General features: G+C 44.1%; 38 protein-coding genes, 6 tRNA genes, 6 rRNA genes and 1 riboswitch (2 of these 51 only partly in view). Of the genes, 8 read left to right on the top strand and 42 right to left on the bottom strand.

Annotated elements, in window-relative coordinates; all coding sequences use genetic code 11:
- The 18 genes from LDO37_RS02875 to LDO37_RS02790 form a co-directional block, all read right to left on the bottom strand.
- Positions 1-2923: the 5' portion of a DUF6701 domain-containing protein gene (locus LDO37_RS02875; RefSeq protein ID WP_126607992.1), read on the bottom strand. It extends 1517 nt beyond the left edge of the window; only the first 2923 of its 4440 coding nucleotides appear in the window; it begins with the start codon at positions 2921-2923; its stop codon lies off the left edge, out of view.
- A 5-nt stretch (positions 2924-2928) separates the two neighbouring features.
- Positions 2929-3375 (bottom strand): hypothetical protein, encoded by a 447-nt coding sequence (locus tag LDO37_RS02870; RefSeq protein ID WP_101113398.1) that lies wholly within the window; start codon positions 3373-3375, stop codon positions 2929-2931.
- A complete protein-coding gene (locus tag LDO37_RS02865; protein WP_126607993.1) occupies positions 3365-4108 on the bottom strand; it encodes a PulJ/GspJ family protein in 744 nt (247 codons plus the stop codon). Before LDO37_RS02865 ends, LDO37_RS02870 begins: the two co-directional genes overlap by 11 nt.
- On the bottom strand, positions 4108-4674 hold the full coding sequence (locus LDO37_RS02860) for a prepilin-type N-terminal cleavage/methylation domain-containing protein (protein WP_126607994.1): 567 nt from the start codon (positions 4672-4674) through the stop codon (positions 4108-4110). The genes LDO37_RS02865 and LDO37_RS02860 overlap by 1 nt, the downstream gene beginning before the upstream one ends.
- A complete protein-coding gene (locus LDO37_RS02855; RefSeq protein WP_126608008.1) occupies positions 4664-5218 on the bottom strand; it encodes a prepilin-type N-terminal cleavage/methylation domain-containing protein in 555 nt (184 codons plus the stop codon). Before LDO37_RS02855 ends, LDO37_RS02860 begins: the two co-directional genes overlap by 11 nt.
- A 54-nt stretch (positions 5219-5272) precedes the next feature.
- Positions 5273-5728: a type II secretion system protein gene (locus tag LDO37_RS02850; RefSeq protein ID WP_126607995.1), complete on the bottom strand. Its 456-nt coding sequence runs from the start codon at positions 5726-5728 to the stop codon at positions 5273-5275.
- A 46-nt stretch (positions 5729-5774) separates the two neighbouring features.
- A complete protein-coding gene (locus tag LDO37_RS02845) occupies positions 5775-6344 on the bottom strand; it encodes a prepilin-type N-terminal cleavage/methylation domain-containing protein (RefSeq protein ID WP_126608009.1) in 570 nt (189 codons plus the stop codon).
- 88 nt (positions 6345-6432) lie between these two features.
- Positions 6433-6879: a hypothetical protein gene (locus LDO37_RS02840; protein WP_126607996.1), complete on the bottom strand. Its 447-nt coding sequence runs from the start codon at positions 6877-6879 to the stop codon at positions 6433-6435.
- Positions 6880-6893: 14 nt separating this feature from the next.
- Positions 6894-8117: a type II secretion system F family protein gene (locus LDO37_RS02835; protein ID WP_126607997.1), complete on the bottom strand. Its 1224-nt coding sequence runs from the start codon at positions 8115-8117 to the stop codon at positions 6894-6896.
- A gap of 9 nt (positions 8118-8126) precedes the next feature.
- Positions 8127-9854, bottom strand: a complete 1728-nt coding sequence (locus LDO37_RS02830) for a GspE/PulE family protein (protein WP_126607998.1) — start codon at positions 9852-9854, stop codon at positions 8127-8129.
- Positions 9844-11121 carry a tetratricopeptide repeat protein gene (locus LDO37_RS02825; RefSeq protein ID WP_126607999.1) on the bottom strand — a complete coding sequence of 426 codons (1278 nt, stop codon included), beginning with the start codon at positions 11119-11121 and terminating at the stop codon, positions 9844-9846. The genes LDO37_RS02830 and LDO37_RS02825 overlap by 11 nt, the downstream gene beginning before the upstream one ends.
- Complete coding sequence (locus LDO37_RS02820) at positions 11118-11963, bottom strand: ExeA family protein (RefSeq protein ID WP_126608000.1); 846 nt, start codon at positions 11961-11963, stop codon at positions 11118-11120. The genes LDO37_RS02825 and LDO37_RS02820 overlap by 4 nt, the downstream gene beginning before the upstream one ends.
- Positions 11964-11965: 2 nt before the next feature.
- Positions 11966-13615 (bottom strand): pilus (MSHA type) biogenesis protein MshL, encoded by a 1650-nt coding sequence (gene mshL, locus LDO37_RS02815; RefSeq protein WP_126608001.1) that lies wholly within the window; start codon positions 13613-13615, stop codon positions 11966-11968.
- Between the two features lie 15 nt (positions 13616-13630).
- Entirely contained in the window at positions 13631-13960 is a 330-nt protein-coding gene (locus LDO37_RS02810) for an MSHA biogenesis protein MshK (RefSeq protein WP_126608002.1), read from the bottom strand.
- Complete coding sequence (gene pilO / locus LDO37_RS02805) at positions 13953-14597, bottom strand: type 4a pilus biogenesis protein PilO (RefSeq protein ID WP_126608003.1); 645 nt, start codon at positions 14595-14597, stop codon at positions 13953-13955. Before pilO ends, LDO37_RS02810 begins: the two co-directional genes overlap by 8 nt.
- The gene (locus tag LDO37_RS02800) at positions 14597-16027 is read right to left on the bottom strand and encodes an MSHA biogenesis protein MshI (RefSeq protein ID WP_126608004.1); all 1431 of its coding nucleotides are present in this window, start codon (positions 16025-16027) and stop codon (positions 14597-14599) included. Before LDO37_RS02800 ends, pilO begins: the two co-directional genes overlap by 1 nt.
- Before the next feature lie 10 nt (positions 16028-16037).
- Positions 16038-18023 carry an RNase E specificity factor CsrD gene (gene csrD, locus LDO37_RS02795; RefSeq protein WP_126608005.1) on the bottom strand — a complete coding sequence of 662 codons (1986 nt, stop codon included), beginning with the start codon at positions 18021-18023 and terminating at the stop codon, positions 16038-16040.
- A 274-nt stretch (positions 18024-18297) separates the two neighbouring features.
- Positions 18298-18852 carry a single-stranded DNA-binding protein gene (locus tag LDO37_RS02790; protein ID WP_126608006.1) on the bottom strand — a complete coding sequence of 185 codons (555 nt, stop codon included), beginning with the start codon at positions 18850-18852 and terminating at the stop codon, positions 18298-18300.
- A 452-nt stretch (positions 18853-19304) separates the two neighbouring features.
- Between LDO37_RS02790 and LDO37_RS02785 the strand changes: the two genes are divergently transcribed.
- From LDO37_RS02785 to LDO37_RS02770, 4 genes are all read left to right on the top strand, one after another.
- The gene (locus LDO37_RS02785) at positions 19305-19964 is read left to right on the top strand and encodes a LuxR C-terminal-related transcriptional regulator (protein WP_224056043.1); all 660 of its coding nucleotides are present in this window, start codon (positions 19305-19307) and stop codon (positions 19962-19964) included.
- 91 nt (positions 19965-20055) lie between these two features.
- The gene (galU, locus tag LDO37_RS02780; RefSeq protein ID WP_126610325.1) at positions 20056-20925 is read left to right on the top strand and encodes a UTP--glucose-1-phosphate uridylyltransferase GalU; all 870 of its coding nucleotides are present in this window, start codon (positions 20056-20058) and stop codon (positions 20923-20925) included.
- 127 nt (positions 20926-21052) lie between these two features.
- A complete protein-coding gene (gene uvrA / locus LDO37_RS02775; protein ID WP_126610323.1) occupies positions 21053-23875 on the top strand; it encodes an excinuclease ABC subunit UvrA in 2823 nt (940 codons plus the stop codon).
- Positions 23876-23946: 71 nt separating this feature from the next.
- Positions 23947-25734: a PglL family O-oligosaccharyltransferase gene (locus LDO37_RS02770; protein ID WP_126610322.1), complete on the top strand. Its 1788-nt coding sequence runs from the start codon at positions 23947-23949 to the stop codon at positions 25732-25734.
- 35 nt (positions 25735-25769) lie between these two features.
- On the opposite strand, the gene LDO37_RS02765 is transcribed toward LDO37_RS02770, so the two are convergent.
- Entirely contained in the window at positions 25770-26885 is a 1116-nt protein-coding gene (locus LDO37_RS02765) for a pyridoxal-phosphate-dependent aminotransferase family protein (protein WP_126610327.1), read from the bottom strand.
- A 197-nt stretch (positions 26886-27082) separates the two neighbouring features.
- Positions 27083-27256: riboswitch (Lysine riboswitch) on the top strand.
- A 118-nt stretch (positions 27257-27374) separates the two neighbouring features.
- Here LDO37_RS02765 and lysC point away from each other — a divergent pair.
- The gene (lysC, locus tag LDO37_RS02760; protein ID WP_126609065.1) at positions 27375-28745 is read left to right on the top strand and encodes a lysine-sensitive aspartokinase 3; all 1371 of its coding nucleotides are present in this window, start codon (positions 27375-27377) and stop codon (positions 28743-28745) included.
- Positions 28746-28804: 59 nt separating this feature from the next.
- Here the strand turns inward: lysC and metH are convergent, their stop codons facing one another.
- Complete coding sequence (gene metH / locus LDO37_RS02755; protein WP_233448339.1) at positions 28805-32431, bottom strand: methionine synthase; 3627 nt, start codon at positions 32429-32431, stop codon at positions 28805-28807.
- 255 nt (positions 32432-32686) lie between these two features.
- Between metH and LDO37_RS02750 the strand changes: the two genes are divergently transcribed.
- Complete coding sequence (locus tag LDO37_RS02750; protein ID WP_126609063.1) at positions 32687-33955, top strand: cation:proton antiporter; 1269 nt, start codon at positions 32687-32689, stop codon at positions 33953-33955.
- Between the two features lie 42 nt (positions 33956-33997).
- Here the strand turns inward: LDO37_RS02750 and metA are convergent, their stop codons facing one another.
- Entirely contained in the window at positions 33998-34942 is a 945-nt protein-coding gene (gene metA, locus LDO37_RS02745) for a homoserine O-acetyltransferase MetA (RefSeq protein ID WP_101115574.1), read from the bottom strand.
- 499 nt (positions 34943-35441) lie between these two features.
- Here metA and LDO37_RS02740 point away from each other — a divergent pair.
- Positions 35442-36417, top strand: a protein-coding gene (locus tag LDO37_RS02740) for an IS630 family transposase (RefSeq protein WP_399480548.1) whose coding sequence is annotated in 2 segments (ribosomal slippage) — positions 35442-35840 and positions 35842-36417 — 975 coding nt in all. Because the reading frame shifts where the segments join, the coding sequence is not laid out codon by codon here.
- Between the two features lie 118 nt (positions 36418-36535).
- Here the strand turns inward: LDO37_RS02740 and LDO37_RS02735 are convergent.
- The 21 genes from LDO37_RS02735 to LDO37_RS02635 form a co-directional block, all read right to left on the bottom strand.
- Positions 36536-36612 (bottom strand) — tRNA-Asp (locus LDO37_RS02735).
- Positions 36613-36656: 44 nt separating this feature from the next.
- Positions 36657-36772 (bottom strand): 5S ribosomal RNA (gene rrf / locus LDO37_RS02730).
- A 181-nt stretch (positions 36773-36953) separates the two neighbouring features.
- Positions 36954-39836, bottom strand: a 23S ribosomal RNA gene (locus LDO37_RS02725).
- A 312-nt stretch (positions 39837-40148) separates the two neighbouring features.
- Positions 40149-40224: transfer RNA gene (locus LDO37_RS02720), tRNA-Val, on the bottom strand.
- A 39-nt stretch (positions 40225-40263) separates the two neighbouring features.
- A tRNA-Ala gene (locus LDO37_RS02715) sits at positions 40264-40339 on the bottom strand.
- Between the two features lie 9 nt (positions 40340-40348).
- Positions 40349-40424 (bottom strand) — tRNA-Lys (locus tag LDO37_RS02710).
- A 2-nt stretch (positions 40425-40426) separates the two neighbouring features.
- Positions 40427-40502: transfer RNA gene (locus tag LDO37_RS02705), tRNA-Glu, on the bottom strand.
- Positions 40503-40590: 88 nt separating this feature from the next.
- Positions 40591-42125: ribosomal RNA gene (locus LDO37_RS02700) — 16S ribosomal RNA — on the bottom strand.
- 366 nt (positions 42126-42491) lie between these two features.
- A 5S ribosomal RNA gene (gene rrf, locus LDO37_RS02695) occupies positions 42492-42608 on the bottom strand.
- 107 nt (positions 42609-42715) lie between these two features.
- Positions 42716-45601, bottom strand: a 23S ribosomal RNA gene (locus tag LDO37_RS02690).
- A gap of 334 nt (positions 45602-45935) precedes the next feature.
- A tRNA-Glu gene (locus LDO37_RS02685) sits at positions 45936-46011 on the bottom strand.
- Positions 46012-46130: 119 nt separating this feature from the next.
- Positions 46131-47671: ribosomal RNA gene (locus LDO37_RS02680) — 16S ribosomal RNA — on the bottom strand.
- Together the 16S, 23S and 5S rRNA genes with 6 tRNA genes alongside form the textbook arrangement of a ribosomal RNA operon.
- 562 nt (positions 47672-48233) lie before the next feature.
- The gene (locus LDO37_RS02675) at positions 48234-49034 is read right to left on the bottom strand and encodes a helix-turn-helix domain-containing protein (RefSeq protein WP_126609928.1); all 801 of its coding nucleotides are present in this window, start codon (positions 49032-49034) and stop codon (positions 48234-48236) included.
- A gap of 190 nt (positions 49035-49224) precedes the next feature.
- On the bottom strand, positions 49225-50475 hold the full coding sequence (locus LDO37_RS02670) for an HD-GYP domain-containing protein (protein ID WP_126609929.1): 1251 nt from the start codon (positions 50473-50475) through the stop codon (positions 49225-49227).
- A 265-nt stretch (positions 50476-50740) separates the two neighbouring features.
- The gene (locus LDO37_RS02665; RefSeq protein ID WP_126609930.1) at positions 50741-51565 is read right to left on the bottom strand and encodes an HDOD domain-containing protein; all 825 of its coding nucleotides are present in this window, start codon (positions 51563-51565) and stop codon (positions 50741-50743) included.
- A 115-nt stretch (positions 51566-51680) separates the two neighbouring features.
- Positions 51681-52682 (bottom strand): LacI family DNA-binding transcriptional regulator, encoded by a 1002-nt coding sequence (locus LDO37_RS02660; RefSeq protein WP_126609931.1) that lies wholly within the window; start codon positions 52680-52682, stop codon positions 51681-51683.
- A gap of 134 nt (positions 52683-52816) precedes the next feature.
- The gene (gene chbG, locus LDO37_RS02655; protein ID WP_126609932.1) at positions 52817-53557 is read right to left on the bottom strand and encodes a chitin disaccharide deacetylase; all 741 of its coding nucleotides are present in this window, start codon (positions 53555-53557) and stop codon (positions 52817-52819) included.
- A gap of 30 nt (positions 53558-53587) precedes the next feature.
- Positions 53588-54907 (bottom strand): 6-phospho-beta-glucosidase, encoded by a 1320-nt coding sequence (locus tag LDO37_RS02650; RefSeq protein WP_126609933.1) that lies wholly within the window; start codon positions 54905-54907, stop codon positions 53588-53590.
- Positions 54908-54916: 9 nt separating this feature from the next.
- Positions 54917-55228: a PTS lactose/cellobiose transporter subunit IIA gene (locus LDO37_RS02645; protein ID WP_126609934.1), complete on the bottom strand. Its 312-nt coding sequence runs from the start codon at positions 55226-55228 to the stop codon at positions 54917-54919.
- A gap of 57 nt (positions 55229-55285) precedes the next feature.
- Positions 55286-56620 carry a PTS sugar transporter subunit IIC gene (locus LDO37_RS02640; protein ID WP_126609935.1) on the bottom strand — a complete coding sequence of 445 codons (1335 nt, stop codon included), beginning with the start codon at positions 56618-56620 and terminating at the stop codon, positions 55286-55288.
- Positions 56621-56705: 85 nt separating this feature from the next.
- A complete protein-coding gene (locus LDO37_RS02635) occupies positions 56706-57011 on the bottom strand; it encodes a PTS sugar transporter subunit IIB (RefSeq protein WP_126609936.1) in 306 nt (101 codons plus the stop codon).
- Between the two features lie 565 nt (positions 57012-57576).
- Between LDO37_RS02635 and LDO37_RS02630 the strand changes: the two genes are divergently transcribed.
- Positions 57577-57671 carry the 5' portion of a DUF2170 family protein gene (locus LDO37_RS02630; protein ID WP_101111077.1) on the top strand. It continues 304 nt past the right edge of the window, so 95 of the gene's 399 nt are visible here — the first part of the coding sequence; the start codon lies at positions 57577-57579; its stop codon lies beyond the right edge, outside the window.

The raw sequence follows: 57671 nt of genomic DNA, 5'->3' as shown, positions 1-57671 counted from the left end.
GTGATGGTTGCCATTTAGCATCTGCCACATGGAGCTTGAACTGACCAGCTGACGAATAAACACTATTTAAGACTGCAACACCCTTATCAAACTGAATATTGCGTATCGTTTCTCCAGCAAGGGGATCGCTTCCTTTCGGAATGACAGTATTGTGGACAATAAGAGAATTGTTGTTATTGATAAGTGATGGGGCAATCAGCTCATAGGACATGTTCAGCGATTGAGTGCCTGTATAGTCTTCTATCGTTTGACATTGCCTAGGGTTCGCTGCGCTTGATGCGACCGCTGACACTTTAACACTAAAGGGACGACTTGCGACTTGCCCTTTATTGCCGTCGACCCGGTTTTCATCGGTAACTTTAAAACCATACGGAACAAATTGATATGGTCCGGCATCTGCGGACACATTGATATTCTGGAGTAACGTCCCTTGAATATGGACAGGAGATAAAGAGGTACTCGACAATGTTTTCGTCACAATCGCATCTTGCCCTGCTACAAATTCATGACGGAAAGGTGTCGAACAACGAACGGGGTCAGAACCGGAAAGCCAACAAGATTGCCCTGAGGCATTATTAGGAATGTCTACACTAAGTGTGCCCGAATAGTTATTAAGCAGCTGCTTTGTGGCTTTATCCACCAATTTAAACGTTACAGGGATCCCATCACAGGCAAGCCCTGTGGCAGTAGCGGGTGTAATCACTAATTCTGGTTCTGAGAAGCACTGGCTTTCACCCGTGATTTTAGCGCTGTTCGACATGTTCAAATTCAATGCGGTAACAGCACCATAAATGTGAACACTATTGGACAAGTTAACCGTCGCTTCACTGTAAATAAGCCCTTTAAGCTTGTCATTTTTAGTCAAACTAATAACACAGCCACCAGCTGGGCAAGAACCACCACTCTTTTCCGGATTGTACCCCACGATAAATAAGTGATCAGGGTTACCCATATTATTAAATTTGGAGTCGTTAGAAAGTGTCAATTTTTGAACGTGCAGTACCACTTTCCCTTGAATGTTAATTGTTGAACCACTGTTGATATCAAGATTTTCAAAATAGTAATGACCCGACTGAAGAGTCACATTGGAACGCCCGATATTCAGTGTTTTTGAACGCAGTGGCGACAGTGTGACCGTTTCATCCCAAATGTTAGGGATCGATGTTTTGAGCGAAAAATCAGGCAGTTTATCCATAGAAACCTGATAGTTGGCATCATTGGCGCAAGTACCACCATCGCAATTTGACTGGTTGTTAAAACTAGCAGATGAGAAACCGACAGTACGCTGACCATTGATCAATCGAGCATTTAAGATAGAAGCATTGTTGGACATGGAAATTTGACTGTTACGCCCCTCTTTCCACCCTTGGGCAGCAGACGGAAACAGTGTGCAAACATTAAATCTTGGAGTTGGTATATACTGCTGACCAAAAGCAAAATATCCGACCTCTTCCTCAGTATGTGAACGCTTAGATTTTGACCCAGATTCCGAAAGGTCTTCATCAATGACAAAACTCACTTCGTAATCACCATCATCATCGTCGTCATCATCACTGGAATCACCTTCACCGGACAATTTACAACGCCGCAGCCACCCACCATGACTTCCACTTCGTTTTTGTTTATTGGCAATGATACCTGGCTCTGAATTATAGCCATGTTCGAGTTCTTCTAGTTCATTACAGGCATCTTGTATCGGAGTATTCCCACTGTGCTCATTCACCTCGACTTTTCCAAATTCGTAACGGACACCATCGGCTATACCTTTCCCTTCATCACTAATCAGGAAAGCGATTTTCTCTGTATTCGTAACGGGGGTATTTCGATTCACTCGAGTTAGCTCTAAAAACAAGTCGATAGAATCGTTTTTAACGTTTTTGATGCCAGCGGTCATCCATCGGTCGGTCGGAGAGTTGATTTGCGCTAACGCAATAGGTTCATCAAATGTCGTGTTTGAGAAGGCGGAATAACTCACTTTCACTTTATTGGGGGTACTGCTGGTTTGATCACCGCGGTACGCTTGTGTGTAAACATAACCAGCGACTACTTTATGCGCTTTGGTATCGTCGTCATCGTCATCATCGTCGTCACTTCGACTCACAAATGTCGCTGTACCTGGCTCAATCACCATATAGCTTATTGAGTCCATCAGCACTTCATCAATGCCATTATATTCTGCATCAGTGGGGGCGGTATCCTGAATAAAACTGACGGACTGCCTTGTAATCGATGTTACAGATAACGTAGCAGGCTTATCGTTGTCGGCATTACTTGCAGCAACGGTTGGCATCAAAAATACCAATGGCTCCGTTCGATATTGTTTCGTAAATCGAATACTGCAGCCATTTTTACAATTGGCACCTTGTAAACGACCAAATTCATACTGGGCATCATCATAGCCCATTTTCACACGAGGAATTGAAGGGCAATTTCGCCCCTTAGAGATACGGAAGTTATTTGCAGAAAATTGATTTCCCAGTACACGGAGATTCAAAAATGGGTCGCTAGCTGAAACGCCAACAGCCGTTGTCAGGTTAAAGTTCGCCTGCTCTTTTTCTTTAAAACCATCAACAAAGTACTTTACTGTACCCTTGATATTATTTTGATTGTTTTGATCAGGAATAAACTGAACTTTATACTGTCGTACTTGAGGATCGGTAACATGCCGTGATTCATAGACAAATGGACTGTACCGTTGGTATGTATTGTCATCCGTCCAAAATGGATAAAATCGAGAGCCCTCTAAACGCGCTCGATTACTGCCATCTGAGTCCATGTTAAAAACAAAGCAAAACCCATCGTTCGCATTGACACTCGCTCCATTAAGCACTTCTGTCGCTGCTATCGAATGAAGTGGAAATAGGATAAAAAGCAGAAACAAAGACCACTTGGCTTGAACCAAGCGAAAAGCATTCAACATCATGAGGTCTATTCCATGGCTTTAGCCCAAACTTCCTGTTCTCGGCTAACTTCAAAGGTATTGCTTCCGCCACATACCGCAACGGAACTGATTCTATAGAATGTTAAATCACCCGACCCACTTTGTGCGCAAGTGATATTTAACGAAGAACACGGAACGTTAGAGTTTATACGCAACGCCTCTTCAGCTGCATTTGCAGCGGTATTTAAATTTGTGCAACGAGAGGTTAACTGAGGTGTCCCAGCACTTTCATTTAATGGGTACATGTAAGTCAAACCCCACTCGTTACCAGAGTGAGCCAAAAACCACGCTTGCGTGCCAAGCACCTCACGAGTCAGAGTATCTTGGTTTGACCACTCTAAGCGAACTAAAGTTAGCGCAAGCATACCCATCACAACAATAACAAAAATGGCAATAATCAACACGCTGCCTGTCTGGTTCTTTTTATGGGACATTAAGCACCTGCACATCATGATTGTAGTGACTTTGCTCACCATCGCTTTCGAATAGAATATCCATGTGGACTAAGCCACCACGCTGTAGTGACATTCCATCGACAGCGAATGCAGCACTAGTTGCATTTTCGCCTACCTGAACAACGGTTCCAGCATCTCGAGTAATTAAACCCGTTCCAGCATTCACACAGTACTCTACTTGCTCTGACGGTATGTAAATATAGTGTCGGTTGGCAATTGAATTACTCGAAAATGACGCAGAGAGGCTGTAGATTGCACCGCTTAAACTGACCCCAGTTAACAATACTGAAGCAGAAGAAGGATCGACCAAATCCGATATTTGACTTGGATTAATCACCAAACGGGCTCCGGCGCTAATTGCAGCATTCATGTCCGTCTGGGTAAAGCCATCATTGCCCACAATAAATTGCAACGTATCACTGCCACCACTTATCGAATCCATTATCTGGTAAAAGCCAGAATATCGAATGGGATAGAAAGACACGCACGAACCGCCACTTGAAGTCGCCAGACTATTGGGTACGGCATGCCTTATTTCACGAGACATTTTTTCAATCACAAATCGTGCTTGATTGTGCAGAGCCTGCCTTCGAGTCGTGTCAGCATAACCTTGAGCGCCAATCTTAACGAATCCAGCAATGCCTAAAAACATGATAGAGACGATCAGTATCGTGACGATCATCTCCATTAAAGTGAACCCTAATTTTTTCATTAGTAGTTCCCCTTATAAGCACTGAATCGAAACTCCCCATACTGCCCTGCAATGACCGTTAACGTAATTCGTTTATATCTATGTAGAGAGTCAGCAAAACCAAGGTCACTACTCGGAACGTATACGACGGCAACTTCAGTTCTAAAATTTGGGTAGTCATTAGCGATGTTAGAGCCAAAAATGTCATTAAGGCTGCCACGAGCATTCAGTACACAATCCGATGCGTTGTTATTGGTATGCCAGCACCCGATGTAATCATCAACATCATTAAACGTTGCCGTTGTTTCTCCGGTTTCTGGGCCTAACGTTACCGTACAAGTTGGAGCCCCAGTTTCATCGCACCGAATGATACTGCCATTCGGATCACTCACATGGTCAAACCCTCTCGCTAGAATTTCAGTCATGATACTTTGAGCCAAAATAGACGCTCGAACTTCATATTGTGAATGCGCCGAGTTTTGAACACGAGGAAAAAGAATAGAAAGCAATACCGACATCGAAATGCCTAAAACAATGATGGCGATAATACTTTCAACCAGCGTGAAACCACGTTGCTTAACAGCCATAGACAAATCCTTCGCTGTTAATGCAAACTTGAGCAGACTCTACACCGTTCGAAATGCCAATAGAAATATTGCCCCCAGCAACAGGTGTGGAGCAACCAGAAATGCACGTTGGAACACCTAAAAGATCAAACTCGACGATCATACTTGCTGGTGTAAAAGAGAAGGTTTGATCTTCAATGAAGACAAAGTTGCTTCGATTATCTGCTGTGCACCCAGTGCCAGAACCTAAACAATTGCCAGAAACCACCAATCGGTATTGGCTTTGATCGCCAGAGTAGTCAAGAGAAGGTAAATTGGATTGCATTCGACCAAGCTGAATTTGCCGAATGATAGAAATGGATTGCTCTTGAGCGGCGAAAGAAGAAAAGCCTGATACGCCTACATACTTGCTGGCAGCATAGGTAGATATGATGCCAATTATAACAATAACAACGATAAGCTCAGTCAATGTAAATCCTGACTGACGAACTAATCCTTTAGACGCAGAAGAAACCAGTCTACGCGGCTTTAAGCTGCCATCGAATCCATCAGATAAACTGCGCATATATAAATAGAGAATAGTCGGCAGGGGCAAATTAAGTGCCCCTACCTCAATTACTTATGAGCAATCGTCACCACCAACCACAACTGTTGCCGGAGTTGTTGCGTTGGCAGCTTGAGTATATTTAACACATTGAGTTGTGTAATCATCAATACCAAATGTCGCTGCTGGAGTTGCCCCAGACACTACTTTTATAAATTCAAAATCGCCGCCAATACCATCGACAATATTAGTAATGTCATCTTCTGTTGCGTTAGGGTAACCAAATGTGGTTTGAATAGTATTTCCGCCAACGACCACTCCCCCAGAGGTTGTTTCAAAACCTGCGATTGCAGCCTTACCATAAATAATCTGTGCTGATCCCTGAATTGCACCAGACAAACCTTCCAAAGTTGCATTTCGTGCATCATCTTGAATATTCAAAAATCTAGGTGCAGCGGTTACCGCTAGAATACCCAAAATAACAATTACAACCACTAATTCGATTAGGGTGAAACCGCCTTGTCTTTTCATAGTCACTTCTCTCTATGTTTAGATATTAACGCTGTAACCAAATCAGTTACTGCAATTCTACGGTCACACGACCAGTTTTTATTTCATACACAAACTTATGATCACTGCCTTCTTGCTGTACATAAGAACAAGTACTCTCAGAACTGTTTGCTTCAGCAGTGTATTTTAAATCGGTTAGGTTACTGCTTGCTGCATCCCCAACTTTGGGTGGGTTTTGTAGCAAATTCTCCATCAAATTCACACAATCAGATGAAGATATAGCCGATGGAGCAGCAGTTTGCCCCGTTGTTTTTAATGCAATCGGATAGCCATCTCTGAATGAGCTGTCATTGCCATCGTCATCAAACGAACGGGTTAGCCAAAACTCCACTCCATCGTACTCAATGTAATGTTGCTTACTATTTCCTGTGCCCACTCCCGGTCTGCCTTTCGCTTCCCATTGCGCTCGAGCAGAGAGAACACCTGTGGCATATCCACCAGCAACCGCTTCAATACTTGCCTTTTTGGCTTCATCGGTGACATCTAAAAACTTGGGCAATGCCGCCGCCGCTAGCAAGCCAAGAATAACAATCACTACAACCAGTTCTACTAATGAAAAACCGAACTGCTTTTTCATTTCTTCACCTATTTTTTTACTCATTCCTGAGTGATTTCATTATATCGCACACCCACCAGTAAGACTATGATTTAGGTAATTTAACTGCCTATTTTATAGTACTTATTGAGAGCTTCTTCTCATTCAAAACCAAGTCCAGCACCATTTCTTCATTAAATTTATATCGACAATGGTATGTTGGATATCCAGAAAGCATTTGTGTTTCTGGTGCTGCTAGATAGGTACTTCCCAACCTAGGGTACAATGTTTCTAGCCACCATTTGCAGTTCACTTCATTACCATGCAAAGGTAATACCCATCCGTTATCATCTAGCTGAACTTTTTTACCTTCGTACTCAATAAAACTTGGTTGCTTACTGATAACCCATTGCTGTCTATAGGCATTTGCGCGTTCTGTAATTTGGTTCTCCAGCATCAAAAAAGTGGTACCAGAAGCTTCATCGTCAATTTTTTGCCAATTGAAAGCCAAAGTGGCAAGCAAAATGCCAACTAAAAACATCCAAATGGCTATTGCAGGAACAGCTTTTCCCTCCATGTTAATGCACCCAACTATTTTTGAATTGCATCCAACATGCCCCACATTGGCAAGAAAATCCCCATAGCTAAAATCAAAACCATACCCGCTACAATAGTCAGCAGTAGTGGTTCTATTCTTGCCGTTAATGTTTTCAGGTCGTAGTCCACTTCACGATCGTAGAAATCTGAAACTTCAAGTAATAGCTCATCTATTCGACCTGTTTCTTCTCCGACAGAAATCATCTGTATTACCAAAGGTGTAAAAATTTGACTCTGAATTGCCGTTGACGACACTGTACTTCCCGCTTCAATTGCCGATTTCATTTCCAAAATTCTAAGCTCTAAAAATCGATTTCCTAGAGCTTCGCCTGACAAAGCTAAAGACTGATTTAACGGTACTCCGGATTTCAACATAAGTGCGAAAGTTCTTGAAAATCGTGATAACTGAGCACGATTCACAATATCTCCTACAATTGGGAGCCTTAATCTAAATTTATCCCACTTTTCTCTACCATCGGGTGTCCCAATCCAAGCTTTCATGCCAAACAAAAATGCAAGAAAGGCGACAACTAACCATACCCAATAATTGACAAAAAAGTTGGATGTACTGATCAAAATCCTTGTAGGTAAAGGTAAATCCACACCAAACTTAGCAAACATTGATGTGAACTGCGGAATTACTTTAACATTCAACACTATCATTGCAATTGAAATAAAACTCAATACAAAAATAGGGTATCTCATCGCCGTTTTTATTCTTTTCCGTGTTTCCAACTCTTGTTCATAATATTGAGAAAGCTGCAACAAGGCTTGATCTAAACGCCCCGTATTTTCACCAACATTGATCATTGAAATAAACAATGGGCTGAATACTTTGGGGTATTGCTGCATGGACGAAGACAAGTTTCGACCATTAGTCAATTCATTCCCGACATCTTCCAAAGCCTGTTTGAGTTGCTTATTCCCACAGTTTTGAACCAACCCTTTGATGGCTCTTAAAATGGGCACTCCCGCTTTCGTCAGGCTATACAGTTGTCGGCAAAATATAACGAACACTTCCAACGGAATCGACGGTGTAAAGAGAGCGGAAACATCGAATCCAGCACCACCTTCTGCACTTTTTCCTTTACTTATCGAGGTTGGTATTACCCCTTTGTTTATCAATGCCTCGGCTGCGAGCTCTTCAGTAGGCGCATCAACCTGTCCTGCCACCTTACTGCCTTGTAAATCTCTGCCTTGGTACTGATACGTTGCCATGCCGTAACCTTAGAGCAGAATCGGTTCAATGGTCGCTGAAGAGTCGCCTTCACCGAGATTCATAACTTCATCTAGACTCACCACACCTTTTAATGCGAGTTCCATAGCAGAAGCCAGTAACGGTTTATATCCCGCAGCTCTACGTGCTTGCTTTGCAAACTCGACTGCATCTCCTGAACGAAGTGCGTCCATCATATGCTGTTCAAGCTCGAGTAACTCAAAGACCCCTACTCGACCTCGATACCCTGTTAAATTGCAGTTTTGACACCCTCGCCCTTTAAAGAAAGTGGCATCGGCTTGGTTTGGGAATCGGCTTCCAAGCCATTGCTTTCGAGACTCATCTACATCATCGTGAGTGCTACAGTCTGGGCAAATCTTTCGTACTAACCTTTGAGCCAAAACCGCTCTTACCGCACTGGCGACCAAGTAGCCGGGTGCCCCCATATCCATCATACGCAGTGCACTGTCGATAGCATCGTTTGTGTGTAAGGTGCTTAATACTAAGTGACCTGTTAATGCAGCTCTTAACCCAATCTCCACCGTTTCTTGGTCACGCATCTCCCCCACCAATATAATGTCGGGATCTTGACGCAAGAATGTTCTTAAAATCTTAGAGAATCCGAGGTCAATCTTGGTGTTTACTTGAACTTGGTTAACGCGTTCAAGCCGATACTCAACGGGATCTTCCGCTGTTATGATTTTCTTGCCTGGTTCATTTAATTCGGAAAGCGCACCATAAAGCGTGGTTGTTTTACCAGAACCCGTCGGCCCAGTAACGAGGATCATGCCATGAGGGCGTCGGAGCTGTTTTCGCAATCTCAGCAATAAATCTTCAGGTAAGCCCGATTCATCGAGTTTTCTAACGCCAGCAGATTGGTTGAGCAGTCGCATAACCACCGATTCGCCATGCTGAACGGGCATCGTGGACATACGAATATCTACAGACTGACCTTTCACGCGAATATTGAAACGACCATCTTGAGGTAAGCGTTTCTCTGAAATATCCAGATTCGCCATCAATTTGAGCCTCAACACGAGTGCTGACGCAATATTAACCTCATTCAGCAGTGTTTCATGAAGCACACCATCAACGCGCTGTCTAAGTCTTAGTACATTTGAATCCGGTTCAATGTGAATATCGGATGCGCCAACTTGAATGGCATCTTCAAACAGAGAGTTAACCAGTTTTACAACTGTAACCTCTTCACTGTCTTCATCGTCTCCAAAAGAAAAATCAAACGTATCACTCACCTGGTGCTCAGCTTGAAGCTGCTCAGCAAACGAGGCAATTTCTTTTGTTCGGCGATAGTATCGGTCAAAGCCTTCTACTAACTGCTTTTCTGGCGCGATGACAAAATCAAGCGCGTATTGTTGAAGCTGGCTTAACAGCGATTCTTGAGCAAATAAATCAGCGGGATCACTCATCGCAACACGCAATGTGTCACCCTGACGACCAACAACTAACGCTCTCAATCGACGAGCATGCACCTCTGGTAGTATTTGAACGGCATCAACATCCACATTCGCCCGACTTAGATCGATTAGCGGCACGTTAAGCTGCTGCGACAGGAAGGTCAGCATTTGCGTTTCAGTTAAGAACCCAAGCTGTATTAAAGTATCACCAAGCTTTCTGCCTGTACTCTTTTGGTGACCTAAGGCTTCTTCGACTTGATGTTCTGAGATGATGCCTTCTTCAACTAACAAATCACCAAGACGTTTACGTAGTTTAATCTGCATTTGAAGACGCCTCTCTGTCATTGATATAAGCAATACGCTCACGAATAAAACTGTTGGTCTGTGCCGACAAACCTACTCGATTAAGTGCTTTCTGATATGAGGCCTTTGCTTGAGAATATTGAGCACTGCGCTCTTGCTGTATTCCAAGCCCTAACCACCACTTGCCATTGTCCTTATCTCTTCTCACTAGCATTTGGTAACTTTCAAGTGCAATCGGGTAATTTTTGAGTTGTTGTGCTAAACCCGCTCGAGCCGCGAGGTAATCTTGCTCGGGGTTAGGTGGCAAATGCTCAAGCACCCCCAAAGCGGCCTCATTGATGCCTTCTTTTACCAATATATTCATTGCTGCAAGCCTCAGCACTTGGCTATCTCGGTTCAGCACGATGCCTTTTTGTAATACCTCTAAAGATTGACGTACATTGCCACGCCCATAATAAAGTGCCGCCAATTTTTTACGTACCACTTCATCTTTAGGAACGTAGCGCAAAGCTGATTGATACCCTTTTATTGCACCATCAAAATCATTGGCATCTAACGATTTTTTTGCCCTAGACAACGATTTATCCGCTAGCTGCTGAGGAGTAAGTTCAACTTGCTGAATCGCCATTTCACCATCTGTTATGGGTTGTGGCGGTAGCTCGAACGTATCTGTTTCTGCTATTGAAGAGGCATTTGCCAATTGAACTTTAGGTGCTTTTTCAGTCTTCACTTCTTTCTTTGAAGTCAATTGTTTTTGAGGTGTAATCGCATTCTTAGAAGCAACAGCTGTTGGAGCTTCTGCTTTTTTAATAATTTGTTTTTTCTCAGCCTTAACAACCTGTTCTGCTATCGGCTTAGGCGCAGATTTTGGTTCGCCAATGCTTTTTTCTGATTCGTTACTTGCGACTTGAACAGCATCAGATACTGCTGAGCTTATTAAAGCTTCAGGATCTTCCACAGCCTGATCTTGGTATATGTTAGCCACCGACTCAGAAACTGTTTGCTGAGTTGGCGAAGCAACCTCCATGGTAACCACCGTGGTCACAGGTTTCGCCGAGTCAGAGGCGTTATCAAGATTGCGCTTTTCAGGAATTTGAGCTATTTCTTGCTCACTGGTAGATTGACTCAAAGTAAACCAAGATCCCCCAGCAATCAGTAGGGCGATAAATAAGACTGCCCAAATAGCTTGCGGACGTTTTTTAACGGGAGAAACATCAACCTTTTCAATACGCCCTGAAGGCGACTTCTTGTCTGACATTTCGGATAATGCTTTATTGATAACGCTCATGACACGCCCCATCCCCATAGAAATGGCTTTTTAAAGCGGGGCTTGACTGTATCTAGCGTATCGTTAATCGCATTATAGACGTGCTCCATATGGATATGAGTCGCGTTAGCCGTAAATGCTAACAAGAGTGCCTTATGGCAAACTTGGTTAATTAAGCGTGGAACACCGCGCGACGCTTTCCAAATCGCTTTTTTGACTTTTGCATCAAACAGATTAACGTTTCCACCGCTCACCTGAACGCGATGATCGATATACGCAAAGGCTTCCTCAATAGAAAGCGGTCTTAATGTCGCACTAAAGGAAATACGTTGACGCAACTGTCTAAGGTGGTGGTGCTCTAATCGCGCATCAAGCTCGGGCTGCCCTAGCAAAACAATCTGCATCAGCTTAGCTTGTTCCGTTTCAAGGTTTCCAAACAATCGGATCGCTTCGAGGGCTTCATCACTGAGGCCTTGTGCTTCATCGATCAGTGCCACAACACGCTTCCCGTTCAGGTGCAATTTTAATAATTGCGCTTGAATATCATCGACCAAGCTATCGCTATCTCGAATTTTGACTTCAAGCTCTTTTGCGATAGCTATTTTTAGCTCTTCACCTGTGAGCTGTGGGTTAGGTAGGTACACCAACGAAACTTCATCAACTAACTGGTTAATGAGCATCCGGCACACCATGGTTTTCCCTGTGCCCACTTCTCCAGATACTTTTATAACGCCTTCACCCATGTCGATAGCAGACAAAACGGTTTGGATCGCCTCGTAATGCGGCACTAACCCCTGAAATAATTCAGTATTGGGGGTTAGCGAGAAAGGCGCTTGTTTAAATCCAAAAAATGTCTGATACATAATTATTCTTCAGGGAACCACTCTTGTAATAAGTCTCGTGAACGTTCTAATTCTTGCTGCCATGTATTCACGCCGACCACGGTTGGTCTTAGCAAAATTACTAACTCTGTTTTTTGAGTAAGCTTGGTCACGTTTCGGAATAAATGCCCCAAGCCTGGAACATCGCCTAAGAAGGGTACTTTGGAGACTTGATCAACGGTGTTTGACTTCATCAAGCCACCGATTACGACAACATCACCATCTCGTGCTCTAATGACCGAGTCCGATTCACGAATCGAGCTCTTTGCTAGAGGGACTTCGTATTTTTTACCTTCAAGGTTGATGACTTTTGTCTGCGTTTGCACATCAATTACCGCAGGGTGCACATGAAGAAGAACAAAGCCATCATCATCGATTTGCGGTGTTACATCCAAAGAGATACCAGAGAAAAATGGCGTTAGCTCTATGTCTGGCGCAACATTCGCGTTATCACCGCTGCCGACCACACTAGAGATATCGGTGACGAAATACTCATCCGACCCTACCTTTATCACGGCTTTTTGGTTATTCGCTGCGGTAACCCGTGGACTTGATAAGACATTGAGATCACCTTGTGTGCCAACAAAACTCAACACACCCTTGAAATCACCATTCTGTATGGTGACGTTGGTTTGACCGCCTAAAAGTGAGCCAATGGCGTCAAGCCCCGGTAAAGCAGGTGTACTTCCATCAGCAGGAATTAGCCCCCGCCCGATGGAAACACTCGCATTACCAAATGTTGATGTTAGATTGCTCCAATTAATCCCTTGCTGGTAGCTATCAGATAGCGTGACCTCAAGGATCTTCGCTTCCAATATCACTTGTCGCTGCATCCGCTGCTGCGACACACCAAGGAATTGCCTTATCTCTCTTATTTCGTCAGGGTATGCTCGAATCGTTAATACACTAGCTTGAGGTGAAACAACCACACTACGGCCATCCCCTGTACCAATGAGTGTTTGTGCGGCTTTTTCTAGTTGAACCCAAAAGTCACTTTCACTGATGGTTTCTATTTCGGTACCACCAGTAGGAGAGGTACTACTTGTTGTAGAACGCGAATCCCCCGAGTCTGAGGAACTTGATTTAGTTGTCGAACTGGATCCACTCCCGCCATCTTTACTGGTAATAGAACCAGTTGTAATGGAGGTAAGTGAACGCCCTAAGCGTTTAAATTGAAGGTAGTCGATTGGAATAGTTTCGGTACGCAAGCCAGCCGGGTAAACCTGAATAAGCTTTCCACTTTGGACGACTTCAAAGCCGTAAAGATCACGAACCACTTTAAGCACTTCGTCTAACGTTACGTCAGTCAGATTAACGGTAATACGCCCCGCAACATCAGGGTGGATCGCCGCGCTGTAGTCCGTCCCTTTAACAAGGCTTGCAAAGAAGGTTTTTGCCTCGACACCATTGGCTTGCACTCGAAAGCGCTTCAAGGTTGGAGAAGCCGCAAACTCTTCGTTTGCTAGCTCAGGCATCAAATCAGCCTGAACGGATGCAGGAAGCTCATCTAAGCTTTTACTACTCGCTTCATTGATCACTTCATTAAGCGCTTCTTTAACCTCGACAGGCTCCCGGTGCCCCATGGAGCAAGCCGTTAGTGACGCGATGATGGCTACTACTACAATATTACGCATAATGTCTATGAAACCTTAGTGTTTAATGTCAGAGGGAAATAGCTCTAGTCGCCATTTTTTCCCGCTCTTTATCAAATCTACAAATTCTGGTTCGATCCTGTTGGCCAGATACCCTTGAATGTACTTCCCTTTTTCTACAACTTTATCATTTAAGATGGCATAGCAAGTCGCACCTTCTGCACAAATAATGGATTGCAGTGTCGGTACTGGTGCGACGGCTTTTTTCTTAATCTGTTTCTGTGTTGTTGTCTTTGGTGCTTGCCAACCAAGTGGAGCGGTAGGATCTTGGTTAGCGTACCCGAAAGAGCTAAATATTATGGCTAAAGCTAAAAAAATTCTAACCACCGATAAACTCCTGTCCTGTACCTAATGTATAGACAATAAGAACCAAACGTGCTGACGGGTAATCTTCAACTTGATATTGATAGCTGCGCCAAAAATACGTAGTGGGCATACTCTCAAGTTCAATTAAATAATTTTTTATATCAAAGTATCGACCTGTAATTTCAATTTTTACAGGATGAATGTAGTAGCCTACTGCTTGAGAACTTCCACCAGCGATAATGGGTTCAGCAGGCAGAGAGTTCAGACTTTCTAATTTTAGCCCTTTACTACTAACGAGTACATTTTCCAACAACTCAGCCATTTGGCTTGGAGTAACTAAAGATTCAACCAACAACTCCAAACGCTCGGATAACTGTTGGCTGTGTTTTTTTAAACGAGCAAGCTCTTCGTCGACCTCTTTGTTTGGATCCGTTCTAAGCTGTTTATTGACCGTTGCTATTAGATCTTTGGTTGTTTTTATGGACTGTGTTAAAGAAGAGTACTCACTGTTTTGAGAAGCTTTGACTTTGAATGACGGCTCCAAAAAGAACGTCAATATGATGAAGAAGATCGCGACCCATCCACCAGCCGTAATTAACCATTTCTCTCGGCTAGAAAGAGCTGAAAACTTCTCACTTAAATCTTGAAGAAGTGCCACTACTCACCCCCTCTTTTTGCTTGCAGTTCAAATGTCACTATATCGTCGTCATTTCTACCAATATTGAGCTGCTCAAAATTACGACCGACTAAATCTAACTCATTTCTAAATTGTTTAATCCAGCCAGGAACTGCACTTGGCGTTCGGGGTAAACCTGATACATTCAGTGTGTTCTGGCTAATGGTTATTTGGCTAAGTGATATATCATTTCTACCTAACCGAGATAATGCACTCATGATACCCGAGTAACCCACTTGCTTTTGATTATCAAACTGCCCGACCGCATTAAGAGAAGCTTCTTTTGCTTTTATCTCTTTTTCGATTCTAACCACGGCGTCCAGTTTATTTGGGGAGGGTTTATGCTCACCCAACATAGTTTTCAGTTCAGATAACTGAGTTTTAAGTACCTTAGATTGATCTGACAAACGTGTAATTTTCGTTTTTTCATTACGAATCTGATATTCATTGAATCCGTAGTAGCTCAGCATGACTAATCCAACAATCAACCAGCTTGCAGCCACAACAGGCAAGGTAAAGAATTCTTTTTTTGGCTTTAGGTGTTCTGGGTATAGGTTGACATGGTATTGGGCGCCAAGAGCGTAGTGAGAAAGTACTTCCCCACAACGCTTGTCTTCATCCATTAACGTTCCGACTTTGACACTTAACCTTTCTTCCAATGCAGAAGTCAGTTCTTCATCAACTTCATCATCGCAACATATAAACAGTTTATGGAACTGTGCCTGTTTGATTTGAGAGCTGAGATAATCGATCGAACGTTGCATTTCGAGTGCAAGTCCATCAATTTGCAGGCTACTTGCTTGAGGACCCGTAAGTGGGGCTGACACTCCGCGAATGGTCCTGTGAAAGCATATATCTCTGCCAACGTAAGCATTGATTTTAAAATTGCTGTGTGCACTTTGATGGAGTAATAAAAAATCTTCTGCTTGCTGGTGAGTCTGCCCCCAAACTTCATCTTCGGGTAAAATTCGGTCTAACTCTACTTGGCTTTTTTCTAATATAGCCAGCAGTGGAGTGAGTACTCTCTTGCTCAGTACGTATGCTTGGATCTTATTGCTGTTAGGTAATGCAATGCCATCCGCAACGATGTCTGATACTCGTTCAGCGATAAGATCTTTAAGTAAAAAAGGAAGGGCGACCGACCATTCTTCTTCGGGCAATTCAGGTCGTTCTATTTGATAAGTTTGATAATGATGAGAACCTAAAACAATAACGATACTGGAATTCGCATATTGTTCTTCAGCCAAAAGCTTGAGAAGTGTTTTCTCCCAACCTTTCTCTTTTACTGAGAATGATTCTACATTATTGTCAAATGAGCAGTAAACGGCATCTTCAAGGAGAGCGATACTCACCTTTTTCGTACTGGAACTTTTTCCTTTCAAGCGTTCTAGCAAAGAAACCATTTTATTCATTAGTTACTGCTCATATTTTCTGTCGCCATCGATTTCTGCGACCAATTTTAACCTTTGATGCAAGACGCTTAGGAAAGAGCAGCTCTTCTTTTTCGAAAAACCGACCTTGTCCCCCGTCAATACCCAAATTTTGTAAAGCCATCCACTCAGAACTATTTTCGACCCCAACAGCAATAACTTTAGTTTTACTGTCCATGCAAGCGCCAATTAAACTTCTTATGAACAACTGATTTTCTTGTCTTTGGTCTATTTTTTTTATCAAACTGCGATGCAATTTAAGATAGTCAACATCCAAATCTTTTATGTAATGTATACTTGCAATTGTCCTGCCAGCTTGGTGGACTATAATTTTGCATCCCAATCCAGAAATCATACGAATAACTGGGCGCATATAATCTAAATTTTTTACCAAACTACTTTCAGAAAATTCAAAGCTAATGCTCTTTCGTATTTCACTTGGCAGTTGTAATAGCTCATCTCGTAGCCAACGTGTGTAGAGTTTTTCTTTAAATGGAAGCGCATTTATATTTAAAGAATAACATATTCTTTCGTTTTTCGTCTTTAACCAGTCAAGAATTTCTTGAATTACAACACGATCCATGGCTGTTTCATAACCAACTTGTTCGATAGCTGCCATAAATCGAGAGGCTTTTATAATTGCACCACTTTCATCTTTCAATCTTAGAAACAATTCATGATGTAATAATTCTTCTTGTTGATTCTCTCTTATAAAGCAAGGTTGTGAATATATTTGTATATTAGACGAGCAAAGTGTTTTGTCGAACAATGTCCTCCAACGGACATTTCCTCTGGCAATATCTTTCTTTTGCTTTTTATCAAACCGAGACCAATTATTCGCTGGCTCTATTTGTGCTGTTTTCAGTGCCGTTTCAGCTTCATCTAATATATAGCCACGCCTTTCCCCTTCAGAATATAAACTTGCGCCGATATGACACCAATTATCAGGAGATAATGGCGAAAGTGGCTCTATTTTGGAAATCTGCTTAATAACTTGGCTACAAAGTGCTTCTATTTCTTTGCTGCCTTGATGAGGAACCAAAATGGCAAAGTCAGACTCGTAATAGCGTGAGAAAATAACATCCGGAAAGCGCTGAACAATGTTTGACAAGCTTTGCCCGACTTCAATAGTAAATTCATCGACGGAAACCTTATCGTTGAATGAGATAACATCATCCCAAGCTTTGATTCTAAATAATACAATCCCGCCGTATGATCCCGCTTCTTGTAAACTTGCCTCTAACTTTGAGTCAAAGAGTACCCGATTAGCAGCGCCTGTAAGTTGGTCTAAAAAAGTATGTGTGCGAATAAAGGTATCAAAGCGGCTACGCTCTTGGCGCGAATCTCTTAACTCTTCGATTAACTTATCTAACGCCTCACTTGCGGTGAAAGGCCACTCTCGCAGATCACCTTTGGCAAATTCTTGTGTTTTGCCTGCTAAGATCATTCGCCCTCTTTCTTCTAACAGTTCAGAGCCATATAGCTGCTCTTTCAGCCACTTAATGCCTTGTATTAAGCAAAAAACAATCAATAAAACCGCTAGCGTAATCGAAGACATTGCGCCAACAGAATACTCAAGCCCAACATAAGGTGGTAATACTGTAAATTGAATCTGGTAGCCGGAGTGATGTTGTAGCGGATAAGTGAGTTGTTGAGCGCGTTCTACTTGCAAAAATGAGCGAGTATCTTTGTAGTGATACATCGAGCCTGATGGCGAGGTAACGTCCATTTCAAGTACATTGCTTGCCTGCAGTAGCTTTGGCAGCCATTTAGCCATAGATTCTGCTGCTTCAGGGTTATCCAGTTCAGAATCAACGACGTCTGCAATACCTGAAATATAGTGGTGGACATATTCCTGTCCTATTCGCTTGAACGAAAGGGTCCCACCAATAAAAAGGATGAACATTGCGCTGACGACGATCATGGTTACGAATGCAACCAATCGAGTACTTAATTTGAGCGTGGGGGTGTATCGCATTGTCAGGCGAATTCCTTTTCTTGCTAGTTCAAGTAAGACTTCCTGGCTCTATTGAACGAGTAACACGAAGTTTCATTTCCTAAGAATCGCACAATCGATATCATGCCCAAGTAGCCTAATACCTTGAGGTTACTTGGGTATATTGTGAATAGGGAATGGATGATACACAAGTTATTCGATGAAAAACCTAAACAAAAGCCGCGAAAAATCGCGGCTTTGTTGAATATTACGAAATGCTCAAAGACTGAGATTCGTTTTATTCTTCTGAAAATTTCTAAAATGGAATATCGTCATCGAAATCCATTGGCGGCTCATTGTATTGAGGTTGAGCCTGTTGAGGCGCTTGTTGTTGCGGCTGTGACTGTTGTTGCGCAGCTGGTTGTTGATAAGACTGCTGCTGTTGCGCTGGCTGTTGTGGCTGCCCCCAACCTCCTTGCTGCTGTCCCATGCCTTGACTAGGAGCACCCTGCCCTTGCTGACGACCGCCAAGCAATTGCAACTCTCCACTTGGCCATCTCACAACCACTTCGGTTGTATATCGTTCCTGACCTTGTTGGTCCTGCCACTTACGAGTTTGCAATTGACCTTCAACGTATACCTGTGTTCCTTTTCGAGCATATTCACCGACAAACTCTGCTGTTTTACCAAACACAGAAACTCGATGCCATTCTGTTTTTTCACGCTGCTCACCAGTAGCTTTGTCTCTCCATGTTTCAGAAGTAGCTAAAGTAATATTAACCATAGCATCGCCACTGGGCATATAACGAACTTCAGGGTCTTGACCTAAATTTCCCACTAAAATAACTTTATTGATTCCACGGCTAGCCATGTTTTGCTCCGTCTAAAATTCACTTCGACTAAAATTTAACGCTCAAGGATACCATGATATCAGCAATGCTCAAATCAAGACCTACATACTAAAATTATAGGTCCAAGTTACCTCTTGAGTTAGAGTCTTTCAACTAGGAGCAACTTGAGTGTCAACGTTATTGTATACGATCATCATGGCAGATAAGTACATGAAATCGCAATAAGATATTAGATCATCCTACTCTTTTTTAAGTGCTGTCTAATTTCATATCACTATTATAAATATCAATTACTTAAAATATTATCCTCTGCGTTTCTATTTTGGGATGCTCTACAAGAAACGAAGCCAGCAACCGCCATTTTTGCTTTATAAAAAATGATTGATAAATTATTTTTGAACGTTAGATATTCAAACTATTTTATAATTTTGATGAATACTTCATCGTGCACCTTTTGGCCGTGGATTCAAACATGAACGAAAAACCGCTATCACCTGCTATTTTCTTGGTTTCTGATAACAGCCAAGGTCACACGTTTCTTTCAAAGACTTTGCTACCAAAACTCTCCAATAAGATAGGTGAGGAAGCGAAAGCTGTTACAGCAAAAGATGTGCATTGCCTTGATGAAACAATTACCCCTCTTCTTTTCCTAATTGATACAACTCAGATTTGGGATGATGCCATACTTCAAGAAGCGCTTTTTAACTTCCCTCAAAAGGTTTACACCATATTGTTGAATGTTGAAAAGAAAATGACGCTCTCTGAAATACTGAAGTGGCGCTGCCTTTATGGCTATTTCTTAAAAACAGACTCACAAAATGATATCTGTAAGGGTGTCGAGTGCATCACAAATGGTCAAAGTTGGTTACCAAGAGACACGATGACTCAAATGGTGGATTACTATCAAACCGCCATGCTCAGTCACAAGCCCGCTTTTGATGTTGAGTTAACCCGCAGAGAACTTGATGTTCTGCAAAGCCTGAAAACTGGCGCTTCCAACATGGAGATTGCTGATGAGCTTTTTATCAGTGAGCACACTATAAAATCACACCTATATAATATTTTTAAGAAACTGGATGTTAAAAATCGAATTCAAGCAATGGCGTGGGCTAAGCAGCATTTGTCTTCTTAAAAATGTTCAACTTTTACAGTTCGATTCGCACAGCGACCATGGTAGAGTTAGGCACAATTTTAGGAACCAAATAATTCAATTAGGATAGATTATGATTAAAAAGTGTTTGTTCCCTGCAGCTGGCTACGGTACGCGCTTCTTACCTGCAACAAAATCGATGCCCAAAGAAATGATGCCAATCGTGAGTAAACCACTCATCGAGTACGGCGTAGAAGAAGCGATCGAAGCAGGCATGGATGGCATGTGCATTGTGACTGGTCGCGGTAAGCACTCCATCATGGATCATTTCGACAAAAATTATGAGCTTGAGCACCAAATAAACGGCACCAATAAAGAAGAATTGCTGGTCGATATTCGGAACGTGATTGAGTCGGCTCACTTCACATACATTCGCCAACGCGAAATGAAAGGCTTGGGGCACGCAATCTTAACTGGTAAAGAGTTGGTTGGTGACAACCCATTCGCCGTTGTGCTTGCCGATGACCTTTGTGTAAACGAATCGCAAGGTGTTCTGGCGCAAATGGTTGCCCTTTACAAGCAATTTCGCTGCTCAATTGTCGCAGTACAAGAAGTACCAGAAGATGAAACTCATAAATACGGTGTCATTTCTGGTGAAATGATCAAAGACGATCTATTCCGTGTTGATGATATGGTGGAAAAACCAGAAGCAGGCACAGCGCCAAGTAACTTAGCCATCATTGGACGCTATATTCTAACACCTGACATCTTCGAATTGATTGAACAAACAGAGCCAGGCAAAGGCGGAGAAATTCAAATTACCGACGCCCTTTTAAAGCAAGCGAAAGCAGGCTGTGTTCTAGCGTATAAGTTTAAAGGCAAAAGATTTGACTGTGGCAGCGTTGAAGGATACATCGAAGCGACCAACTACTGCTTTGAGAACCTTTACCAAAAAGACAAAAAGAAAACAGAGTTAGATAAGCACTCGACTCACAAAGCGTAACGTCTTCTTTGCTGGATGAAGTAACGGTATCTAAGTTGAACACTGTTATTTTATCCAGTATTTTTCCTTTGCACAAAAATAAGTCTATGTAATACTTGTGGCTATCAATTACACAAGAGCATAGCAGATGGACACCATTGATGTACGTGGCGCCAGAACCCACAACCTCAAAGACATAAACCTCACTATTCCACGAGACAAGTTAATTGTCATAACTGGGCTTTCTGGCTCAGGTAAGTCTTCTTTAGCCTTTGATACTCTTTATGCGGAAGGGCAACGCCGCTATGTCGAGTCTTTATCAGCCTATGCTCGCCAGTTTCTTTCATTGATGGAAAAACCGGATGTTGACCATATTGAAGGTTTATCCCCTGCCATCTCTATTGAGCAAAAATCGACATCTCACAACCCAAGATCGACCGTAGGTACGATTACTGAGGTATACGATTATCTTCGACTTTTGTACGCTCGTGTAGGTGAACCTCGCTGCCCTGAGCACAAAACACCATTGGCTGCTCAAACGGTTAGCCAGATGGTCGACAAGGTACTGGAACTGCCTGAAGGCTGTAAAATGATGTTGCTTGCCCCTATAGTTAAAGAACGAAAAGGGGAGCATGTTAAGACGTTAGAAAATTTAGCGGCACAGGGCTTTATTCGAGCACGAATTGATGGCGATATTTGCGATCTTTCTGATCCTCCAACTTTGGAGCTTCATAAAAAACACACAATAGAAGTTGTTGTAGATAGGTTTAAGGTACGGGGCGATCTTCAGCAACGTTTAGCGGAGTCGTTTGAAACAGCATTAGAACTGTCTGGTGGTATAGCCTCTGTATGCGATATGGATGACTCATCCAAGCAAGACATCATTTTTTCTGCCAATTTCGCCTGTTCGCACTGCGGCTATAGCATGCAAGAGCTCGAACCAAGGCTGTTTTCATTTAACAACCCTGCGGGCGCATGCCCTACCTGTGATGGCTTAGGTGTACAGCAGTTTTTTGATCCTAGTCGAATCATCGTTGACGCATCACTAAGTCTAGCGGATGGCGCAATTCGAGGCTGGGATAGGAAAAATTATTACTACTATCAAATGCTAGGGTCTGTTGCGGATCATTACGGGTTTGACCTAGAAACACCTTTCGATAAATTGCCGAAAAAATTTCAAGATGTCGTACTTCGTGGCTCTGGACGAACTCAAATTGAATTTACATACATCAATGATCGAGGCGATAGCCGAACCAAGAAGCACCCATTTGAAGGGATTCTCAATACACTAGAACGCCGATACAGAGATACTGAATCCAACTCAGTTCGTGAAGAGCTTTCCAAATACATTTCAACCAAGTCTTGTGGTTCCTGTGGTGGTACTAGACTTCGCACTGAAGCACGTAATGTATTCATCGAGGATACGCCATTACCTGCCGTTGCTGAAATGAGCATCAACGATGCAATGTCGTTTTTTCAAAACCTAGAGTTAACAGGTCAAAAAGCTAAGATCGCCGAAAAGGTGATGAAAGAGATCAACGACCGACTGCACTTTCTCGTCAATGTTGGTCTTAACTACCTCAATCTTTCTCGAAGCGCCGAGACTTTATCAGGTGGTGAAGCTCAAAGAATCAGATTGGCTAGCCAAATCGGTGCTGGTTTAGTTGGCGTTATGTACGTTCTGGATGAACCCTCCATCGGTCTTCACCAGCGAGATAATGAAAGGCTGTTAAAAACACTGATACATTTAAGAGATTTGGGTAACACTGTTTTGGTTGTCGAGCACGACGAAGATGCAATACGCTGTGCTGACCATGTCATTGATATCGGTCCTGGCGCTGGCGTTCATGGAGGCGAAGTGGTTGCAGAAGGTGATATGCAAGCCATTCTCGACAATCCGAACTCTCTTACAGGTCAGTACCTCAGCGGAGCAAAGTCCATTGTGGTTCCTAAAGATCGTACGCCAATGGATCCGAAAAAAGTGGTTGAACTGCTTGGTGCATCTGGAAACAACCTTAGGGATGTCGATTTATCTATTCCAGTGGGGCTATTCACTTGTATTACGGGTGTATCGGGCTCAGGTAAATCCACCTTAATCAATGACACCTTTTACAAGATTGCACAAACTCAGCTTAATGGTGCCAGCATTGCGACTCCAGCACCTTACAAAAAAGTAGTTGGGCTTGAACATTTCGACAAAGTCATCGATATCGATCAAAGCCCAATAGGTCGAACACCACGTTCAAACCCAGCAACTTACACCGGTATTTTCACACCTATTCGTGAGCTCTTTGCTGGTACGCAAGAATCACGTGCTCGAGGATATAAACCCGGTCGCTTCAGCTTTAACGTCCGTGGCGGGCGCTGTGAAGCTTGTCAGGGCGATGGGGTAATTAAAGTTGAAATGCACTTCTTGCCTGATGTCTATGTTCCTTGTGATGTTTGTACCGGGAAACGCTACAACCGAGAAACATTAGAAGTTCGATACAAAGGAAAAACCATCGATGAAGTGTTGGAAATGACAGTCGAAGATGCGCGTGAATTCTTTGACCCCGTGCCGGTTATTGCAAGAAAGCTTCAAACATTAATGGATGTCGGTTTGTCTTACATTCGACTTGGTCAGGCGGCAACCACTCTATCAGGCGGTGAAGCTCAAAGAGTCAAATTGGCAAGAGAGCTCTCTAAACGAGATACAGGTAAAACACTTTACATTCTTGATGAACCGACAACGGGTCTGCATTTCCATGATATTCAGCAGTTGCTGACGGTATTACACCGCCTGAGGGATCACGGGAATACCGTTGTGGTTATCGAACATAATTTGGATGTTGTCAAAACCGCAGATTGGGTCGTCGATCTAGGGCCAGAAGGTGGACAAGGTGGCGGTGAAATTATTGCGCAAGGAACTCCGGAGGAAGTCGCAAAAGTTAAAGGCTCTCATACGGCTCGCTTCTTAAAACCTATGCTTTGAAACGAAAAGTGATAGTATCACTCAACGGTCTGGTTTCAGACCGTTGAAATCTATTGAGGAAACATTCAAATATGGCAACTCTGCTCGTTCGAGGAACACAGCTCGAGTCCAATAAATCCCGAACACCGCTCAATCGAAAATTTCTAATCGTCATTGCGTGTACGTTTTTAGTTGCCATGAATGTTTTTATGCCAAATCCGGGGGGGGCAGGCCTGGCTTTATCATTTAACCCTTCAACTTGGATAGGTCTTTCTCTTGCGTTGGCAATAGGGTTCTATCAGATATCAAATCGCTACCAGATTCGTTATTCCAAACTCGGTGTTGTGCTTCTTCTATGCGGTGCCGTTCTTACCGTTCCTATATTCTTACCTAACGCTATTGTAGAAGAGTCTACTGGTCGAATATTGGGGTTGTGGTCTGGATTAATTTTATTTTTTGTCTTACAACAATTTCAATTCACTAACAAACAAAAACAGCGCCTACTTTGGCTCATTCTCATTGCCACTGCATTGCAAGGTCTTTATGGATACGTTCAGTTCCTTGTTCTAGAACCCGATAACATATTAGGCTACAACACGGTCGCCAACCGTCCTTATGGCATTTTTCAGCAGCCCAATGTTCTTGCCAGCTTTTTGGCAACGGGATTAGTCCTTTCTGGTTACCTGCTTGCGAGGCAACCTCAAAAATACAGACGAAAATTGGGTCAATTGATATTCCTTGTCTCCGTTCCGGCGCTCTGCGTATCGCTGCTTGTTATTGTTGCTTCCAGAACAGGGTGGCTAGGGGCGACGCTAGCAACTTTATTGGTCACACCTTACTTAATACGATTTTCTACTCCCAAAAGAGTCTGTGCTTGGCTAACTTCCATTGCTGTTGGCATATTGCTTGGTCTTACTGTTCCCCAATTGACTGACTCCAACTTTGACAGCCTATTAAAAGATAAAAAAGATCTCCAAAGTTTGAGAGATATTCATTTTCCACAAGCCATCGATATGATCATCGAGAAACCATTCACCGGGTATGGATATGGGCAGTTTGAATCTTCGTATGTCTTATACACCGCGAGGCAACATCAGTTAAATACTGATTACCCACCAGCAGTTGCAGCGTTGGATCACCCTCATAATGAGCTTATGCTATGGGGAGTAGAAGGCGGTGTCGTTACCATAATCGCCATTCTACTGGCTGGGGCATACATTATTTACAAGGCTTCGTCAGCCCGAAAAGGAACCAAGCTGGCGCTTTTGGCGCTGTTTGTTCCCATTGCTGTCCACAGTCAATTAGAGTATCCGTTTTATCACTCTGCCATTCATTGGGTAACATTTATCATTCTGCTCTATTGGCTTGATCAAAGAACAGCTCGATATAAAACGGTGAACTTTAGCGTCGTCAGTAAAGTTACATTGAGGGTATCTAGCCTAGTTTTACCCATTTTAACCACGTTCTATATGCTCAGTACGCTTCACACAAATCACGTACTCTCTCAGTTTGAAAAATCTCAGCCAAGAAACCCTAACATCCTAGAAAAAGTCAGCAACCCCGTAGCTTGGAAAGACAGGTACGATTGGGATGTTTACAGCACATACCTAACTATAGGACTGTTTACAAAAGACAAAACATTAATAGAGCCCTATATTGAGTGGTCTCAAGATATTATACAAAGAAAACCGAGACCTGCTTTTTATAATAATCTGATCGTGGCGTATCGAGGAATGGACAACGAAAGCAAAGCGAAACAAATTCAAGAAGAAGCTGAGTACCTATTTCCCAAACTCGATTTCTCAAAAGTACGATACTCAAAGGCATCTCAAGCAATTATTACGGACAATAATGATGAATCCCAAAAAGCCGCTGAGTAAGCGGCTTTAGTGATGAATACCCGTACTCCAATACCCTAAAGCGTATCTTCCAACGCCTTGAGGCAGAGTGCTACATTTTCATCACGAGCTCCATATCCCATTAATCCTATTCGCCAAGCTTTACCCGCTAAAGCACCGAGCCCAGCGCCTATCTCTAGGTTGTACTTTTCTAGTAAAGTGGTACGTACGCTAGCCTCATCAATACCTTCAGGTATGTATACTGCATTCAGCTGTGGCAGACGTGAACCTTCTTCGACGACAAATTCAAACCCTAAACTTTCTAACCCATTTTTGAGCTTATTGTGCATCGATTTGTGCCTTGCCCATGCGCCTTCAAGTCCTTCTGTTTTTAGCTTCAATAGAGCTTCATGAAGTGCGTATAAGCTATTAACTGGGGCGGTATGATGATAACTTCTCTTGCCCTCCCCACTCCAATACCCCAAAACCAAACTCTGATCTAAAAACCAACTCTGTACGGGTGTACTGCGCTGCGTAATCTTCTGAACGGCGGCTTGAGAAAAAGTTAATGGTGACAATCCAGGAACACACGACAAACACTTCTGACTACCTGAATACACTGCGTCGAGTCCCCACTCATCAACATACAGTGGGACACCACCTAAAGACGTAACCGCATCGACTATCGTCAACGCACCATGCTGTTTGGCGATACTTGCGAGCGCTTGGGCATCAGAGCAAGCACCTGTAGATGTTTCAGCATGAACAAATGCGAGCACCTTAGCATCGGGATGCTGGTCGAATGCGGCCTGCACTTTTTGTACGCTTACAGGCTCCCCCCACTCATCATCGACAATAACTGCATCTCCACCACATCGAAGAACATTTTCTCTCATTCGTTCTCCAAAAACGCCATTTCGACACACAATGACTTTGTCACCGGGTTCAACCAAATTGACAAAACAGGCTTCCATCCCCGCACTACCCGGTGCTGATATCGCGATGGTGAATTCATTCTTTGTTTGAAAAGCGTATTTCAAAAGCTGCTTTAGCTCATCCATCATATTGATAAACAGCGGGTCGAGATGACCAACCGTTGGGCGACTGATCGCTTGAAGAACTTCGGGATACACATCTGATGGACCTGGCCCCATTAAAATGCGTCTTGGTGGGTTAAAGCTGGTTATTGTCATAGGTGTTCTCATTTTATTGTAATTGTAGGTTTAAAAAATTGTATACAAGTCTTACTGTACAAATTTTACTCTAATGCATCAATTGGGCTTAGGTCGAGCGTCTAGAACTCAATTTTTACATAGCCAATATCACAAAATAACAAATTCACGCTTTGTGATTGACATTTTGGTCATAAAACCGTTCAATAAACGGGCTTTCTAGCAGAAGAGGAGCATTGCCCAGGCAGGTGTGGTGTGGAACCCCAATTCCAATACACTTCACTCAGGGGGAGCAGTGCCGAGATGATGATTCATTGCGGGTGAATTACACATCGGGCGAGTAGGTTGAATCCTACCGACTGTCACCAAAAAGGTGAAGAGCTTCTGAGGTGCGCATTCCTTTCTTATGCTTTCCCTCTGCTCTACGTAATCTCTCTTCAACATCGGATGTTAAGTAGTCCTTTTGACTACTGTGTCGTTATTCTTGGACGTATTTTGGGAGACAGTGCTTTGAATGAGAACAAAGCCACTAGCGCATTTAATGTAGCGAAATTTGGCGGAACCAGTGTTGCAAACTTTGAGGCAATGAGCCGCTGCAGCACGATTATAGAAAACAACCCAAATACGCGGTTGATTGTAAGCAGCGCCTGCTCAGGCGTGACAAACCTACTTGTTGAACTTGCTAATGGCGTTCAAGAAGCAAGTAAGCGTCAAGAATTGATAAAGCAGATCACAGATATACATCATCAAATTTTAGATCAGCTTGCGGATCCTGCTCATGCAGAAAAACAAGTCCACACTATTTTAGATTCTGTTGCTAGCGCAGCTGAAGCGGCATCATTCCAATCAAGTGAGAAGTTGACCGATCATTTAGTGTCATGCGGCGAGCTAATGTCTACGCACCTTCTGACTCAATTAATGAAAGAGCGCGGTATCGATGCCGTCCGATTTGATATTCGTGATGTCATGCGTACAGATTCAGTTCATGGAAAAGCGCAACCAGAATTAGAAGAAATCTCTCGTCTAGCACATGAAAAATTGGTTCCTCTTTGTCGTCAGCATGTGGTGGTCACACAAGGTTTTATCGGCTCAGACGCAGATGGAAATACCACGACTTTAGGACGAGGTGGAAGTGATTACAGTGCCGCATTAATTGCAGAAGCAGTTGAAGCAGCGGGGCTTGAGATTTGGACAGACGTTCCAGGTATCTACACTACTGATCCACGAATAGCACCTAAAGCGAGCCCAATTCCTGAAATCAGCTTCAGTGAAGCGTCAGAAATGGCGAATTTTGGTGCCAAAATTTTACACCCATCAACTTTGCTGCCAGCACTTCGCCATCAAATACCTGTTTTTGTTGGCTCATCAAAAGCACCAGAGAAAGGTGGAACTTGGATTCGTCAGCAAGTAGAGAGCGCGCCCCTATTTCGTGCACTAGCATTGCGCTGTAATCAAACCATGGTGACGCTACGTAGTCCAAATATGTTCCAAGCATACGGCTTTCTTGCTGATGTGTTCCAAATTCTCGCTAAATATAAAATCTCGGTTGATTTAATAACCACATCCGAGGTCAGCGTTTCGCTCACACTTGATCAAACCAATACGAGTGGTGGAGCACCAGAATTGCCTGCTGAAGCTAAACGTGAGCTGGAAGAATTGTGTACAGTCGATATAGAACATAATTTATGTTTGGTGGCTCTTATTGGAAACAATATGAAAGAGAGTAAAGGCTACGCGAAACAAGTATTCAGTACGCTGGAAGACTTCAATTTACGTATGATCTGCTACGGAGCAAGTGCTCATAACCTCTGCTTCTTATTACACGAATCTGTGTCTAAGAAAGCCGTACAAGCACTCCATCAAGAGCTTTTTGAAAAGTAACCTTCAAACGAAAAAAGGGTTAGCAAATGCCAACCCTTTCTCAACTTGTTGCGTGTCTATCAGTTAAGATTAGGCCCAAGCCATTTTTCAGCCTCTTCCCACTCCCATCCTTTTCTTTCTGCGTAGTCTTTTGCTTGATCTTCTTGGATCTGTGCAATGGCAAAATAGCGTGAATCTGGATGCGAGAAGTACCAACCCGATACTGACGCTCCAGGCCACATTGCGTAACTCGTGGTTAGCGACATGTCGATCGCCTCTTCAACTTTAAGCATTTCCCACAACGTGCCTTTCTCAGTGTGCTCGGGACACGCAGGATAGCCTGGTGCAGGTCGAATACCTTGATACTTTTCACGAATCAAATCTTCACTACCCAAATTTTCATCCTTTGCGTAACCCCAGATTTCTTTCCGTACCTGTTCATGAAGATATTCAGCAAATGCTTCTGCTAATCGATCTGCCACCGCTTGAATCATAATGGCGTTGTAATCGTCACCTTGCGCTTTATACGCGTCAGCAAGCTCTCGCTCCCCAATGCCACCTGTGACAGCAAATGCACCAATCCAGTCTTTCTTACCGCTGGATTTTGGTGCGATATAGTCAGACAAACAGTAATTAAACCCTTTGGGTTTTTCGGTTTGTTGGCGAAGGTTGTGAAGCATATGTGCAATTTCCGTTCGGCTTTCATCTGTGTACACTTCAATATCGTCCCCAACGCTTGCAGCAGGGAACAGAGCACACATACCTCGAGCTTTCAGTAAGCCTTCACTTTCCACACGATCCAACAGATCATTAGCATCTTTAAATAATCGCTGTGCTTCTTCACCCACTTCTTCATGTTCAAATATTGCAGGGTATTTACCTACCAACGACCACGTCATAAAGAAAGGGGTCCAGTCTATGTATTTACGTAGAGTGGCTACTTCAAAATCATCAAACACATGAACACCAGGCTTTGCTGGAGCTGGTGGCGTGTAATTTCCCCAATCAATCGCTACTCGATTATCTCGTGCTCTCTCGACAGTCACAGGTTTAGTTCTGGGCTTCTTACGGTTGTGCTGGTCACGAACTCGAACGTAATCTGCATCCAACTTTTCAACAAAACCTGGATATAACTCATTAGATAACAAAGAAGTACACACACCAACCGCACGTGAGGCATTATTCACGTACACCACGGGCTTGTGATAATTCTGTTCAATTTTTACTGCAGTATGCGCTTTGGAAGTCGTTGCACCACCAATAAGAAGTGGCAATTCAAAACCCTGTCGCTCCATTTCTTTGGCAACATGAACCATTTCATCCAAAGAGGGGGTAATAAGACCAGACAGCCCAATAATATCAACGTTTTCTTCTTTGGCGACTTTAAGGATCTTCTCGCAAGAAACCATGACACCGAGATCTATGATTTCATAGTTATTACATTGCAGTACAACACCTACAATATTCTTACCAATGTCGTGAACGTCCCCTTTTACCGTCGCTAACAGTATTTTTCCGTTTGCCGAGCCGGCTTGTTTGGAGGCGTTAATGTAAGGCTCTAAATGTGCAACCGCCTGCTTCATAACACGGGCCGATTTCACCACCTGAGGAAGGAACATTTTACCTTCGCCAAACAGATCACCCACCACGTTCATACCATCCATTAAAGGACCTTCGATCACTTCAAGAGGTTTGGTCGCATTTTGACGGGCTTCTTCCGTGTCATCAACGATGAACTCTGTAATCCCTTTAACTAAGGCGTGTTCTAATCGCTTCTCAACAGGGTAGCTTCGCCACTCAAGCGCTGAAGCATCTTCTTCTTTACCTACGCCCTTTCCGGCAAACTCAGCAGCGATATCGAGTAAACGTTCTGTACCATCATCACGACGGTTTAGAACCACATCTTCAACAGCTTCTCGAAGTTTTTCTGGAACGTTATCATAAACCTCAAGTTGACCTGCGTTAACGATACCCATGTCCATACCGTTTTTGAAACAGTGATATAGGAACACAGCGTGGATAGCTTCACGAACGTAGTTGTTACCTCTAAAGGAGAAGGAAACGTTAGACACACCACCTGAAATCATAGCGTGTGGCAATTTTTGTTTAATATCACCAACGGCTTCGATGAAATCAACCGCGTAGTTGTTGTGCTCTTCTATACCCGTTGCAACCGCGAAAATGTTGGGGTCAAAGATAATATCTTCTGGCGGAAAACCAATTTCGCCAACCAGAATGTTGTAGGCATTGGTACAGATTTCGAGCTTGCGTTCGCGTGTTTCAGCCTGACCCACTTCGTCAAACGCCATTACGACCACTGCGGCACCGTATCGACGAATCAGTTTTGCTTGTTCAACGAACTTCTCTTTACCTTCTTTCAAAGAGATCGAGTTAACAATACCTTTACCTTGAATGCATTTTAGACCCGCTTCGATCACTTCCCATTTAGAGGAATCAACCATAATCGGAACTTTGGATATTTCTGGTTCAGAAGCACAAAGGTTCAAGAAACGGACCATACAGGCTTCCGCATCGAGCATCCCTTCATCCATGTTGATATCGATGATTTGCGCACCGTTTTCAACTTGCTGACGAGCCACATCTAACGCTTCATCATAGAGTTCTTCTTTGATGAGGCGCTTGAAACGAGCGGAACCCGTTACGTTAGTTCGTTCACCAACGTTAACGAATAAGGTATCTTTCGCTATCGTTAGAGGCTCAAGACCAGATAAACGACATGCCACAGGTATAGTTGGCAACTTACGGGGAGGTACACCTTCGCAGGCTAGTGCCATTTGGCGAATGTGTTCTGGCGTGGTACCACAGCACCCCCCAACTAGGTTAAGGAACCCTGCTCTAGCCCATTCACCAATATGTTCAGCCATATCTTCAGGTGATAGATCGTACTCACCAAAAGCATTAGGTAATCCCGCATTAGGGTGAGCAGACACACTGCACTCTGAAATACGTGAAAGCTCTTCAACGTATTGACGCAGTTCATCTGGGCCCAACGCACAGTTCAGACCAAATGAAATGGGGTTAACATGCCTTAGCGCATTGTAAAAACCTTCCGTAGTTTGACCAGAAAGTGTACGTCCAGACGCATCGGTGATCGTACCTGAAATCATAACAGGCAATTCAATGCCCATTTCTTCAAATACAGATTCAACAGCAAATGCACATGCTTTAGCGTTCAACGTATCAAAAATAGTTTCAAGAAGAATGAGGTGTGAACCACCTTTGATGAGTGCGCGCGTCGATTCAGAATACGCTTCGACTAACTCGTCGAAACTCACGTTACGATATCCAGGATCATTTACATCAGGGGAGATCGAACACGTTCGGTTAGTTGGACCAAGAACGCCAGCAACATAGCGTGGTCTGTCTGGGGTTTTTGCCGTCCATTCATCAGCAGCTTCTCTTGCCAACTTCGCAGCTTCGAAGTTTATCTCTTCGCTCAGGCTTTCCATATCATAGTCAGCCATTGCAATGGTAGTCGCATTGAATGTGTTGGTTTCTAATATGTCGGCACCTGCTTCAAGATACTGACTATGTATGTCTTTAATAAGCTGAGGCTGAGACAAAACTAAAAGGTCATTGTTCCCTTTTAAATCACAGTGCCAATCGGAAAAACGCTCACCACGATAATCCTCTTCTTCCAACTTTAAATCCTGAATCATGGTACCCATACCACCATCGATGAGCATAATTCTTCGGGAAAGTTGTTGTTCGATTTGTTGTCTTAAATTGCTTCCAGCCACACTACAGCCTCATTCCTTATCTTTGCTCTCATCCTACCACACATCCAATAGAAATCTAGACGTCCAAATCAGTAAATTACCTATCTATCACTGCTGCTTTTTTGCTAAGTAGATGAGCAAAAAAAGTATTTGATATTGCGTCAAAGTAGGAGGAAAATCCGCCAATTACACATTTTGTTACACTTGGAAATAACCTAGCTCATGTCTGTCTATTACACCCTGTGCTTTCTTTCTGCAGCGGCAATGCTGATCGCCTTTATAAACAGTAAGATAGGAAAGATGCAGAGCACAATTGCCATCACAGCAGGTGCGCTGATCTTATCACTGTTCATTATTATTGCAGGTCAAAACGATTGGTTTCACTTAACCAAAGTCGCTACTGAAACAATGAGTACAATTAATTTTGAAGCGTTTTTGCTCAAAGGCGTATTAGGCTTTCTTTTGTTTGCCGGTGGATTGGGAATAAAGCTTCCTAATATGGAAGATCAAAAATGGGAAATTACCATTTTGGCGCTTGGTGCGACATTATTTTCGACGGTGTTTATCGGCGGTGCGCTCTACCTATTCTGTCAAGTAATTGGTATTCAGTTCGATCTTGTGTACTGTTTGCTTTTTGGAGCACTTATCTCACCAACCGATCCCATTGCGGTGCTGGCTATCGTGAAAAAGCTTGATGCACCCAAACGAATCTCAACTCAAATTGAAGGTGAATCCCTTTTTAATGATGGATTTGGTCTCATCATTTTTGTCACACTTTATACCATGGCATTTGGTACAGAATCCCCTACCATCACAAGTGTTACCTTACTGTTTGCTCAAGAAGCTATTGGCGGCATCGTATACGGGTTTGCCCTTGGGTTACTCTTCCACTATTTAATCAGTGCTACTAACGATCATTCTATGGAGCTCTTATTGACTATAGGAATTCCTACAGCAGGATATGCCTTTGCAGATGTTATTCATGTGTCAGGTCCCTTAGCCATGGTGGTCTCGGGAATTATGATCGGTAACTGGACTCGATTTATTGGTTTTTCAAAAGAAAGTGAAGAGCACCTAGATCATTTCTGGGAGTTGGTCGATGAGTTTTTAAATGGCGTTTTATTCTTACTTATCGGCATGTCTATGCTTCTATTTGAATTCCACCACGAAGATTGGATCCTAATGGCATTTTCCATCCCCCTTGTTCTGACTAGTCGGTATTTAAGTGTTTGGCTCTCTTATTTAGGCTTCACTCGATACCGTAGCTATAATTCTTGGTCAGTAAAAATTCTCACATGGGGAGGACTTAGAGGAGGGTTAGCCCTTGCAATGGCTCTATCCATTCCACCCGGTATTTTGGTGATTCCTGATAAGCTGATAGACGTAAAAGAGATCATTCTCGTGATGACTTATTCTGTTGTTGTATTTTCCATTCTTATACAGGGATCCACTATTACGCCAATGATAGAAAAAGCTAAAAAAGAAGAATGAAAACAAAGGGCAACGATTACGCTGCCCTAATTTTAAAGTCGTTTACTCTTCGTCCTTAGTAAAATTTGCTTCCGAGAAAAGAGACAAGTCATACGGTGTTTGTTGGTAAACACAGTAGTTTAACCAATTTAGAAATAGCAAATGCCCATGACTACGCCAACTGGCATTAGGCTTATTATCGGGGTTGTTGTTTGGGTAGTAATTGACAGGAATCGGCGGCTCCATCCCCTCCCCTAGATCTCTAACATATTCGTTATGCAATGTGTGAGAGTCATATTCAGGGTGACCAGTGACAAATACATTTCGTTTGTCTTTCGTTGTAGCTAGGTATACACCAGCAACATCCGATGTAGCCAAAATATCTAGATCAGTATGTTCCGATAAATATTCTGGCGAGAAGTCGGCATATCGAGAGTGTGGCGCTAAGAAAGTATCATCAAAACCTCTCAGAACAGGATGATAAGGCTGCAAAACTTGATGTTGATACACCCCAGAAAGTTTTTCTTTGCGAGTGCGTTTAGGCAAATTGTACAGTAGCTTTAAGCCAGCTTGCGCAGCCCAACATACGTATAACGTTGAGGTTACATGCTCTTTTGCCCAGTTCATGATTGTTTGAAGATGCTCCCAATAGATTACATCTTCAAATTGAACGAGCCCCAAGGGCGCACCTGTAATAATTAACCCATCAAAGTTTTTGTTTTTCACCATTTCAAACTGGCGATAAAACGTATCTAAGTGCTCTGTTGGCGTGTTTTTACTTGGACGGTTATCAATTCTTAGTAGCTCTACATCTATCTGTAGCGGGCTATTTGATAAGAGGCGAAGAAACTGCGTTTCCGTTTCAATTTTCTTCGGCATTAAATTAAGAATGAGCACTTTAAGTGGGCGTATTTCCTGCGTCGTTGCGCGAGACTCTGGCATTACGAATATATTTTCGTGCCTAAGTGTATCCAAAGCAGGCAATTGATCAGGAATCTTAATGGGCATCTTACTTTCTCCCTAAAGCGTTTAGACGTCTATATGTCCAGACTATAACAGCCAATACCGTATGTCGAGCAGAAACTCCGTCAGGAGAGCGATTAACTGACAGTGATGTTCATGCTCATATCAGCAAAGGACTCGCAAATTTTACTATCTAGATTTCATCTAATTCTTACTCAATGACTTAGGTCTTTCGTAGAATAACTTCACGTTCTCAACACCCGAGTAAATACCAATTATCCCAGCGTGATTTAAAAATTTTAAAAACTGAAATGATCCGTAAGATCCCTGAATATATTGAGCTTGATAGGGAGCAGTGTTTGACCTAGATACGAGGTAAGCTTTGAAGACTCACCTATAAGCTAAGGGGGGATTTCTTAATTATACCAATCTAAGTAAAAATATGATCTGATTGATGCTATTACTTTCTCGTGAAAAAAGATGCCATGGACAGCCTCAATAACATTGACTTTAAAAGCTTGCTAGCCAACAAAAATCTATCCAGATGAAGATGCGATTACTCGCATTGGCCCATTTTAAAGATGGTCACTCTCGCACCCAAATCGCCAAGTTCCTTAAAGTCAGTAGAACCAGTGTAAACAAATGGGTACAAACGTTCCTTGAGGAAGGACTTGAAGGGTTGCAAGAAAAACCAAGAACAGGTCGACCTGCCTTCCTGAATCCTCAACAACGTGAGCAATTAAGCCTGTACATAAAAAATCGAGCAAAGGATTCATCTGGGGGCAGGTTAACTGGCGCTGACATTCATACCTATATCGTCAAAGAGTTTGGTAAGTACTACCATCCAGATTCCATTTACTATTTGCTCAATCATATGGGCTTCTCTTGGATAACTTCTCGCTCCAAGCACCCTCGACAATCCCAACAAATCCAAGACGATTTTAAAAAAATTCAAAATTGAAACGATCCTTAAGATCCCTGGTCATATGGGACTAGAGAGCGTTGATGTCTGGTTTCAAGATGAAGCGAGATTTGGCCAGCAAAATACGACAACTCGACTTTGGGCTGAACGGGGTTCAAGGCCGAGAGCGGTAAAACAACAGCAATTTGAGTATGCTTATTTGTTTGGCTCAGTATGCCCGACTAGAGAGATCGGAGAAGCAATGGTTGTTCCTTGGGTTAACAAGGAGATTATGGTTGAGCACCTTAAGCAGATCTCCGCAGTCACCGAAAGAGGTCGTCACGCAGTGGTCATTATGGATGGTGCAGGCTGGCACACCAATGATATTGCACAAGAGTTCCATAATCTCAGTATCATCAAACTCCCCCCCTACTCACCAGAGCTAAACCCAATTGAGCAAGTTTGGAGTTGGCTCAGGCAGCACTATCTTGCCAACCAAAATTTTGACGATCATCGCAATATTGTGTCGAAGGTATGCACTGCGTGGAATCGATTCTTGGAAAACGCTGATAGGGTTACCAAAATGTGCACAAGAGACTGGATTGACCTGATCAGTTAATTTTCCAGATTGGTATGACTGGGGTTGCACACGACCGGGACTCGTTCGACTGCAGGTCGAATATGTCTTCCCTAAACGCAAAAAACCTCAACATTTCTGTTGAGGTTTCTTAAATAAATGGCGGAGTGGACGGGACTCGAACCCGCGACCCCCGGCGTGACAGGCCGGTATTCTAACCAACTGAACTACCACTCCGCAGTGGAATACCCGCTTATCATAAGCGGATGTTCAAATTCAAAGCCTGGCGATGTCCTACTCTCACATGGGGAAACCCCACACTACCATCGGCGCTATTGCGTTTCACTTCTGAGTTCGGCATGGAATCAGGTGGGTCCACAACGCTATGGTCGCCAAGCAAATTCTGTTTTGCCTTCAGACTTTCTTAAAATCTGAAAACAATAAATTCGGAAAGCTGTTTTTTAGTTCTGGTTCTTACACATTCAATCTGTTCTTATCTGAGTCCACGACCTACATGGATGTAGGAAGTGCAGGAAATTGTCTGGAACAATTTCTGCGCAAAACCCCTTGGGTGTTGTATGGTTAAGCCTCACGGGCAATTAGTACAGGTTAGCTCAACGCCTCACAACGCTTACACACCCTGCCTATCAACGTTCTGGTCTCGAACAACCCTTTAGGATACTTAAAGTATCAGGGAAGACTCATCTCAGGGCTCGCTTCCCGCTTAGATGCTTTCAGCGGTTATCGATTCCGAACTTAGCTACCGGGCAATGCCATTGGCATGACAACCCGAACACCAGAGGTTCGTCCACTCCGGTCCTCTCGTACTAGGAGCAGCCCCTTCAATCTTCCAACGCCCACGGCAGATAGGGACCGAACTGTCTCACGACGTTCTAAACCCAGCTCGCGTACCACTTTAAATGGCGAACAGCCATACCCTTGGGACCGACTTCAGCCCCAGGATGTGATGAGCCGACATCGAGGTGCCAAACACCGCCGTCGATATGAACTCTTGGGCGGTATCAGCCTGTTATCCCGGAGTACCTTTTATCCGTTGAGCGATGTACCTTCCATTCAGAACCACCGGATCACTATGACCTGCTTTCGCACCTGCTCGAATTGTCATTCTCGCAGTCAAGCGGGCTTATGCCATTGCACTAACCACACGATGTCCAACCGTGTTTAGCCCACCTTCGTGCTCCTCCGTTACTCTTTGGGAGGAGACCGCCCCAGTCAAACTACCCACCAGGCACTGTCCTCACCCCAGATAATGGGTAAGTTAGAACATCAAAGCTACAAGGGTGGTATTTCAAGGACGGCTCCACCATATCTAGCGACATGGTTTCAAAGCCTCCCACCTATCCTACACATGTAGGTTCAATGTTCAGTGCCAAGCTGTAGTAAAGGTTCACGGGGTCTTTCCGTCTAGCCGCGGGTACACTGCATCTTCACAGCGATTTCAATTTCACTGAGTCTCGGGTGGAGACAGCGTGTAATCATTACGCCATTCGTGCAGGTCGGAACTTACCCGACAAGGAATTTCGCTACCTTAGGACCGTTATAGTTACGTACCGCCGTTTACCGGGCTTCGATCAAGAGCTTCGTCCGAAGACTAACCCCATCAATTAACCTTCCGGCACCGGGCAGGCGTCACACCGTATACGTCATCTTACGATTTTGCACAGTGCTGTGTTTTTAATAAACAGTTGCAGCCACCTGGTATCTGCGACTCCTAATAGCTCCATCCGCGAGGGACTTCACCGTCAAGAGCGTACCTTCTCCCGAAGTTACGGTACCATTTTGCCTAGTTCCTTCACCCGAGTTCTCTCAAGCGCCTTGGTATTCTCTACCCGACCACCTGTGTCGGTTTGGGGTACGATTCCTTACAATCTGAAGCTTAGAGGCTTTTCCTGGAAGCATGGCATCAATGACTTCACTGCCGTAGCAGCTCGACGTCGTGTCTCAGCCTTAATGACGGTCCGGATTTACCTAAACCATCAGCCTACGCACTTGAACCTGGACAACCATCGCCGCCCACTTAGCCTTCTCCGTCCCCCCATCGCAATTGTAAGAAGTACGGGAATATTAACCCGTTTCCCATCGACTACGCTTTTCAGCCTCGCCTTAGGGGTCGACTTACCCTGCCCCGATTAACGTTGGACAGGAACCCTTGGTCTTCCGGCGAGGGAGTTTTTCACTCCCTTTATCGTTACTCATGTCAGCATTCGCACTTCTGATACCTCCAGCAGCCCTTACAGACCACCTTCAACGGCTTACAGAACGCTCCCCTACCCCGCAATCAAAAGATTGCAGCCGCAGCTTCGGTTTACTACTTAGCCCCGTTACATCTTCCGCGCAGCGACTCGACCAGTGAGCTATTACGCTTTCTTTAAATGATGGCTGCTTCTAAGCCAACATCCTGGCTGTCTGAGCCTTCCCACATCGTTTCCCACTTAGTAGTAATTTGGGACCTTAGCTGGCGGTCTGGGTTGTTTCCCTCTCCACGACGGACGTTAGCACCCGCCGTGTGTCTCCGGATAGTACTTACTGGTATTCGGAGTTTGCAAAGGGTTGGTAAGTCGGGATGACCCCCTAGCCTTAACAGTGCTCTACCCCCAGTAGTATTCGTCCGAGGCGCTACCTAAATAGCTTTCGGGGAGAACCAGCTATCTCCAGGTTTGATTGGTACTTTTCACCCCTAGCCACAAGTCATCCGCTAATTTTTCAACATTAGTCGGTTCGGTCCTCCAGTTGATGTTACTCAACCTTCAACCTGCCCATGGCTAGATCACCTGGTTTCGGGTCTATATCCAGAGACTGAACGCCCAGTTAAGACTCGGTTTCCCTACGGCTCCCCTAAACGGTTAACCTTGCCACTGAATATAAGTCGCTGACCCATTATACAAAAGGTACGCAGTCACACCACAAAGGTGCTCCTACTGCTTGTACGTACACGGTTTCAGGTTCTATTTCACTCCCCTCACAGGGGTTCTTTTCGCCTTTCCCTCACGGTACTGGTTCACTATCGGTCAGTCAGTAGTATTTAGCCTTGGAGGATGGTCCCCCCATATTCAGACAGGATATCACGTGTCCCGCCTTACTCGATTTCACTCAATGTGCGTTGTCGGTTACGGGGCTATCACCCTGTATCGCGTCCCTTTCCAGAGACTTCACCTGACGCACAAAAAGCTTAAGGGCTAACCCAATTTCGCTCGCCGCTACTTTCGGGATCTCGGTTGATTTCTCTTCCTCGGGGTACTTAGATGTTTCAGTTCCCCTGGTTTGCCTCCTGCTGCTATGTATTCACAACAGGATACTTACTTATGTAAGTGGGTTTCCCCATTCGGAAATCGTAGACTCAAGTGGCTTTTACTGCCTAATCTACGCTTATCGCAAGTTAATACGTCCTTCGTCGCCTCTGACTGCCAAGGCATCCACCGTGTACGCTTAGTCACTTAACCATACAACCCCAAAAGGTTTCTGTATGGCAAACAACCAAGGTTTATCGTTGTCTCTTTATTATGAGCGAGACAACACTTCGATTTTGCCGGACTCAAATATGTTTTCACTTTCGTGAAAACCCAAGAACACTTGAATGTGTGTTGGTACCTAAATGAACAAGTCATCTAGGATTTGAGAACTTTTAATTTGAATAACAACGCTTATCCGTAGATAAGGGGATTGTTGTTATTCGTCAGCTTTCCAAATTGTTAAAGAGCGTGATTCGTTAAGAACCATTTCTAAATATTCTGTATTAAGAAAATACTTAAAGATGGTGGGCGATACCGGGCTCGAACCAGTGACCCCCTGCTTGTAAGGCAGGTGCTCTCCCAACTGAGCTAATCGCCCATATTAGTTTTACTTCTTATAGGAAGAAGGTATCAAGAATGGTGGAGCTAAGCAGGATCGAACTGCTGACCTCCTGCGTGCAAGGCAGGCGCTCTCCCAGCTGAGCTATAGCCCCATCTTGAAATGGTGGGTCGTGCAGGATTCGAACCTGCGACCAATTGATTAAAAGTCAACTGCTCTACCAACTGAGCTAACGACCCAATGGTATCCCGTAGGGGAGTCGAACCCCTGTTACCGCCGTGAAAGGGCGGTGTCCTAGGCCTCTAGACGAACGGGACACTAGTATGAACGTATGGGAACGTTCATTTCTCTTTTCTACATAAACCGTATCAATCTGTGTGGGTACTCATCGCGATAATCATCGTATAAGGAGGTGATCCAGCCCCAGGTTCCCCTAGGGCTACCTTGTTACGACTTCACCCCAGTCATGAACCACAAAGTGGTAAGCGTCCCCCCGAAGGTTAAACTACCTACTTCTTTTGCAGCCCACTCCCATGGTGTGACGGGCGGTGTGTACAACGGAACGTATTCACCGTGGCATTCTGATCCACGATTACTAGCGATTCCGACTTCATGGAGTCGAGTTGCAGACTCCAATCCGGACTACGACGCACTTTTTGGGATTCGCTCACCATCGCTGGTTGGCCGCCCTCTGTATGCGCCATTGTAGCACGTGTGTAGCCCTACTCGTAAGGGCCATGATGACTTGACGTCGTCCCCACCTTCCTCCGGTTTATCACCGGCAGTCTCCCTGGAGTTCCCGACATTACTCGCTGGCAAACAAGGATAAGGGTTGCGCTCGTTGCGGGACTTAACCCAACATTTCACAACACGAGCTGACGACAGCCATGCAGCACCTGTCTCTCAGTTCCCGAAGGCACAAGACTGTCTCCAGTCTCTTCTGAGGATGTCAAGAGTAGGTAAGGTTCTTCGCGTTGCATCGAATTAAACCACATGCTCCACCGCTTGTGCGGGCCCCCGTCAATTCATTTGAGTTTTAATCTTGCGACCGTACTCCCCAGGCGGTCTACTTAACGCGTTAGCTCCGAAAGCCACGGCTCAAGGCCACAACCTCCAAGTAGACATCGTTTACGGCGTGGACTACCAGGGTATCTAATCCTGTTTGCTCCCCACGCTTTCGCATCTGAGTGTCAGTATCTGTCCAGGTGTACCGCCTTCGCCACTGGTATTCCTTCAGATCTCTACGCATTTCACCGCTACACCTGAAATTCTACCCCCTCTACAGTACTCTAGCCTGCCAGTTTCAAATGCGGTTCCGAGGTTGAGCCCGGCTTTCACATCTGACTTAACAAACCACCTGCATGCGCTTTACGCCCAGTAATTCCGATTAACGCTCGCACCCTCCGTATTACCGCGGCTGCTGGCACGGAGTTAGCCGGTGCTTCTTCTGCAGCTAACGTCAAGGTATGAAGCTATTAACTTCACACCCTTCCTCACTGCTGAAAGTACTTTACAACCCGAAGGCTCTTCTTCATACACGCGGCATGGCTGCATCAGGCTTGCGCCCATTGTGCAATATTCCCCACTGCTGCCTCCCGTAGGAGTCTGGACCGTGTCTCAGTTCCAGTGTGGCTGATCATCCTCTCAGACCAGCTAGGGATCGTCGCCTTGGTGAGCCTTTACCTCACCAACTAGCTAATCCCACCTGGGCATATCCTGACGCGAGAGGCCCGAAGGTCCCCCTCTTTGGCCCGAAGGCATTATGCGGTATTAGCCATCGTTTCCAATGGTTATCCCCCACATCAGGGCAATTTCCCAGGCATTACTCACCCGTCCGCCGCTCGACGCCGAATAGCAAGCTATTCTCGTTTCCGCTCGACTTGCATGTGTTAGGCCTGCCGCCAGCGTTCAATCTGAGCCATGATCAAACTCTTCAATTTAAGATTTTGTTCGGCTCAATGAATACTGACTTCAAACTACGTATGTAATTTAAAGCTATTATCGTTCCAACAGAACGATAATGAATTGACTGTGCCAATGACTCCTTTCTAAAGAAAGTTATCATCGATTGGTCACTCAGTTCATTGAAACCTAAATTGATACCGAAGTATCTATTTGGATTATCATCAACGAGTGCCCACACAGATTGATAGGTCTATATTGTTAAAGAGCTTTGCTTTCAGTGTGTTACCACTTAGGCAGGACGCGTATAATACGCGACTGACTTTGGAAGTCAACATAAAATTCTAAACTTTTGTTCAAAACCTTATGGTGACTGAACTCGATGGAGTTCAATCAAAATCAAAGCCTGGCGATGTCCTACTCTCACATGGGGAAACCCCACACTACCATCGGCGCTATTGCGTTTCACTTCTGAGTTCGGCATGGAAATCAGGTGGGTCCACAACGCTATGGTCGCCAAGCAAATTCTTAATTCGGAAAGCTGCTATCTCTTAAATAAAGAGCAAGTTCTAATTCTACACATTCAATCTGTTCTTGTCTGAGTCCATCAAAACCCCTTGGGTGTTGTATGGTTAAGCCTCACGGGCAATTAGTACAGGTTAGCTCAACGCCTCACAACGCTTACACACCCTGCCTATCAACGTTCTGGTCTCGAACAACCCTTTAGGACACTTAAAGTGTCAGGGAAGACTCATCTCAGGGCTCGCTTCCCGCTTAGATGCTTTCAGCGGTTATCGATTCCGAACTTAGCTACCGGGCAATGCCATTGGCATGACAACCCGAACACCAGAGGTTCGTCCACTCCGGTCCTCTCGTACTAGGAGCAGCCCCCTTCAATCTTCCAACGCCCACGGCAGATAGGGACCGAACTGTCTCACGACGTTCTAAACCCAGCTCGCGTACCACTTTAAATGGCGAACAGCCATACCCTTGGGACCGACTTCAGCCCCAGGATGTGATGAGCCGACATCGAGGTGCCAAACACCGCCGTCGATATGAACTCTTGGGCGGTATCAGCCTGTTATCCCCGGAGTACCTTTTATCCGTTGAGCGATGCTACTTCCATTCAGAACCACCGGATCACTATGACCTGCTTTCGCACCTGCTCGAATTGTCATTCTCGCAGTCAAGCGGGCTTATGCCATTGCACTAACCACACGATGTCCAACCGTGTTTAGCCCACCTTCGTGCTCCTCCGTTACTCTTTGGGAGGAGACCGCCCCAGTCAAACTACCCACCAGGCACTGTCCTCACCCCAGATAATGGTAAAGTTAGAACATCAAAGCTACAAGGGTGGTATTTCAAGGACGGCTCCACCATATCTAGCGACATGGTTTCAAAGCCTCCCACCTATCCTACACATGTAGGTTCAATGTTCAGTGCCAAGCTGTAGTAAAGGTTCACGGGGTCTTTCCGTCTAGCCGCGGGTACACTGCATCTTCACAGCGATTTCAATTTCACTGAGTCTCGGGTGGAGACAGCGTACTCATCATTACGCCATTCGTGCAGGTCGGAACTTACCCGACAAGGAATTTCGCTACCTTAGGACCGTTATAGTTACTACCGCCGTTTACCGGGCTTCGATCAAGAGCTTCGTCCGAAGACTAACCCCATCAATTAACCTTCCGGCACCGGGCAGGCGTCACACCGTATACGTCATCTTACGATTTTGCACAGTGCTGTGTTTTTAATAAACAGTTGCAGCCACCTGGTATCTGCGACTCCTAATAGCTCCATCCGCGAGGGACTTCACCGTCAAGAGCGTACCTTCTCCCGAAGTTACGGTACCATTTTGCCTAGTTCCTTCACCCGAGTTCTCTCAAGCGCCTTGGTATTCTCTACCCGACCACCTGTGTCGGTTTGGGGTACGATTCCTTACAATCTGAAGCTTAGAGGCTTTTCCTGGAAGCATGGCATCAATGACTTCACTGCCGTAGCAGCTCGACGTCGTGTCTCAGCCTTAATGACGGTCCGGATTTACCTAAACCATCAGCCTACGCACTTGAACCTGGACAACCATCGCCGCGCCCACTTAGCCTTCTCCGTCCCCCCATCGCAATTGTAAGAAGTACGGGAATATTAACCCGTTTCCCATCGACTACGCTTTTCAGCCTCGCCTTAGGGGTCGACTTACCCTGCCCCGATTAACGTTGGACAGGAACCCTTGGTCTTCCGGCGAGGGAGTTTTTCACTCCCTTTATCGTTACTCATGTCAGCATTCGCACTTCTGATACCTCCAGCAGCCCTTACAGACCACCTTCAACGGCTTACAGAACGCTCCCCTACCCCGCAATCAAAAGATTGCAGCCGCAGCTTCGGTTTACTACTTAGCCCCGTTACATCTTCCGCGCAGGTACTCGACCAGTGAGCTATTACGCTTTCTTTAAATGATGGCTGCTTCTAAGCCAACATCCTGGCTGTCTGAGCCTTCCCACATCGTTTCCCACTTAGTAGTAATTTGGGACCTTAGCTGGCGGTCTGGGTTGTTTCCCTCTCCACGACGGACGTTAGCACCCGCCGTGTGTCTCCGGATAGTACTTACTGGTATTCGGAGTTTGCAAAGGGTTGGTAAGTCGGGATGACCCCCTAGCCTTAACAGTGCTCTACCCCCAGTAGTATTCGTCCGAGGCGCTACCTAAATAGCTTTCGGGGAGAACCAGCTATCTCCAGGTTTGATTGGTACTTTCACCCCTAGCCACAAGTCATCCGCTAATTTTTCAACATTAGTCGGTTCGGTCCTCCAGTTGATGTTACTCAACCTTCAACCTGCCCATGGCTAGATCACCTGGTTTCGGGTCTATATCCAGAGACTGAACGCCCAGTTAAGACTCGGTTTCCCTACGGCTCCCCTAAACGGTTAACCTTGCCACTGAATATAAGTCGCTGACCCATTATACAAAAGGTACGCAGTCACACCACAAAGGTGCTCCTACTGCTTGTACGTACACGGTTTCAGGTTCTATTTCACTCCCCTCACAGGGGTTCTTTTCGCCTTTCCCTCACGGTACTGGTTCACTATCGGTCAGTCAGTAGTATTTAGCCTTGGAGGATGGTCCCCCCATATTCAGACAGGATATCACGTGTCCCGCCTTACTCGATTTCACTCAATGTGCGTTGTCGGTTACGGGGCTATCACCCTGTATCGCGTCCCTTTCCAGAGACTTCACCTGACGCATAAAAAGCTTAAGGGCTAACCCAATTTCGCTCGCCGCTACTTTCGGGATCTCGGTTGATTTCTCTTCCTCGGGGTACTTAGATGTTTCAGTTCCCCCGGTTTGCCTCCTGCTGCTATGTATTCACAGCAGGATACTTACTTATGTAAGTGGGTTTCCCCATTCGGAAATCGTAGACTCAAGTGGCTTTTACTGCCTAATCTACGCTTATCGCAAGTTAATACGTCCTTCGTCGCCTCTGACTGCCAAGGCATCCACCGTGTACGCTTAGTCACTTAACCATACAACCCCAAGAGGTCTTATGTATGGCAAACAACCAAGGTTTATTGTTGTCTCTTTGTTATGAGCGAGACAACACTTCGATTTTGCCGGACTCAAATATGTTTTCACTTTCGTGAAAACCCAAGAACACTTGAATGTGTGTTGGTACCTACTCTCATAGAGAATAGGATTTGAGAACTTTTAATTTGAATAACAACGCTTATCCGAGGATAAGGGGATTGTTGTTATTCGTCAGCTTTCCAAATTGTTAAAGAGCGTGGTTGTCTTTCTAGTGAAAGAAACCATGTTTAAAAGCACTCTATTTTCTTTATTCAAAGAAAATGCATTTAAAAATGGTATCCCGTAGGGGAGTCGAACCCCTGTTACCGCCGTGAAAGGGCGGTGTCCTAGGCCTCTAGACGAACGGGACAACGTGTTTTCTTCGTTTTTAGAACGAGAAAAACAATTGAACGTGTAGAAACGCCCGTGCTCTCTTTACTGTATAAACCGTATCAATCTGTGTGGGTACTCATCGCGATAATCATCGTATAAGGAGGTGATCCAGCCCCAGGTTCCCCTAGGGCTACCTTGTTACGACTTCACCCCAGTCATGAACCACAAAGTGGTAAGCGTCCTCCCGAAGGTTAAACTACCTACTTCTTTTGCAGCCCACTCCCATGGTGTGACGGGCGGTGTGTACAAGGCCCGGGAACGTATTCACCGTGGCATTCTGATCCACGATTACTAGCGATTCCGACTTCATGGAGTCGAGTTGCAGACTCCAATCCGGACTACGACGCACTTTTTGGGATTCGCTCACCATCGCTGGTTGGCCGCCCTCTGTATGCGCCATTGTAGCACGTGTGTAGCCCTACTCGTAAGGGCCATGATGACTTGACGTCGTCCCCACCTTCCTCCGGTTTATCACCGGCAGTCTCCCTGGAGTTCCCACCATTACGTGCTGGCAAACAAGGATAAGGGTTGCGCTCGTTGCGGGACTTAACCCAACATTTCACAACACGAGCTGACGACAGCCATGCAGCACCTGTCTCATAGTTCCCGAAGGCACCAAAGCATCTCTGCTAAGTTCTATGGATGTCAAGAGTAGGTAAGGTTCTTCGCGTTGCATCGAATTAAACCACATGCTCCACCGCTTGTGCGGGCCCCCGTCAATTCATTTGAGTTTTAATCTTGCGACCGTACTCCCCAGGCGGTCTACTTAACGCGTTAGCTCCGAAAGCCACGGCTCAAGGCCACAACCTCCAAGTAGACATCGTTTACGGCGTGGACTACCAGGGTATCTAATCCTGTTTGCTCCCCACGCTTTCGCATCTGAGTGTCAGTATCTGTCCAGGGGGCCGCCTTCGCCACTGGTATTCCTTCAGATCTCTACGCATTTCACCGCTACACCTGAAATTCTACCCCCCTCTACAGTACTCTAGCCTGCCAGTTTCAAATGCGGTTCCGAGGTTGAGCCCCGGGCTTTCACATCTGACTTAACAAACCACCTGCATGCGCTTTACGCCCAGTAATTCCGATTAACGCTCGCACCCTCCGTATTACCGCGGCTGCTGGCACGGAGTTAGCCGGTGCTTCTTCTGCAGCTAACGTCAAGGTATGAAGCTATTAACTTCACACCCTTCCTCACTGCTGAAAGTACTTTACAACCCGAAGGCCTTCTTCATACACGCGGCATGGCTGCATCAGGCTTGCGCCCATTGTGCAATATTCCCCACTGCTGCCTCCCGTAGGAGTCTGGACCGTGTCTCAGTTCCAGTGTGGCTGATCATCCTCTCAGACCAGCTAGGGATCGTCGCCTTGGTGAGCCTTTACCTCACCAACTAGCTAATCCCACCTGGGCATATCCTGACGCGAGAGGCCCGAAGGTCCCCCTCTTTGGCCCGAAGGCATTATGCGGTATTAGCCATCGTTTCCAATGGTTATCCCCCACATCAGGGCAATTTCCCAGGCATTACTCACCCGTCCGCCGCTCGACGCCGAATAGCAAGCTATTCTCGTTTCCGCTCGACTTGCATGTGTTAGGCCTGCCGCCAGCGTTCAATCTGAGCCATGATCAAACTCTTCAATTTAAGATTTTGTTCGGCTCAATGAATACTGACTTCAAACTACGTATGTAATTTAAAGCTATTGTTGTTCCAACAGAACAACAATGAATTGACTGTGCCAATGATCCCTTTCTAAGAAAGTTATCATCGTATTGGTCACTCAGTTCATTGAAACCTAAATTGTTTCCGAAGAAACTATTTGGATCATCATCAACGAGTGCCCACACAGATTGATAGGTCTATATTGTTAAAGAGCTTTCTTCGTAAGTCGCTAAGCTTCCTTGCGAAGAGGCGGTCATTCTAGCGAGATAATTATCAGTGTCAAACACTTTTTCTTTTTTAATTTCTCTTTTTTCAAAGGAGAAACAAATTATCCATTTTTGAGCCAGAAGCCTAACTGACATTTACCGCTGAAGCCTTGTGGCGTCTGCCGTGTCAGTGAGGCGGCATTATAGGGAGTTATTTGAAGTTGGCAATACTAAAAAGACATTTTTTTGGAAATAAAGAGCCGTACGAACAACTTTTATACGAATCCAATTTTACCCCCTTTATTCACACAATTTACCCACACTTACCTGTGGATAAATCAAAGATTTCCGTCTTCACTGATCATATTTTTGACCCGATTGAGCACATCATTAGGTAAAGGGCCAATTCCATCAGAAAAAAGTACCTTCTTATACTTCGTTTCGAAGAACATCATATTGCGTAAATGTTGAGGTTCGGTTCTTCCGTGTTCCATGTTTTCATTATGTGTCCGAAGAATCTCTTCATTTAACTTAGTTTCGATGGCTTCAAGCTGTTCATCTGATAAATACATTCGCCCACATATCACTTTTGCGGCGTCTTTAGCTTCCAGCGCCTGCTGTTTCAAACTTTTTAGATATTGCACTCCCAGCTTTGAAGTGCTAGACATTTGATAGTGATAAGGACCAATAAAGGAGAAACGGTTGCTTTCACCTAACTGAATCAGACCTAGGATTTCTAACGCTCTCAAATAAAGATAGGTACAGGCATCATCCAGCCCGTATTCTTCCTGCATAAGATGCAGCTCATTTTCTCTATGACGAAGTTCACGGTAGAAGTCGTATAGCTGAGGAAATTCAAAAAATACGTCATCTTGAATCTCATTGAAGAAGTTCTCGTTCTTGAATTGCAGTTTAAGCGCGACTTGGTGAAGTTCAGAAAGGTTGATACCAGCGCCCACACAGTAGGTCAGTAACTTTTCTAAGGGAATAGAAGAATTGTGAAGATGTCTTTTTAAAGATGAAAGTGGCACACCAAGCTGCTGCGCCAAAGTATTGTAGGTAATGCCTTCATCTTTTATTGTTTGTCGCAAAGCCATGAGCAAGTATTCTGGCTTTGCTGTTTGTGTCGTTGACTGCATAGTTACACTCCAATGTACAAAGGATTCCACAACGTCTCGTTGCTATGAATCCAAGCATCTATATAGATGGTTATAAAATCAGAGCATCTTTCGTTTGCCAAGTGTCTGCATTTAAAACTAAGGTTGAAGTCAAACACATGACAAACTAGTGACTACAATACATCCATTTTGTAGCCATTTTGAGAAGGCGTCATGCGTCATTCTCAAAGTAATAAGATATCCGAGTCCTTGGATTTAAGTATTCCCTAACCTTGTCTGGAAGCTTGTTCGGCAATATAGCAGAAACAATTTTCAGATCGCTGTCTGCAAGATCAAGGATAGGCGCCTGATTTCGAGGCACGTTAGAATCATAAAGTAATACGTTCGGGTAGAGAATATTCTGGGCGTTAACAGAAATGACCAACCCAACCATTTCATTAGACAACTGGACGACGGTTCCTGGTGGATACACTCCCATAAACTTGATGAGAATATTCAGGTTTTCATTATTATATAGATGTTTACATTTCTTATAGAGATGAGACAACGCACTGAATGGAATCTTCTGCTCTGCCTCTATTCTTGGGTGACATAAATTATCATAGGCATTAGAAAGTGCTACTATCTGCGCATACGCATCAATTTGGTCGCCCTTTAACCCATCCGGATAGCCACTACCATCGACACACTCATGGTGTTGAGTAATGATGCGTTTGGCACTCGAAGGGAAATCTTCAATTTTTTCTGCTATTTCCAGACCATACTTAGTGTGGAGCTTCAGGTAATTCACTTCCGGTGCCAACAATTTGGTTTTCTTATTGATTATTGCAGATGGCACTCGCACTTTACCCATATCGTGGAACAGAGCACCAAATGCAATGTCTTTGATTTGCTCGGCTTTGAATCCTTTGCTTTTACTGATCATCATTGCAATAACTGCAACGTTCAGAGAATGAAAGTAAATATCTTGGAACTTACTCTTCCCACTCATTAGATGCAGTGTAACGTTGTTATCCGCCAAGAGTTTGTCGACAATTTCGTCCACCATAATGGTGGCTTCATTAACGGCATCAGCTGGTCGATTGCGGATTTTACTCATCACAGATCGAAGTTGTGATAAGGAACGTTCGAATTCTTTCTCGCATTTACTTACACGCCTGCGGTAGGCGTTTAGCTTTTCAATTCGAGCTTGTTTTTCTTCCCACATTTTTTTCTTAGCTAGCTCAAGTTCACTTTCTTGCTCTACGTTGTCTGAGCTTTCATTTGCAGGTAATGGTTCAGAATCACTTTGAAGTGGATTGATATAGACGTGCTTAATCCCCAAGTGACGAATGATGTCCACTTGGTCTTGGGATTTGATCTTAAAGCTATTGAGAAGAAACGGGTGATCTTTCCAATTCACAGGTAGTCTGACATGAAGACCTGGCTGAATGCGATCGACCGTAATTTTTATACTGGCCACACTGAATCGATTTATTCCTAAGTTACGTTTTTTTCGCTACGAATTGAGCAGAATGACAAATCTAACATTATTAGGAACAAAAGCTCTAATGGCGCTTTATATTACGTTCGCTTAGTTTGATTTTGGTAACATTATGAATAATATTCAGTATGTTATTACACATTCAACACTCTTAATTTGGTTGGAGAATTTGCGAGTACTCTCCAATTGAGCGTTGACATTATAAAGAAAAAAAGGGGTATCCAAACCCCTTTAATACATTTCGTTACACCATTTGGGCGGCAAGATCCCTTCCTTGCCCTCTCACATTTTCTAAAGTGGGTACAAAAGTGGTTGATAAACCCAGTACTTTTGCGTCTTGGTTTGACTCAATATATTCGAGCCGTTCATCTTCCTCTTCAATATCATCCCAATCGAAATTTATTTGCCTCGCCAAATGCAGAGACCACGCAATTTTAGGTTCTTCTTCCGCTTTTTCTGGGTTGAGGCAGTGAGCGATGGAATCAACCAATTGAGGTGCGAACTTCCACGCTGTCGCCAGTTTAGCACCTAGCTCACAGGCTGAAGTTCCTAGAATGTCACGCTGCACTGTTTCTGCATCTTCACCTTCTTTTACCCGCTCTTGAATTTTCTTTGCTTCTTCCGGCGCTAACGCATGAATCATTAGTTCACCTATATTATGAAGGATACCTGCGGTGAATACTTGGTTAGGTTCTAGACCAATTTCTTTCGCGATGTTACTCGCGATAGTGGCAACTTCAAATGTGTTGTTCCAATATTCAGTCACATCCATTGTTTCAAATTTAGGGAAGGCGCTCGTCAATACTGATACCACGACTAATGTTCTGATCGGTTCGGTCCCTAAACGTATAACAGCTTCATCGATTGAAGCGACCGTTCTGCTTCGTCCAAAGTGAACGGAGTTAGCTAACCTTAAAATACGTGCGGAGACTACCTGTTCCATGGCAATTTTTTGTGAAAGCTCCATCAGGTCTACTTCGTCTCGATTCACCATCTCGACAAGTTCCTGTAAGACTTTTCGAATTTTAGGCAATTCATTTATTCTTGATAATAAGTTCGCTTGATCCATTGAATTCTCCCCAAATTAATGAATGTGCAGTTTTAACTATAGTCTAAGAATGGGATGTTATTGCTTTACCTACTTTTATCATTTCTTTCTTGAATCAAGCGTCTATTCACAGCCTTTATGCTTGGAGGGGAGAAACACTTTTTCTTCGGATCAATTCAGGCTCAAACTCTTGTGCGGCACTGGTTTCTTTCCCCTGAATTTTGGCTGTTAGAATTTCTACCGCAGAGCGTGCCATTTTACTAATTGGGAATTGAACAGATGAAACGGTTGGATAAAAGCTTTCGCAAACGTAAACGCTATCAAAACTGACTATAGAAATGTCTTGAGGCACTCGAATTTCATTTTCATGAAAATACTGCATAGCACCACTTGTCATTTCCTCACTCGTACAAAATACAGCCGTCAGATCTGGGTTTTGAGATACGAGTTTTTTCGCCGCTAAGTAGCCGCTTTCACGCCCGTAATCTCCTTCTACTATCAAACTATCGCTCCACGAAATAGTTCGAGAATCCATCGCCTTTATAAATCCAGATAATCGCTTCTTAGCACTGACCCGTTCACTTGGTCCAGCAATACAGCCTATGCATGTGTGCCCATTTTCGATTAAATGTGATGTGGCAATAAATGCCGCGTCTTCATGATCAAAGGTGATGCACCTGTCTTCTAGCCCTTCAACAAAACGATCAAGCAACACAAATGGTGTGGGTAGTGTTGCAAGCTCTCGCAGCTCTTCATCACTCATATAGCGACTGTGAAGCACATATCCTTCACACCTTAAGTCATGAAAGCGTTGTATCGCTTCTCGCTCGCCTTCTGCACTGTGATGCCCTTGAGCGGTGATTAAAAACTTCTTGTGCTTATCAAGTTCATTTTGCACTTGGTCCATCATCTCTCCGAAGAAGCCACCAGTGTAAAATGTGACAAGTAGCCCTGTCATGTTGCTTGAGGCGGTCGCCAAAGAGCGTGCTATCGCACTAGGACGATAGTTAAGCTCTGCCATCGCTTGCTCGACTTTCCTTTTTGTTTCTTCTCTAAATTTCCCTTCACCGTTAATGATCCTAGAGACGGTAGAGCGGTTTACGCCAGCCAACAAAGCAACGTCTTTGATTCTCGCCATGCTTTCTCGATTTCCTTTTAAAACTAGGGTCGGTTGACCTAATGTGACTCAATCTAACTGAGAAAAAAGCAAGCTGCCAGATTCAAACATTGGAATTAAGGTTTAGGGGGTTCCAAAGTGGCAGCTACTTTATTTTACTGGGTGGACTCCACCACCAACGCAACGGCAGAGTAATCAGAAACCGTTACCCCCATATCTTTTAGTGAAGATGTGAGTTGCGGGTCGGTTAGAACCGTTCGTTCTTTTTCTCTTGGAATCACGTAGCTGGATATCTGTTCGAGATGTTCATCTATCCTTGCTGGGTGACACATCACTTCAAGGACATCACAACGATCTTTATAGGTCGCAATTAAGGAAAGTAATGCATCCATTGAAACGGTGTCATCAAAAAACTTGTCAGTAAATTGATACCGAACTCCATCAATAGACTGTTCCCTCAATGGAACACCTCGTTCAGCAGCGATTCGTTCAACAATAGGCAGTATTTGAGGATGTCGATGCGCATGATGATGGCTATCAATATGACTTAATGTCAGCCCTAATTCATCGAAATATCGAAGCTGAGCCCGTACTTCTGATTCCACCGCATCTGCGCAAAAGTCCCTACGCGACCAAAAGTCGGGTTGAACAGGAAAGCACTCATCTTCACCTAACAGATTTGGCATATTTGTTAGTGGCTTTCCTGCCGTAAAACGTAGATGAATCCCTACTTTTAAATTCGGTAACGCTTTTGCCATTTCTACCGCTTCTTTGTCGGCACTCATTCCGACCATAAGAGTTGTTGAATTCACGACACCTTTTAAATGAGCGTCTTTGATTCCTTGGTTTACTCCATGAGTTAAACCAAAATCATCTGCATTGAAAATTACGTGCATACTGTCCTCCTACTTCTGCCATCACACGGGCTAAAGTGCCTCCTTAAATTGAGGCAAATACGGTTTGTTAGTTTGTAATATTTCATCCAATATCGCTTTTGCTTTCGCAATATCAGGAACCAGTGGGTTGTTTGCTAATGCCATTAGACTTTTCTCATAACTGCCTGACACTGCCGCTTCGACGGTAAGTTCTTCATACGCTTTTACTTGATGTATCAAACCGCGAATTTCAGCTGGAAATGGACCGACAGTTAGAGGTTTCGCACCAAAGCTTCCCACAACCGCACTGCATTCAATCACCGCATCGTCCGGCAATGTGTGAATCGTCCCATTATTTCGAACATTGACAACATGTACTGCGTTCAGGTTATTGTAAATCGCATCAACAAGATTGAGAGAAGCATCAGAATAATACGCGCCACCTCGTTGCTCCAATTGCTCTGGTTTATGAGCGAGATTGACATCACGATAAAGTTCAAACAGTTCTTTTTCCGTTTGCATAACTTGCTCTGCGCGGGTACCAATTTCTTCAGCTGATTGCTTTTCTTCTTCTAGCATTGCTTCTGTTTGGTAAAAGTAGCGATGATACGGACAAGGAATAACACCTAAGGCATATAAGAAATCGGGATCCCAAGGTTCTTCAAAAATGTTTTTCATACTGAAGTTGGCGCCATCCCCCACTTTCTCTAATACGGTTTCGGTGATGTCTTCGCCATGGAGCCAAACTTGATGGACCCAAACAAGGTGGTTTAACCCTGCAAATTCCAGTTGAAGATCGTCTGGCTGACAATCCATCATCTCTGCGACCATCATTTTCATGGAAACCGGTACATTGCACAGCCCGATGCTTTTTACGTTGGTGTGTCGCTGCACAGCTTCAGTGACCAACCCAGCAGGGTTTGTAAAATTCAACATCCAAGCGTTGGGCGCCAGCTCTTCGATGTCTCGACATATATCCAATATCACAGGGATAGTTCTTAGCGCCTTAGCAAATCCCCCTGGTCCAGTGGTTTCCTGCCCTATAACATCGTATTTCAGTGGAATTCTTTCGTCATTCGCCCGAGCTTGAAGCCCACCTACTCGAAATTGAGTCATGACAAAGTCAGCATCTTTAATTGCGCTTCTTCGATCTAGTGATGCTTTTATCTCAATATCTGCACCTACTTTTTCAACCATGCGCTTTGAAAGTGCAGCGATGATTTCAAGTTTCTCTTGCCCTTCTTCAACATCAACAAAATGGATTTCTCTCACAGGCAAACGATCGATGCGAGTGAGGACGCCTTCTACCAATTCAGGGGTATAGCTACTCCCCCCACCAATAATCGCAAGTTTCAGAGCCTTTCTAGCCATGATCATTTCCTACCTTTTTGCCAACTGTTCGTGAAGTGCAACCATTTCTGTTGCCATTTCATGTGCCAATATTGTTGTCATTAAATGGTCTTGGGCATGTACCATGACCAATGTCATTGGTACTTTCCCCTCACCTTGATCCGCTTCGATAAGTTGAGTTTGAGTAAGGTGTGCTTGGTTCAAGCATTCTTTTGCCTGAATTAGAGAAGATTTGGCGTGGCTCAATTCACCCGCTCTCGCCTTTGCAAGCGCTTCAAAACATAAACTTCTGGCTTCACCTGCATTACAGATAATGTCCATTACAACTGCTTCTTGTTCCATTTTTCTCTCCAAATTCTAGAGCCTGACGAGCCGTCGCCAGGCTCCAAATACAATTAGTTAAGCGGTGACACCTTCTCCACGAGCAGGTGTTGCTGATTCTTCTGGTGTTTCAGACTGCTCTTCTTGGGCAAGAAGCTCGCGCTCAAATATTTTGAAGAACGGGTAATAAAGAACGATATCGATAACAAACAGCACGGCAACGAGAAGCACGGGTGTTAATGTCCAGCCCGCTCCCCAAGATGCGCCTATGATGGCTGGCGTCGTCCATGGCATTGTCGCAACCCCCATACCAACAAAGCCGGTATGGACAGCAATATACGCAATCGTTGCATTAATGATTGGCACAACAACAAACGGTAAGAACAGTGTTGGGTTCATAACTATTGGGCTACCAAAAATAACCGGCTCGTTGATTTGGAATAAGCCGGGAACCGCACTCATTCTTCCCAGACTTTTCAGGTGAGCGGAGCGGCTGAATGACATCAACGCAACTAACGCCAACGTCGCGCCAGAGCCGCCAATAAAGATGTAGAAATCCCAGAATGGCTGAGTAAAGACGTTAGGTACTTCTTCACCTGCAACAAATGCTTCAATGTTAACGGTAAGGTTCGTGAGGAAAATAGGACCAAGTAAACCAACGACAATGGCCGCGCCGTGAATACCAGCAAACCATAATAGCTGGCACAACAGTAAAGCGCCGATAATGGCTGGCAGTGTATTTGAAGCACTCACCAATGGCTTGAACGCTTCCATAATCGCTTGAGGAAGCAACATATCGTGCTGTGTTTGCAACCAAATACTGAGTGGGTACAACGTTAGGAATACAACCAATACTGGCAGTAGCACTTCAAAAGATCGTTGAATAGCAGGCGGAACCTGTTCTGGCATTCGGATCGTAATGTTGTATTTCTTCATTACGCGATACAGCTCTACAGCAAAGAACCCAGAAAGTACGGCAGTAAACACTCCCGTACCACCAAGGTATTGCATGGATAGCATGCCTTCTTTTGCAGGAGCTGCTACCAGTAAAAAGCTCATTAACGCGAGGGCAGCACTGGTAATGCCATCCATTCCGTACGACTTCGCTAAACTGTAAGCTACCCCCATAGATACAAATAACCCCATCAGGGCCATCGACATAAAATGAGGCATCATAATGGTGTCGAAATGCGTCGACGCAAAATTAAGCCAAGCACGCCCAAATCCATTCGTGGTGTCTTGATCAAATGGTGGAAATGCAAAAATTAAAATAAAGCTTCCGACAATAATAAAAGGCATCGCGACAATAAAACCGTCTCTCATTGCCCTAACATGCCGTTGTGCGCCAACTTTTGCAGCCAAGGGCGCAATATGTTGTTCTACAACTTTCATCATTGCTTCATAAATCTTCATAATTAAAACCCATATTTTGGATATAAGAGCCCCTCCCCGATTAATTAATATAATCAGGTTTTATAAGGCTTAAATTAAATTCGTTTTACTTAATCAGTGAGAGTGCTTGTTTTAAGACTTCATCACCTTTCATCATTCCGTAGGTTTGAGGAGGTATCGCAGCGATGTTAATACCATGCTGATCCGTCACCTTCTTCATTTCCTCCAACTGGAAACGGACTTGTGGACCAAGAAGACAAACGTCGTAGTTTTGAATTTCACCTTCAAATGCACTGACAGACAACGCATCTATCTTGCATTCAACCCCTTGTTCCGTTGCGGCTGCTTCCATTTTCTTAACTAGCATACTCGTAGACATACCTGCGCTGCAGCAAAGCAATATCCTTTTCATAATTCACTCCAGTTGATCAATTAATGAACTATAAAAACTCTATCAAAAACTGAATTAACAAAAAAGCGCAACCGGTTGCATTTTGCGTGAAGAATATCCCAATTTAATAAATATTGGATAAGAAAGATCCGGATATTATTTATTTTGTTACCTAAAATAAATTAAATGAGAGAAAAGGTTTCAAATAGTAAGGCATAAAATAAAAATGATAAGTGAGCAAAAAATCATTCACAGAAATTATAAAAATTGGATTTCTGACGTAACGTTTTACGACTATTTCATTTAAGGGGAAATGTGATTCCATCCCCATAGAATTCGTAAAAAAAGAATAAAGAGTGATGCGTATCCCAATAATTATGACTACTTGAAAAAATATAAATTTAATTTAGAAAGCAATATTTATAACTTGCCTAAAAATACGCTCACTATAACAAGTAGATATATTGACACTATTCGTAACAATAGAGGTTTCATTGACAACAAGGCACAATAATCGTGTGTTGCCATAAGTCACTTATTCTCTATACTCCATGACCTTACCAGCTGATTTTAAAGGATTATTATTGTGTCATGGACATTAGGCGGATTGCAGAAACTAATAGACACGAGAAGAGGATGGGAGGTTGATTCCATTGATTCAGGAACGCTAATCATCAACAA

This window comes from Vibrio penaeicida (genome assembly GCF_019977755.1).
Taxonomy (GTDB): domain Bacteria; phylum Pseudomonadota; class Gammaproteobacteria; order Enterobacterales; family Vibrionaceae; genus Vibrio; species Vibrio penaeicida.
This window is presented reverse-complemented; position numbering and strand designations above follow the sequence as displayed.

Bases quoted from the DNA above. Each gene is read 5' to 3' on its own strand.
- LDO37_RS02870 (WP_101113398.1), bottom strand. From the start codon at position 3,375: ATGTCCCATAAAAAGAACCAGACAGGCAGCGTGTTGATTATTGCCATT.
- LDO37_RS02865 (WP_126607993.1), bottom strand. From the start codon at position 4,108: ATGAAAAAATTAGGGTTCACTTTAATGGAGATGATCGTCACGATACTG.
- LDO37_RS02860 (WP_126607994.1), bottom strand. From the start codon at position 4,674: ATGGCTGTTAAGCAACGTGGTTTCACGCTGGTTGAAAGTATTATCGCC.
- LDO37_RS02855 (WP_126608008.1), bottom strand. From the start codon at position 5,218: ATGCGCAGTTTATCTGATGGATTCGATGGCAGCTTAAAGCCGCGTAGA.
- LDO37_RS02850 (WP_126607995.1), bottom strand. From the start codon at position 5,728: ATGAAAAGACAAGGCGGTTTCACCCTAATCGAATTAGTGGTTGTAATT.
- LDO37_RS02845 (WP_126608009.1), bottom strand. From the start codon at position 6,344: ATGAAAAAGCAGTTCGGTTTTTCATTAGTAGAACTGGTTGTAGTGATT.
- LDO37_RS02840 (WP_126607996.1), bottom strand. From the start codon at position 6,879: ATGGAGGGAAAAGCTGTTCCTGCAATAGCCATTTGGATGTTTTTAGTT.
- LDO37_RS02835 (WP_126607997.1), bottom strand. From the start codon at position 8,117: ATGGCAACGTATCAGTACCAAGGCAGAGATTTACAAGGCAGTAAGGTG.
- LDO37_RS02830 (WP_126607998.1), bottom strand. From the start codon at position 9,854: ATGCAGATTAAACTACGTAAACGTCTTGGTGATTTGTTAGTTGAAGAA.
- LDO37_RS02825 (WP_126607999.1), bottom strand. From the start codon at position 11,121: ATGAGCGTTATCAATAAAGCATTATCCGAAATGTCAGACAAGAAGTCG.
- LDO37_RS02820 (WP_126608000.1), bottom strand. From the start codon at position 11,963: ATGTATCAGACATTTTTTGGATTTAAACAAGCGCCTTTCTCGCTAACC.
- mshL (WP_126608001.1), bottom strand. From the start codon at position 13,615: ATGCGTAATATTGTAGTAGTAGCCATCATCGCGTCACTAACGGCTTGC.
- LDO37_RS02800 (WP_126608004.1), bottom strand. From the start codon at position 16,027: ATGAATAAAATGGTTTCTTTGCTAGAACGCTTGAAAGGAAAAAGTTCC.
- csrD (WP_126608005.1), bottom strand. From the start codon at position 18,023: ATGCGATACACCCCCACGCTCAAATTAAGTACTCGATTGGTTGCATTC.
- LDO37_RS02790 (WP_126608006.1), bottom strand. From the start codon at position 18,852: ATGGCTAGCCGTGGAATCAATAAAGTTATTTTAGTGGGAAATTTAGGT.
- LDO37_RS02785 (WP_224056043.1), top strand. From the start codon at position 19,305: ATGAACGAAAAACCGCTATCACCTGCTATTTTCTTGGTTTCTGATAAC.
- galU (WP_126610325.1), top strand. From the start codon at position 20,056: ATGATTAAAAAGTGTTTGTTCCCTGCAGCTGGCTACGGTACGCGCTTC.
- uvrA (WP_126610323.1), top strand. From the start codon at position 21,053: ATGGACACCATTGATGTACGTGGCGCCAGAACCCACAACCTCAAAGAC.
- LDO37_RS02770 (WP_126610322.1), top strand. From the start codon at position 23,947: ATGGCAACTCTGCTCGTTCGAGGAACACAGCTCGAGTCCAATAAATCC.
- LDO37_RS02765 (WP_126610327.1), bottom strand. From the start codon at position 26,885: ATGACAATAACCAGCTTTAACCCACCAAGACGCATTTTAATGGGGCCA.
- metH (WP_233448339.1), bottom strand. From the start codon at position 32,431: ATGCTCATCGATGGTGGTATGGGTACCATGATTCAGGATTTAAAGTTG.
- LDO37_RS02750 (WP_126609063.1), top strand. From the start codon at position 32,687: ATGTCTGTCTATTACACCCTGTGCTTTCTTTCTGCAGCGGCAATGCTG.
- metA (WP_101115574.1), bottom strand. From the start codon at position 34,942: ATGCCCATTAAGATTCCTGATCAATTGCCTGCTTTGGATACACTTAGG.
- LDO37_RS02675 (WP_126609928.1), bottom strand. From the start codon at position 49,034: ATGCAGTCAACGACACAAACAGCAAAGCCAGAATACTTGCTCATGGCT.
- LDO37_RS02665 (WP_126609930.1), bottom strand. From the start codon at position 51,565: ATGGATCAAGCGAACTTATTATCAAGAATAAATGAATTGCCTAAAATT.
- LDO37_RS02660 (WP_126609931.1), bottom strand. From the start codon at position 52,682: ATGGCGAGAATCAAAGACGTTGCTTTGTTGGCTGGCGTAAACCGCTCT.
- chbG (WP_126609932.1), bottom strand. From the start codon at position 53,557: ATGCACGTAATTTTCAATGCAGATGATTTTGGTTTAACTCATGGAGTA.
- LDO37_RS02650 (WP_126609933.1), bottom strand. From the start codon at position 54,907: ATGGCTAGAAAGGCTCTGAAACTTGCGATTATTGGTGGGGGGAGTAGC.
- LDO37_RS02645 (WP_126609934.1), bottom strand. From the start codon at position 55,228: ATGGAACAAGAAGCAGTTGTAATGGACATTATCTGTAATGCAGGTGAA.
- LDO37_RS02640 (WP_126609935.1), bottom strand. From the start codon at position 56,620: ATGAAGATTTATGAAGCAATGATGAAAGTTGTAGAACAACATATTGCG.
- LDO37_RS02635 (WP_126609936.1), bottom strand. From the start codon at position 57,011: ATGAAAAGGATATTGCTTTGCTGCAGCGCAGGTATGTCTACGAGTATG.